The 57,671-nt window shown below is 41.3% G+C and carries 49 protein-coding genes and 2 pseudogenes (1 of these 51 running past the window's edge); 35 read left to right on the top strand and 16 right to left on the bottom strand.

Translation table 11 applies throughout. The features are described 5' to 3' along the window. Positions 1 to 3,346, top strand: the 3' portion of a protein-coding gene (locus CWB80_RS19620; protein ID WP_138600133.1) for a rhombosortase-dependent M36 family metallopeptidase. The gene continues 659 nt to the left of window position 1, outside the view; the window shows 3,346 of its 4,005 coding nt (coding positions 660-4,005); its start codon lies beyond the left edge, outside the window; its stop codon occupies positions 3,344 to 3,346. A gap of 380 nt (positions 3,347 to 3,726) precedes the next feature. Here the strand turns inward: CWB80_RS19620 and CWB80_RS19615 are convergent, their stop codons facing one another. Continuing rightward, positions 3,727 to 5,892, bottom strand: coding sequence for a M3 family metallopeptidase (locus CWB80_RS19615; protein WP_138600134.1), 2,166 nt, complete (start codon positions 5,890 to 5,892; stop codon positions 3,727 to 3,729). Positions 5,893 to 6,323: 431 nt separating this feature from the next. On the opposite strand from CWB80_RS19615, the gene CWB80_RS19610 reads away from it, so the two are divergent. From CWB80_RS19610 to CWB80_RS19545, 15 genes and pseudogenes are all read left to right on the top strand, one after another. After that, the gene (locus CWB80_RS19610) at positions 6,324 to 7,655 is read left to right on the top strand and encodes a dihydroorotase (protein WP_138600135.1); all 1,332 of its coding nucleotides are present in this window, start codon (positions 6,324 to 6,326) and stop codon (positions 7,653 to 7,655) included. An 11-nt stretch (positions 7,656 to 7,666) separates the two neighbouring features. Beyond that, positions 7,667 to 8,551 (top strand): GTP cyclohydrolase FolE2, encoded by an 885-nt coding sequence (gene folE2, locus CWB80_RS19605; protein WP_138600136.1) that lies wholly within the window; start codon positions 7,667 to 7,669, stop codon positions 8,549 to 8,551. A 146-nt stretch (positions 8,552 to 8,697) separates the two neighbouring features. Beyond that, positions 8,698 to 10,857 (top strand): S46 family peptidase, encoded by a 2,160-nt coding sequence (locus CWB80_RS19600; RefSeq protein WP_138600137.1) that lies wholly within the window; start codon positions 8,698 to 8,700, stop codon positions 10,855 to 10,857. Between the two features lie 186 nt (positions 10,858 to 11,043). Beyond that, positions 11,044 to 11,685: a thermostable hemolysin gene (locus tag CWB80_RS19595; RefSeq protein WP_138600138.1), complete on the top strand. Its 642-nt coding sequence runs from the start codon at positions 11,044 to 11,046 to the stop codon at positions 11,683 to 11,685. Then, positions 11,682 to 13,139 (top strand): annotated as a pseudogene (locus CWB80_RS19590) (AMP-binding protein); the annotation flags it as partial. The gene CWB80_RS19595 and the pseudogene CWB80_RS19590, both read left to right, overlap by 4 nt. A 12-nt stretch (positions 13,140 to 13,151) precedes the next feature. After that, the gene (locus CWB80_RS22750; RefSeq protein WP_212751211.1) at positions 13,152 to 13,841 is read left to right on the top strand and encodes an iron-containing redox enzyme family protein; all 690 of its coding nucleotides are present in this window, start codon (positions 13,152 to 13,154) and stop codon (positions 13,839 to 13,841) included. Beyond that, positions 13,838 to 14,614: an SDR family oxidoreductase gene (locus tag CWB80_RS19585; protein WP_054563176.1), complete on the top strand. Its 777-nt coding sequence runs from the start codon at positions 13,838 to 13,840 to the stop codon at positions 14,612 to 14,614. Before CWB80_RS22750 ends, CWB80_RS19585 begins: the two co-directional genes overlap by 4 nt. 20 nt (positions 14,615 to 14,634) lie before the next feature. Then, a complete protein-coding gene (locus tag CWB80_RS19580) occupies positions 14,635 to 15,282 on the top strand; it encodes a tetratricopeptide repeat protein (RefSeq protein WP_138600139.1) in 648 nt (215 codons plus the stop codon). A gap of 3 nt (positions 15,283 to 15,285) precedes the next feature. Next, positions 15,286 to 15,945, top strand: a complete 660-nt coding sequence (locus tag CWB80_RS19575; RefSeq protein WP_138600140.1) for a response regulator transcription factor — start codon at positions 15,286 to 15,288, stop codon at positions 15,943 to 15,945. Beyond that, the gene (locus tag CWB80_RS19570) at positions 15,945 to 17,255 is read left to right on the top strand and encodes an ATP-binding protein (protein WP_138600141.1); all 1,311 of its coding nucleotides are present in this window, start codon (positions 15,945 to 15,947) and stop codon (positions 17,253 to 17,255) included. The genes CWB80_RS19575 and CWB80_RS19570 overlap by 1 nt, the downstream gene beginning before the upstream one ends. Further along, positions 17,248 to 17,595: a cupredoxin domain-containing protein gene (locus CWB80_RS19565; RefSeq protein WP_283235032.1), complete on the top strand. Its 348-nt coding sequence runs from the start codon at positions 17,248 to 17,250 to the stop codon at positions 17,593 to 17,595. The genes CWB80_RS19570 and CWB80_RS19565 overlap by 8 nt, the downstream gene beginning before the upstream one ends. Next, a complete protein-coding gene (locus CWB80_RS19560; RefSeq protein ID WP_249362658.1) occupies positions 17,579 to 18,328 on the top strand; it encodes an iron transporter in 750 nt (249 codons plus the stop codon). The genes CWB80_RS19565 and CWB80_RS19560 overlap by 17 nt, the downstream gene beginning before the upstream one ends. Then, positions 18,316 to 19,020 carry a hypothetical protein gene (locus tag CWB80_RS19555; RefSeq protein ID WP_138600143.1) on the top strand — a complete coding sequence of 235 codons (705 nt, stop codon included), beginning with the start codon at positions 18,316 to 18,318 and terminating at the stop codon, positions 19,018 to 19,020. The genes CWB80_RS19560 and CWB80_RS19555 overlap by 13 nt, the downstream gene beginning before the upstream one ends. A 252-nt stretch (positions 19,021 to 19,272) precedes the next feature. Then, positions 19,273 to 19,482 (top strand): cold-shock protein, encoded by a 210-nt coding sequence (locus tag CWB80_RS19550; RefSeq protein WP_119852743.1) that lies wholly within the window; start codon positions 19,273 to 19,275, stop codon positions 19,480 to 19,482. A 168-nt stretch (positions 19,483 to 19,650) separates the two neighbouring features. Further along, a complete protein-coding gene (locus CWB80_RS19545) occupies positions 19,651 to 20,358 on the top strand; it encodes a substrate-binding periplasmic protein (RefSeq protein ID WP_082389280.1) in 708 nt (235 codons plus the stop codon). Between the two features lie 120 nt (positions 20,359 to 20,478). Here the strand turns inward: CWB80_RS19545 and CWB80_RS19540 are convergent, their stop codons facing one another. The 3 genes from CWB80_RS19540 to udk form a co-directional block, all read right to left on the bottom strand. Next, on the bottom strand, positions 20,479 to 21,207 hold the full coding sequence (locus tag CWB80_RS19540) for a substrate-binding periplasmic protein (RefSeq protein WP_138600144.1): 729 nt from the start codon (positions 21,205 to 21,207) through the stop codon (positions 20,479 to 20,481). A gap of 157 nt (positions 21,208 to 21,364) precedes the next feature. Next, complete coding sequence (locus tag CWB80_RS19535) at positions 21,365 to 22,588, bottom strand: NupC/NupG family nucleoside CNT transporter (RefSeq protein ID WP_054553401.1); 1,224 nt, start codon at positions 22,586 to 22,588, stop codon at positions 21,365 to 21,367. Positions 22,589 to 22,606: 18 nt separating this feature from the next. After that, positions 22,607 to 23,236, bottom strand: a complete 630-nt coding sequence (gene udk, locus CWB80_RS19530) for a uridine kinase (RefSeq protein WP_054553619.1) — start codon at positions 23,234 to 23,236, stop codon at positions 22,607 to 22,609. 191 nt (positions 23,237 to 23,427) lie between these two features. Here udk and CWB80_RS19525 point away from each other — a divergent pair, with 191 nt between their 5' ends. From CWB80_RS19525 to CWB80_RS19510, 4 genes are all read left to right on the top strand, one after another. Continuing rightward, entirely contained in the window at positions 23,428 to 24,657 is a 1,230-nt protein-coding gene (locus CWB80_RS19525) for a phosphopentomutase (RefSeq protein WP_138600145.1), read from the top strand. Next, positions 24,657 to 25,358 carry a purine-nucleoside phosphorylase gene (gene deoD, locus CWB80_RS19520; RefSeq protein ID WP_036972525.1) on the top strand — a complete coding sequence of 234 codons (702 nt, stop codon included), beginning with the start codon at positions 24,657 to 24,659 and terminating at the stop codon, positions 25,356 to 25,358. Before CWB80_RS19525 ends, deoD begins: the two co-directional genes overlap by 1 nt. Before the next feature lie 189 nt (positions 25,359 to 25,547). Further along, the gene (locus CWB80_RS19515; protein ID WP_138600146.1) at positions 25,548 to 26,288 is read left to right on the top strand and encodes a ferredoxin--NADP reductase; all 741 of its coding nucleotides are present in this window, start codon (positions 25,548 to 25,550) and stop codon (positions 26,286 to 26,288) included. Between the two features lie 71 nt (positions 26,289 to 26,359). Beyond that, positions 26,360 to 27,067, top strand: a complete 708-nt coding sequence (locus CWB80_RS19510) for a nuclear transport factor 2 family protein (protein WP_054553404.1) — start codon at positions 26,360 to 26,362, stop codon at positions 27,065 to 27,067. Between the two features lie 181 nt (positions 27,068 to 27,248). On the opposite strand, the gene CWB80_RS19505 is transcribed toward CWB80_RS19510, so the two are convergent. The 3 genes from CWB80_RS19505 to CWB80_RS19495 form a co-directional block, all read right to left on the bottom strand. Beyond that, on the bottom strand, positions 27,249 to 28,460 hold the full coding sequence (locus tag CWB80_RS19505; RefSeq protein ID WP_138600156.1) for a type II toxin-antitoxin system HipA family toxin: 1,212 nt from the start codon (positions 28,458 to 28,460) through the stop codon (positions 27,249 to 27,251). Beyond that, positions 28,450 to 28,749 (bottom strand): helix-turn-helix transcriptional regulator, encoded by a 300-nt coding sequence (locus CWB80_RS19500; protein WP_138600147.1) that lies wholly within the window; start codon positions 28,747 to 28,749, stop codon positions 28,450 to 28,452. Before CWB80_RS19500 ends, CWB80_RS19505 begins: the two co-directional genes overlap by 11 nt. A 464-nt stretch (positions 28,750 to 29,213) precedes the next feature. Continuing rightward, the gene (locus CWB80_RS19495) at positions 29,214 to 30,104 is read right to left on the bottom strand and encodes a tetratricopeptide repeat protein (RefSeq protein WP_054553406.1); all 891 of its coding nucleotides are present in this window, start codon (positions 30,102 to 30,104) and stop codon (positions 29,214 to 29,216) included. Positions 30,105 to 30,374: 270 nt separating this feature from the next. Between CWB80_RS19495 and CWB80_RS19490 the strand changes: the two genes are divergently transcribed. Further along, positions 30,375 to 31,748: a GAF domain-containing sensor histidine kinase gene (locus tag CWB80_RS19490; RefSeq protein WP_138600148.1), complete on the top strand. Its 1,374-nt coding sequence runs from the start codon at positions 30,375 to 30,377 to the stop codon at positions 31,746 to 31,748. Between the two features lie 573 nt (positions 31,749 to 32,321). Then, on the top strand, positions 32,322 to 34,499 hold the full coding sequence (katG, locus tag CWB80_RS19485; protein WP_138600149.1) for a catalase/peroxidase HPI: 2,178 nt from the start codon (positions 32,322 to 32,324) through the stop codon (positions 34,497 to 34,499). 235 nt (positions 34,500 to 34,734) lie between these two features. Here katG and CWB80_RS19480 read toward each other — a convergent pair whose 3' ends face one another. Both CWB80_RS19480 and CWB80_RS19475 read right to left on the bottom strand, forming a co-directional pair. After that, the gene (locus CWB80_RS19480; RefSeq protein ID WP_138600150.1) at positions 34,735 to 36,660 is read right to left on the bottom strand and encodes a hypothetical protein; all 1,926 of its coding nucleotides are present in this window, start codon (positions 36,658 to 36,660) and stop codon (positions 34,735 to 34,737) included. A gap of 135 nt (positions 36,661 to 36,795) precedes the next feature. Then, on the bottom strand, positions 36,796 to 38,394 hold the full coding sequence (locus CWB80_RS19475; protein ID WP_138600151.1) for an ABC-F family ATPase: 1,599 nt from the start codon (positions 38,392 to 38,394) through the stop codon (positions 36,796 to 36,798). 603 nt (positions 38,395 to 38,997) lie between these two features. On the opposite strand from CWB80_RS19475, the gene CWB80_RS19470 reads away from it, so the two are divergent. After that, positions 38,998 to 40,623 (top strand): methyl-accepting chemotaxis protein, encoded by a 1,626-nt coding sequence (locus CWB80_RS19470; RefSeq protein ID WP_054553411.1) that lies wholly within the window; start codon positions 38,998 to 39,000, stop codon positions 40,621 to 40,623. A 55-nt stretch (positions 40,624 to 40,678) separates the two neighbouring features. Here the strand turns inward: CWB80_RS19470 and CWB80_RS19465 are convergent, their stop codons facing one another. The 4 genes from CWB80_RS19465 to CWB80_RS19450 all read right to left on the bottom strand — a co-directional run bounded on the left by CWB80_RS19465 (position 40,679) and on the right by CWB80_RS19450 (position 44,771). Further along, positions 40,679 to 41,086: a type 2 periplasmic-binding domain-containing protein gene (locus CWB80_RS19465; protein ID WP_054553412.1), complete on the bottom strand. Its 408-nt coding sequence runs from the start codon at positions 41,084 to 41,086 to the stop codon at positions 40,679 to 40,681. A gap of 12 nt (positions 41,087 to 41,098) precedes the next feature. Then, entirely contained in the window at positions 41,099 to 42,244 is a 1,146-nt protein-coding gene (locus CWB80_RS19460; RefSeq protein WP_054553413.1) for a porin, read from the bottom strand. Between the two features lie 310 nt (positions 42,245 to 42,554). Continuing rightward, a complete protein-coding gene (locus CWB80_RS19455; RefSeq protein ID WP_138600152.1) occupies positions 42,555 to 43,556 on the bottom strand; it encodes an alpha/beta fold hydrolase in 1,002 nt (333 codons plus the stop codon). 444 nt (positions 43,557 to 44,000) lie between these two features. Beyond that, positions 44,001 to 44,771, bottom strand: coding sequence for an EAL domain-containing protein (locus CWB80_RS19450; protein WP_138600153.1), 771 nt, complete (start codon positions 44,769 to 44,771; stop codon positions 44,001 to 44,003). A gap of 686 nt (positions 44,772 to 45,457) precedes the next feature. Here CWB80_RS19450 and CWB80_RS19445 point away from each other — a divergent pair. The 4 genes from CWB80_RS19445 (at position 45,458) to CWB80_RS19430 (ending at position 47,704) form a co-directional block, all read left to right on the top strand. After that, positions 45,458 to 46,477, top strand: a complete 1,020-nt coding sequence (locus CWB80_RS19445; RefSeq protein ID WP_054553416.1) for a hypothetical protein — start codon at positions 45,458 to 45,460, stop codon at positions 46,475 to 46,477. A gap of 59 nt (positions 46,478 to 46,536) precedes the next feature. Next, the gene (locus CWB80_RS19440; protein ID WP_138618980.1) at positions 46,537 to 46,827 is read left to right on the top strand and encodes a hypothetical protein; all 291 of its coding nucleotides are present in this window, start codon (positions 46,537 to 46,539) and stop codon (positions 46,825 to 46,827) included. 165 nt (positions 46,828 to 46,992) lie between these two features. Next, positions 46,993 to 47,340 carry a hypothetical protein gene (locus CWB80_RS19435; RefSeq protein WP_054553418.1) on the top strand — a complete coding sequence of 116 codons (348 nt, stop codon included), beginning with the start codon at positions 46,993 to 46,995 and terminating at the stop codon, positions 47,338 to 47,340. A 19-nt stretch (positions 47,341 to 47,359) separates the two neighbouring features. Beyond that, a complete protein-coding gene (locus tag CWB80_RS19430) occupies positions 47,360 to 47,704 on the top strand; it encodes a hypothetical protein (protein ID WP_054553419.1) in 345 nt (114 codons plus the stop codon). 498 nt (positions 47,705 to 48,202) lie between these two features. Here CWB80_RS19430 and CWB80_RS19425 read toward each other — a convergent pair whose 3' ends face one another. Continuing rightward, complete coding sequence (locus CWB80_RS19425; RefSeq protein ID WP_054553420.1) at positions 48,203 to 48,703, bottom strand: lactoylglutathione lyase family protein; 501 nt, start codon at positions 48,701 to 48,703, stop codon at positions 48,203 to 48,205. Between the two features lie 95 nt (positions 48,704 to 48,798). Between CWB80_RS19425 and CWB80_RS19420 the strand changes: the two genes are divergently transcribed. From CWB80_RS19420 to CWB80_RS19400, 5 genes are all read left to right on the top strand, one after another. Then, positions 48,799 to 49,665 carry a LysR family transcriptional regulator gene (locus CWB80_RS19420; RefSeq protein WP_054553421.1) on the top strand — a complete coding sequence of 289 codons (867 nt, stop codon included), beginning with the start codon at positions 48,799 to 48,801 and terminating at the stop codon, positions 49,663 to 49,665. 198 nt (positions 49,666 to 49,863) lie between these two features. Continuing rightward, positions 49,864 to 50,457, top strand: coding sequence for a class I SAM-dependent methyltransferase (locus tag CWB80_RS19415; RefSeq protein WP_054553422.1), 594 nt, complete (start codon positions 49,864 to 49,866; stop codon positions 50,455 to 50,457). 255 nt (positions 50,458 to 50,712) lie between these two features. Further along, positions 50,713 to 51,783 carry an HNH endonuclease gene (locus CWB80_RS19410; protein WP_502705016.1) on the top strand — a complete coding sequence of 357 codons (1,071 nt, stop codon included), beginning with the start codon at positions 50,713 to 50,715 and terminating at the stop codon, positions 51,781 to 51,783. 412 nt (positions 51,784 to 52,195) lie between these two features. Continuing rightward, positions 52,196 to 53,068, top strand: a complete 873-nt coding sequence (locus tag CWB80_RS19405; RefSeq protein ID WP_054553424.1) for a nuclease-related domain-containing protein — start codon at positions 52,196 to 52,198, stop codon at positions 53,066 to 53,068. Between the two features lie 152 nt (positions 53,069 to 53,220). After that, positions 53,221 to 53,946, top strand: a complete 726-nt coding sequence (locus CWB80_RS19400) for a hypothetical protein (protein ID WP_138602690.1) — start codon at positions 53,221 to 53,223, stop codon at positions 53,944 to 53,946. Between the two features lie 164 nt (positions 53,947 to 54,110). On the opposite strand, the gene CWB80_RS19395 is transcribed toward CWB80_RS19400, so the two are convergent. Beyond that, positions 54,111 to 54,965, bottom strand: coding sequence for a LysR family transcriptional regulator (locus CWB80_RS19395; protein ID WP_138602692.1), 855 nt, complete (start codon positions 54,963 to 54,965; stop codon positions 54,111 to 54,113). Positions 54,966 to 55,046: 81 nt separating this feature from the next. On the opposite strand from CWB80_RS19395, the gene CWB80_RS19390 reads away from it, so the two are divergent. The 3 genes from CWB80_RS19390 to CWB80_RS19380 all read left to right on the top strand — a co-directional run bounded on the left by CWB80_RS19390 (position 55,047) and on the right by CWB80_RS19380 (position 56,853). Further along, positions 55,047 to 55,268 carry a DUF2798 domain-containing protein gene (locus CWB80_RS19390; RefSeq protein ID WP_054563225.1) on the top strand — a complete coding sequence of 74 codons (222 nt, stop codon included), beginning with the start codon at positions 55,047 to 55,049 and terminating at the stop codon, positions 55,266 to 55,268. Next, positions 55,265 to 55,546 (top strand): putative quinol monooxygenase, encoded by a 282-nt coding sequence (locus CWB80_RS19385; RefSeq protein WP_138602694.1) that lies wholly within the window; start codon positions 55,265 to 55,267, stop codon positions 55,544 to 55,546. The genes CWB80_RS19390 and CWB80_RS19385 overlap by 4 nt, the downstream gene beginning before the upstream one ends. Before the next feature lie 611 nt (positions 55,547 to 56,157). Continuing rightward, positions 56,158 to 56,853 carry a hypothetical protein gene (locus CWB80_RS19380; protein WP_138602696.1) on the top strand — a complete coding sequence of 232 codons (696 nt, stop codon included), beginning with the start codon at positions 56,158 to 56,160 and terminating at the stop codon, positions 56,851 to 56,853. 235 nt (positions 56,854 to 57,088) lie between these two features. On the opposite strand, the pseudogene CWB80_RS19375 reads toward CWB80_RS19380, so the two are convergent. Further along, positions 57,089 to 57,671: pseudogene (locus tag CWB80_RS19375) on the bottom strand (hypothetical protein); the annotation flags it as partial.

Here is a 57,671-nt window from a genome sequence, read left to right as displayed (position 1 = left end):
TGGTGACAAAGTTGTATTAGGTCAGCCACGTGCTAAGAAAGTATTCTTTGAAGTAGCGGGTGAGCTGCAATCTGCATACTATGTTGAAGTCGAAGTTGCTGATAAAAACAGCCTGGAAAGCGATTACTTCAGCTACGTTATTGGCGCGCAAAACAGCAAAGTTTATTTCAAGAAAGACTTAAAAGCACACGCGGCAGACTTTAACTACCGTGTATGGGCTGACGAAGATGGTTACCCGTGGGAAGGTCCACACGGTGACGTGATCCCAGCTGATGGCCCAGATCAAATTGATGAAACTGAAATCCTAGATGCGCCACTTGTAAGCTTGTCTTACTACAAAAAATTAAGCACGATGGATCCATGGCTTGCTGATGATGCTACAACAACATCAGGTAATAACGTATTTGCTTATGCTGATGTTATCGCACCACAAGGTTTTACAGAAGGTGACTTCACAGCTGAAACCACATCAGATTACACATTTGACTACCCTTATCAAGTTGATCAAGTAGCAAACAGCTACGACAACCGTAAAGCAGCTATCGTTAACTTGTTCTATATGAACAACTTCTTACACGATTTCTTCTATGACCATGGTTTTGACGAAACATCAAATGTTGCGCAAGTATCAAACTACGGCCGTGGTGGTGTAGAAGGCGACCCTATCGAAGCGCAAGCGCAAGATAATAGCGGTTTAAATAACGCTAATATGGCAACCCCTGCTGACGGTGCAAGCCCACGCATGCAAATGTATTTATACAACTCGAAAGATGCGAAAGTGGGTGTAGATTTTGGTGTGGTTGTTACATCTGACGAATCAATTGGTCTTCTAGAGTCTTCTAAAGTATCAGGCTTTGGTCAAATGCAATTTGCTGATATCGCAGGCGAAGTTGTTCGTCTAGTTGATGGCGATGATGCCGATTCTGGTAGCGTAACAGATGGTTGTCAACCAGCAACAAATGCAGCTGAACTTGCTGGCAAAATTGCGCTAGTTGATCGTGGCTCTTGTAACTTCACAGCAAAAGTACTACACGCTCAAGAAGCGGGTGCAATTGGTGCAATCGTTGTAAACAACAACCCTGATACAGATGAACCAGCGCCGATGGGCGGTGAAGATGATGCCGTTATCATTCCTAACATGGGTCTGAACTATGCTGACGGTCACGCACTTTACGATGGTATCGCTGCAGGCGACACTGTTACTGTGAACATGTTCAACAAAGCAACGTTAAAAGACGGTACGCTAGATAACGGTATTATTGCTCACGAATGGGGTCACTATATCAGTAACCGTTTAGTGGGTAACTCATCAGGTCTTATTAACTTCCAAGGCCGTGCGATGGGCGAAGGTTGGGGTGATTTCCACTCACTTATGTTCATTGCTAAAGCTGATGACATTAACATTCCAGGTAACGACAAGTTCCAAAAAGCCTACGGTAGCGGTACTTTCGTAGAAGATTTCTACTACGGTATCCGTCGTGTTCCATATTCAACTAATATGGAAGTAAACCCGCTGTCTTTCCGTCACATTACTGAAAATGAAGGTGCTGATGTAGGCATTGCACCAACAAGTGTTGCTTCACCACACGCAGCAGGTGAAATTTGGGCAACTATGCTTTGGGAAAGCTATGTAGCACTTATCAACGAGCACGGCTTTGAAGACGCACAAAACCGCATGGCTAACTACTTAGTTGCTGGTTACAAGCTAACTCCTGTTGCTCCGCTATACACAGAAGCACGTGATGCTATCTTAGCTGCAGCGTACGCAGTAGACCCAGAAGATTACAAACTAATCTTAGGTGCATTTGCTAAGCGTGGTATGGGCTTAGGTGCTGTAGCACCAGAGCGTTTCAGCGAAGATTTAACCGGTGTTGTTGAATCAGACAAAATGAAACTTGCTAGCTTCACATTGAAAGATGTGGCAATGAATGCAAACTACAACGGTGCTGAATTAGGTTATTGTTCAAACGATAACGTGCTAGATAAAGGTGAAACAGGCACATTAACTGTTAGCATCATGAACACAGGTAGTGAAGTACTAACGGGTACACAAGCACAGTTAACAGTTGTTAGCGGTCACGATGTAACGTTCGAAAATGATGGTTTAATTACATTCGACGATACAAACCCGTATGCTTCACAAACAAGCGCGCCTATCACGTTTACGCTAAATGATGCAGGCACTGCTGATACACTTGAAATCGAAGTGTCATTCCCTGAACTGTCTGCTGATGACGAAATTGTTGAAGCAGCAACCGATAAAGTATCTTACCTTGTGAACATGGACTTTGAAGATAAAGCACCAGTTAGTTCACAAACTGCTGACGATATGGAAATTGCAGGTGCATCATTACGTGACTGGAAAGAAAACGTAATGACAGGTGATGACCTAGCCGTTGGCACGCAAAGCATGGCAAAAGGTGGTTACGTTCCATTTTTTGATAGCTTTGGGTTTGGTCTTGGCGAGCAAACCATGTACCTAAATAACAATGACTTCCAGTCTGATGTTGCAATCGAATCAAGAGAGTTTGATATCGGTTTTGCGGGTGACTTTGAAGTTTCATTCTGGCACTTCTACCTAATCGAAAACGAGTGGGATGGTGGTGTTGTAGAAATCAGCGTAAACGGCGGTAACTGGGTTGATGTTACTGAAATGGGTGGTACATTTGATGTGGGTTACGATGGCCCTCTAATCGAAAACGACGCGCAAGCACTACAAGATCGCGATACCTTCACAGGTAACAATGTTGATGAAAACGATGTGTATGGTAACTACGAAACAATTCGTTTCGGAACTGAACTAAACGGTAACCGTGCCAAGCTTCGTTTCCGTATTTCATCTGATAATGCCGTTAGTAGCTTTGGCTGGTGGATTGATAACGTAACTGTTAGCAATGTAACGACACCAATCTTCTCAAATGTGATTGCTGGTGATACATTCGCTTGTGATAATGCACTACCATTACTTTCGGTAGCAGGTGATGCGACAGTGTCTGAGTCAGCTTCAGGCACATTAACAGCAACAGCGTCAGACCGTAACAGTGATGACACACTAAGCTATGCATGGACGCAACTAAGCGGCACAACTGCAACACTTACAGGTGCTGATACTGCGACTCTAGGCTTCACGCCTGGTGCTATCTCAAGTGATGACGAGTTAGTATTTGAAGTAACAGTGAGCGATGGTACAGACTCTGTATCTGAGCAGTTCACTGTTGCCGTAACTAACGAAGCTGAACAAGAAGAAAGTAATGAAGAGAAGAAATCTAGTAGCGGTAGCTTTGGTTTCTTAACACTACTACTTGCACCACTAGCGCTTATCGGCCGTCGCCGTAAACGTAAATAAGACTTTTAAATAGTGATAACAAAGCCCTTACAGTTCGCTGTAAGGGCTTTTTTGTTTTTAAGTTAGCGAGAGTAAAGTTAGCGAGGGGAAAGTTAGTGAGGGGAAAGTTAGTGAGGGGAAAGTTAGTGAGGGGAAAGTTAGCGAGAGTAAAGTTAGCAAGCGACTTTACATCGCGTCCTAGAGCCCAGAACCTAGCACCTTTTCGTAGGCGTGAAACTTGTTTCGCGCGTCTGACCGCTGATAGCTGAAGGCTGACAGCTTCTTAATGTTGGGTTTCGCTGCGCTCTACCCAACCTACGTGGAGAGTCAACAGGTTGAATGCTGTGGGGTTATAAACACTCGATAACCCCACGATTCAGCTTACCGTTTAAGGCTTTTAGCTATTGAACGGTTGCTTTTAGGCCGCGGCGTTTTAATAATGCTGATGTGTCTGGCTCTTGACCGCGGAATGCTTTGTACGATTCCATTAGGTCACGTGAGTTACCGACTTCTAAAATTTCTTTACGGTATTTATCACCGATTTCACGTTTTAGACCGCCTTGCTCTTGAACAAAGGCAAAGGCGTCTGCTGCTAAGATTTCACTCCACATATAAGCATAGTAACCCGCTGAATAACCGCCGCCCATTGAGTGTGAGAAGAAGGCTGACTTATAACGAGGTGGTACAAATGCTACATCAACACCATGTTTTGCAAGCGCTTGTTGCTCAAACTTTTCAATGTCTTGTAAAGGAGCATCAGCAGAGAGTGAATGCCATTCCATATCAAGTAGTGCAGCAGCAACGTATTCTAGGGTATCAAAACCTTGGTTGAAGCTACGTGATTGAATTACTTTTTTCAGTAGCTCATCAGGAATTGGCTCGCCAGTTTTATGGTGTTTCGCATAGTTAGCGATAACTTCAGGATACATTGCCCAATCTTCTTCAAATGTTGATGGGAATTCAACGAAGTCACGTGATACTGAGGTGCCAGATAGAGTAGGATACTTCACGTTTGAGAACATGCCGTGTAAGCCATGGCCTAGCTCGTGGAAGATCGTTGTTGCTTCATCATAACTGATAAGCGTAGGTTCGCCATTCGCGCCTTTTTGAATGTTCATTACGTTTACGACAACTGGCTTTTGTTCTTTAAGGCCTGATTGTTTAACGAAAGAAGTCATCCATGCACCACCACGTTTACCTTCACGCGCGAAGTAGTCAGCAAAGAAAATGGCTAAGCTTTTACCATTTTCATCAAATAACTCATAGGCTTTTACATCCGGGTGATAAACCGGAATATCGTTACGTGGTTTAAAGGTGATACCGTATAAACGGTTCATGGTGAAGAATACGCCGTCTTCTAAAACACGGTTGAACTCGAAATATTCTTTCACTGCATTTTCGTCAAGGTTGTATTTATCTTTACGCACTTGCTCTGCGTAGAATAACCAATCCCATGGCTGTAATTTGAATTGCTCACCTGACTCATCAATCTTAGCTTGAATTGCAGCGGCCTCAGCGTTGACGTTCTGCATTAATGCAGGGATCATACTCGCAAACATATCAAATACAGCTTGTGGTTTTTTCGCCATTTGCGACTCTAAACCAAAATCAGCCCAGCTATCGTAACCTAATAGTTTCGCTTTTTGAGCACGTAAGTGAGCAAGTTCTGCCACGATATCACGGTTACTATTTTCGCCCGATAATGCACGCTCAGCTGATGCACGCCATACTTTTTCACGTAAATCGCGGTTTTTCAGTGTTGCCAGAATAGGCTGACGCGTGGTGTTTGTGATCTTAATTAGGTATTTGCCTGGATGGCCAGCTTCTGCAGCGGCATTGGTAAGCTGCTCAATTTGACCTGCTGGTAAGCCCTCAAGCTCTGCTTTGTCATCCACTAAAACAACATTTGTTTTAGTCAGCGCTAATAAGTTTTGTGAGAACTGAGTTGTTAAGCTCGAGTGCTTTGTATTGATATCACGAATTTGTTGTTTTTGCTCTGCACTTAATTTTGCACCAGCACGCACAAAACGTTTGTAGTAAACGTCTAATAAACGCTTTTCTTCAGCAGTTAAGGCAAGGCTGTCAGCTTCGCTGTGAATAGCCGCTACTTTCTCAAAAAGTGCTTTATTTAAGAAAATGTTGTCGTTATGAGCCGCTAGTTTTGGCGCTAACTCTTTTTGTAATTCACGACGTGCCGGGTTTGAATCCGTACCCGCTAAGTTATAAAAAATACTGCGTGTGCGTGTTAATAGCTCACCACTTTTCTCAAGCGCAACAATCGTATTGGCAAAATCAGGCTTTGCTGGATTGTTAATAATAGCTTGCACTTCAGCCATTTGCTCAGACATGCCTTTATTAAATGCCGGCATGAAATGTTCATCTTTAATCGCACTGAAATCAGGCGTTTCGTATTGTAATACGCTTTTCACAAACAGTGGGTTAGCTTGCTCATTTGCAGCAACAGGCGCTGATTGCTCTGATTTAGGCGTTGATGTTGTTGTTTGCGGTTCTGAACAGGCTGTGAGTAACAGCGCAGAACTGATCGCGGTTGCGATTAGGTGTTTCATAGTTTTTCTCTTGTCATTTTTAAAATTAAATTGTGTCGATATAACCTTGCACATACGTTTTATAAGCTCTTGATTTGCATAGCGGTTAAAACGGATTACAAAAAGATGCTAAAAAAGCACTTATATGAGGCAGGTATCACCATGTGATCAATGAGCCCAGCATACTGTGTCTTATTACAATTGACCTCATACGTTGCGATAAGGTGATTATTGGCTGCGATAAGCCGTTAAAATTCTCTAAGATCGGAAAGCCACTTATAACTTTACAGCTTAAATAGCTCGACCCAATTGATCTTTTTGACTCATAACAGTGTCCAAATAAAAACTTTGTGGTATGTTATATTGTAACGATTTAGTCTGCAATCAATCTTGCCATGGAGTGCATTTTTTTACGATAAGTTGCAAATGTTGCTGAATAAGCAAGGAGTCATATGGCTATCATAATCAAACACGCCTGCGTTGTTAATGAAGGACAGCGCGAATTAAACGATGTACGAATTGTTGGTAATCGAATCGCTGAAATTGCCAAAGATATCAGTGCCAAGGCCAATGATGAGGTAATTGATGCAAGCGGTCTGTTGCTATTACCAGGCATGATCGACGATCAAGTTCATTTTAGAGAGCCAGGCCTTACTCACAAAGGCACGATTGCCAGTGAATCTGCCGCTGCAGTGGCCGGTGGCATTACAAGTTTTATGGAAATGTCCAATGTCTCACCTTCGACTACCACGGCAAAAGCACTTGCAGATAAATACGCGATAGCGGCGCAAACGAGCGCTGCGAATTATGCGTTTTACTTTGGCGCAACCCCAGACAACCTTGATGAAATTAAAGCTCTTGATGCTAAAAATGTATGCGGCGTTAAAGTGTTTATGGGAGCATCAACAGGTGATTTACTGGTTGAACACCCACATGCTCTAGAGGCCATTTTTCGGGAAAGCCCAGTACTCATTGCAACCCATTGCGAGCAAGGGGAGGTTATTCAACAAAACCAGCGCCGAATAGAAAAACGCTATGGTGAGTTACGAATAGAACATCACCCGTTAATTCGTGATGAGTTAGCGTGTTACGCATCATCATCGTACGCCGTATCGCTGGCAAAACGCTATGGCTCGCAGCTGCATGTTTTACACCTTACAACAGCAAAAGAGCTAGAGCTATTTAGTAACGCACCTATAGAGCAAAAACACATAACCGCCGAAGCTTGTGTGCATCATTTGTGGTTTAACCAAGATGATTACACACACTATGGCAATCAAATTAAATGTAACCCTGCCATAAAATCTGAGCAAGATCGCCAAGCGCTACTCGCAGCAGTACGCGATGGTCGCATTGATATTATTGCCACCGATCATGCACCTCATACTTGGCAAGAAAAGCAGCAACAATACAGCGCTGCACCAGCTGGCCTCCCGCTCGTCGAGCATGCATTACTATCGTTACTTGAGCAGGTAAAACGTGGTGCGTTGAGCCTAGAGCAAGTCGTTGAAAAAACAGCGCATAACGTGGCAAAGCGATTTGCTATCGAAGATCGAGGGTTTATCAGAGAAGGTTACTTTGCAGATTTAGTCCTGGTTGACCCAAGCGCAGAAAAGCACGTTGAGCACACAAACACACATTACTTATGCCAATGGACCCCTTTCAATGGCACTACTTTTTCACACCGAATAACACATACCTTTATAAATGGTGAGTGTGTCTTTGATGGACAGCACGTAACCCCGCACAAGCAGGCCGCTAAGGCCTTAACATTCAATCGTTAAAAGAAGTTGATATGCAATTACCCGATATTACCTCGCACTCTAATGTAGATTTTCAGTCGCCTTTAAAATGGGTTGGCATGGAAAAAATAGCATTGCCTTTGAAACTTGCACAACCTCATGTTGATGTGCACCTGAATGCCAAAGCCGATATTTTTGTTAGCCTTGATAGTGATGCTAAAGGCATTCATATGTCGCGCCTTTATTTATTACTTAATCAGCTATTGGCTAATCAAAGCTTATCGACTAAGCGTATTAACGAGTTTATGGAAGCCGTTTTAGCATCACAAAAAGGCTTAAGTAAAGGCGCAAAACTGGTGCTGCATTTTGATTTACCCGAGCTAAAACCAGCACTCCTTAGCGACAATTCCGGATACAATGCTTACCCTGTTGTTTTAACGATAACTAAGAAGCAGTCGATGGCTATCAACTTAAAAGCTGATATAGCCTACAGCAGTACCTGCCCGTGTTCAGCGGCATTATCGAGGCAGCTTTTGAGCGAAGCAGTCGATAAGCAATTTAGTGATGAGCATATAGATAAAGCCTCTTTACTCAATTGGCTTGCAAGTGAACAGGGCTCAATTGCAACTCCTCATAGCCAGCGCTCTTACGCTTATATTGATGTCACTTTTAGTAGTGAGAAGCTACCTGATATTGGCGGCTTTATCACAGTATGTGAGCAAGCCATAGGCACCCCTGTACAAACCGCCGTAAAGCGTGAAGATGAGCAAGCATTTGCCGCCCTTAACGCAAAAAACTTACTGTTTTGCGAAGATGCAGCAAGGCGATTAAAGCAGTGTTTCGAAGCCATGCCGGGTATTGCTGATTACCAATTTAAGGTTGAACACCAAGAAAGCTTACATGGCCATAATGCCGTGGTTCATGAATCTAAATATTAAGACTCATGAGTCTAAGTGTTAGGCTCATGAACCTAAAATGGTTTACAAATTTTGACATTAGCGGTCGCAAAATATTGCTATTCATTTTCACAATGATAATGATACGAGCGCTAAAAATGATAAACATAATAATATAAAGGACGACTATGCGTTTTAAATTTATTGCTGCTGCAGTGGGTCTCGCTGTAGCAAATGTTGCTGTTGCCGACGAAGGCATGTGGCAGCCTCACCAGTTACCAGAGCTTGAATCAGTGTTAAAAGCGAAAGGCTTGAGCATTGATGTAGAGTCAATTTCAAAATTAACTGAGTTCCCGATGAACGCGGTAATTAGCCTTGGTGGATGTACTGCTTCGTTTGTTTCACCAAAAGGCTTAGTTGTAACTAACCATCACTGTGCCTATGGTTCGATTCAATATAACTCGACCACCGAGAATAATATTTTAGAAAATGGCTTTTTAGCTAAAACAACAGGCGAAGAGGTTCCAGCTGCGCCGGGTTCTCGTGTTTATGTAACCGAGGAAGTGGTTGAAGTAACTGATAAAGTAAACCAAGGTACTGAAAAGCTAACCGGTAAAGCACGTTTTGATGCTATTCAAGCAAATGAAAAAGCACTTGTTAGTGAGTGTGAGCAAGACCAAAGCTACCGCTGTAATGTGTATACTTTCCACGGTGGTCTTGAGTATTACCTTATTAAATCGCTAGAAATTAAAGATGTACGTTTAGCGTATGCACCTGCTATGGGCGTCGGTAAATACGGCGGTGATATAGATAACTGGATGTGGCCGCGCCACACAGGTGATTTCTCGTTCTATCGCGCGTATGTTGGCAAAGATGGCAAGCCAGCTGAATATTCAGAAGATAACGTGCCGTACCAAAGTGATGCGTTTTTAAAAGTAAGCGCTAAAGGCGTTCAAGAAGGCGATTTTGTGATGGTTACCGGTTACCCTGGCAGCACAAACCGTTACCGTATTTCGCCTGAAGTTGATTACGTGTTTAACACAGCTTACCCATTAGCGCGTAAATATAACTCTAAATATGTCTCGTTAATTGAAGAAAATGCGCCTGAAGGTTCAGAGGCACGTATCGCTTATGAAAGCACGATTGCGGGCTACAACAACTACATTAAAAACTATGGCTCAATGATTGAGAGTTTCAATAAAGGGTCAATGTATAGCCGTAAGCAACAATTCGAAAAAGATCTCACTGCGTGGATCAACGAAGATAGTAAGCGCAAAGCTAAATACGGACATGTACTTGCTGATTTATCTGCGCTAGTTGCTCAGTCGCAAGAGCATAACCAGCGCGACCGCATGTTAGGTTACGTACACCGCTCACAAATGATCTCAACTGCTCGACGTTTATACCGTTTAGCTTACGAAAAACAAAAGCCAGATGCTGAGCGTGAAAGCGGTTATCAAGAGCGTGATATGCCACGTATCGAGTCTCGTTTAAAAAGCATGAGCCGTCGCTATGATGAAGCCGTAGATAAAGCTATTTTACTGTACTTTATTGAGCAATATGCTGCTTTACCTAAAGACGAGCGAGTTGCAGAGGTAGATAAAGCACTGGGTCTAACAAACGGTTTTGATAAACAAAAACAGCAAGCCATGCTTGATGATATGTATGCTAAATCGGTTCTTGCAGATGAAAGCAAACGTTTATGGATGGCAGATCTTGACCTTGCTCAGTTAAAGCAAAGTAGCGATCCATTTATTCAGTATGCGCATGCAATCTTTGCGGTCACAAAAGATATTGAAGATGCGAAAAAAGAACTGGCTGGTAAACAGCAAGCTGCTCGCCCTGCATTAATGGAAGCAATCATTGCTTATAACAAGGCACTTAATAAGCCTGTTTATGCAGACGCTAACAGCACCCTGCGTGTAACTTACGGTACGGTAGGCGGCTATTCACCGCAAGATGGCTTAGTGGCAACCCCCTTTACATCGTTAGAAGGACTACTTGCTAAAAACACCGGTGTTGAACCATTCAACTCACCAGAGAAACAAAACGAGTTAATTAAGCAAAAGCTTTATGGCGATTATACCGGCGGTATGAATACTGTTCCGGTTAACTTTTTATCGAACGTAGATACCACAGGTGGTAACTCAGGCTCTCCAACGTTAAACGGTAATGCTGAGCTCGTTGGTTTATTATTTGATGGTGTTTACGAAAGCATTATTGGTGATTGGGATTACGATGAGAACTTAAATCGCTCAATTCACGTTGATTCACGATACATGTTGTGGGTAATGGATAAAGTTGATAATGCTCAAAACCTACTTAAAGAGATGACTATCGTTAAGTAATCTAAGTTTAACGTTAATTTTAGCATTAAAATGCCAGTCTAGCAGACTGGCATTTTTGTTTTTTATAAAAATAAAAGCATTAAATATCATGAGGTTGAAAAAAATTTATAAAAATTAATTTTTCTTAAGTTTTATTTAAGTTTCGCTCGATAAATTTTACACATAATCTAAGTGGAGCGAACAATTATGCTTTCAGTTCAACAATCACATCAAACTCAAGTTCAAGAGCCGGCTTTTGTTTGCTCTCGTGAAGGAGGTCAATTCCGTGACCGCCTTGAGAGTAATATCAAGCAAGGTTTTGCTGCAGCTTATGATGCGAAAATTTCGCAGTTCATGCCGCTACTGTGTGAGCTTAATGTTGATGATGAAGTATGTACGTTAGGTCTTCGCTCTGCATCACAACCTTTGTTTATTGAACAATACCTCCCTGCGTCTATTGAGCACTTTGTCGGTGCCAAGCGTGAGCACATTTTTGAGCTAGGTAATTTATGCTCAACGCATCGAAAAGCCACCTTGGCACATTTTGTTTTAATGAACGAAGCACTCTATCAAGCAGGGGCAAAATATTTAGTGTTTTGTGCAACCCGTAAAGTGAGAGCGCTATTAAAAATGCTGGGTGTAAATTGCAAAGAAATCGGTGTTGCAAATGCGCAAGCACTTCAAGATCCAGCAAGCTGGGGTAGCTATTACGACAATCAACCAACCATTTGTGTGGTTGACCTAAACGAAGCTCATCAACGTGTTTTAAATACCCCCGTTTTATTCAATATCAAACAGCAGTGTTTACAGTCATCGCTTGAGCTTGCTGTATTTTTGGAGGCGTTATGAGTTGGTTAACACAGTTACCACATAAAGATAGCGATACCTTAATGGTTTGCCACAAAAGCGATGGTGTGCGCTCACTAACTAAACAAGAATTTACTGAGCAAGTAACTCGTTTACTACCTACTTTGGTAGAATTTGATGCCCAAGGTGTGGCTTATCAATTAGATAACACACCTGCTTGGTGTGTATTAGAAGCTGCGCTTAGCGAGCTTAAAAGAGTGGCTATTCCGCTACCAACGTTTTTTACGGCTCAGCAAGTAGCGTTTGGTTTGCAAAATAGCGGAGCAGGGCTATTTGTATGTGACCGTGCTTACGAAGGTGAGCATGCTAAATTAGTGGCGTTAGTAGATGTATGTAAGCATTACCCTTTATATGTTTACCAATTGAGTAATACACAGCCTGTGCCATATTTTTCAAACACGCAAAAGATTACCTTTACGTCTGGCTCAACAGGCACACCGAAAGGCGTGTGTTTATCGCTTGAGAGTCAATTGCAGGTGGCAACATCACTTTATCAAAGCATTGATTTAGAAAAGCCAAACCATTTGTGTTTACTGCCGCTACCGGTTTTGCTTGAGAATTTAGCCGGTGTTTATGCGCCGCTATTAGCTGGTGGCACGGTTAATTTAGTGCCTTTAGCTGAACTTGGTTTTTCTGGTGCACAGTTACTTGAGCCACACAAATTAATAGCCGCAATTGAGCGCACTGAGCCAAATACCCTTATTTTAGTGCCTGAACTACTGACTTGCTTAGTGGCTTTCGCAAAGCAAGGTTGGCAAGCACCTAAAAGCTTAAAGTTTATTGCAGTAGGTGGTGCTGTTGTAAGCCAAGCGCTCATTAAGCAAGCCCGTGAGTTCGGTTTACCGGTTTATCAAGGCTATGGTTTGTCTGAATCGTCATCGGTAGTGAGCTTAAACACTCGCGATGATGATGACATCGGCACCGCAGGGCGAGTACTTAAGCACATTCAATACAAAATTGAAAATGGCCAGCTTTATATCAAGGGTTCATTGTTTTTGGGGTACTTAGGTCAAGCCGCGCAAAATGCTGACGATTGGTATGCAACCGGCGATCTCGTTACTGAGCAAGCAGGTCGCTTGATTATACAAGGCCGCTTGAAAAATCAGCTGATCACCAGCTTTGGGCGCAATATCAGCGCCGAATGGCCAGAGTCGTTATTACTTAGCCACGGCCAGATACAACAAGCGGTGGTGATTGGCGAAGGCCAGGCATTTTTAGCTGCGCTTATCTATGCAAACCAAGCGATGAATGACGCTGAACTTGCTGCACATATCACGGCACAAAACGCGCAACTACCCGAATACGCACAAATCAGAAAATGGCATCGAATGGCAGAGCCTATGAGCCACACGCAAGGTTTATTAACCTGCAATAGTCGCCCAAAACGCGATGTTATCAATCAATTTTTTGCTGCAGAGATCTCTGCACTTTATCAAGAGGCGACGAGCATGAGTCAATTTTTCAATACATTACAAGCCGAAACACAAACAGAGCGTGACTACCTTTTAGCTGCGCCGGTTATTGGCCGCGTTTTTAAAGGTGAAGTAAGCCTAAGTGAATATGCATCGTTCTTAACGCAAGCTTATCACCATGTTAAGCACACAGTACCACTGTTGATGGCAGTCGGTGCAAAGCTGAGCGATAAACAAGAGTGGCTGCGCGAAGCTGTTGCAGAATACATCGAAGAAGAGTTAGGCCACCAAGAATGGGTGCTAAACGATATTGCAGCCTGTGGTTTTGATAAAGAGCAAGTGCGTCATTCTCGTCCACAGTTTTCGACCGAATTAATGGTGTCGTATGCCTATGATGCAATTAATCGCGGAAACCCATTAGCATTCTTTGGCATGGTTCATGTGCTTGAAGGTACTTCGATTGCATTAGCCGATAATGCAGCAGGGCAAATTCGTGAGGCTGTAGGCTTACCTAAAAAGGCGTTTACCTACCTTACTTCGCACGGTGCACTGGATATTGAGCATGTGAAGTTTTTCGAAAACCTCATGAACAAAATTGATAACGAGGACGACCAGCAAGCCATCATTCACGCCGCAAAATGTTTTTATAAATTGTACGGCAATATTTTCCGTGACCTCGATTCAGAACCTTTCTTTAGCGAGGCTGACTTGGAGCAAAGCGCATGAGTAGCCCAGTTTGTGTGCTAACCGGTGCAACAGGGGGGATTGGCCGTGCTATTGCCCTTCGCCTTGCAAAAGAAGGTTGGCGTTTATTACTTGTTGGTCGAAATGTGAAGCAACTTGCTGCACTGCAATTGGAATGTGGCAATGATGCTGAGTATTTTCAGGCTGACCTAAGTAACAGTGAATCTCGCGATGACCTTGCTAAGTTTGCTCAGCAAATTGGCGGGGCAACGTTACTAATCAATAACGCAGGCGTTAATGTAATGCAGGGGTTTAGTGAAATTAGCGAGCAGCAAATTGATCACCTGTTAAATATTAATCTGCATGTGCCTATTAAATTATGTCAGCTGTTTTTACCACAAGTGACCCGCAATAAAGGCACGATTGTCAATATTGGTTCGTCGTTTGGCAGCATTGGTTATCCATATCAAACCTTGTACTGCGCTAGCAAGTTTGGCCTAAGAGGGATGACCGAAGCCCTTGCCAGAGAGCTCAGCCACAGCGATGTCAAAGTATTGTATTTAGCGCCTCGTGCCACCGATACCGCGATTAATTCGCCGCAAGTACGCGCGATGAACAAAGAGCTGGGTAACACCATGGATCCGCCAGAAAAAGTGGCTGATGCATTAATAGATTTAATTAAATCAAAAAAACGTCGTCGTTTTATTGGTTTTCCAGAAACATTATTTGCCCGTATTAACGGTGCATTTCCATCACTCGTTGATAACGCAATAGCAAAACAACTTCCTAAAATTAAAAGTTTTTTTGCCAACTAAATTGATTAAGGTGAATGATTATGACTAAACTAAATTTTAAAGCCCTAATGATGTTAGGTGTTATCATGGCTGCGCCTGCAAAAGCCGACTTTAATAGCGATTTAAGTTCGGTGCAAAAACAGTGGGCAGTGGTTAATTACGAATTAGTTGACGATGCGCAGTTAGATGCATTCGAAAAATTAGCGAGCGAAACCGCAGAGTTTACAAAAGCGAACGACCAGCAAGCAGCCAGCCATATTTGGTACGGTATTGTGCTATCGAGCTATGCGGGGGCGAAAGGAGGTTTAGGCGCGCTAGGTCTTGCAAAAGATGCGAAAGCACAATTTGAAAAAGCGCTAAGCCTAGATCAAAAAGCGCTTGATGGCTCAGCATACACGAGCCTTGCAACCTTATACGGTAAAGTACCTGGTTGGCCAATTGGGTTTGGTGATGACGATGAAGCGAAAAAATTGTTTAAGCAAGCGCTTGAATTAAACCCACGTGGTATCGATAGCAACTATTTATATGCGTCATTCCTATATGACGAGCGCAAGTATAAATCAGCTAGAGAGTTTTTATTGGTTGCACAGCAAGCGCCAGCACGCCCTGATAGACCAAAAGCAGATCTTTACCGCCAACAAGAAATTACTAAGCTATTGGCTAAGGTCGAGAAAAAAATAAAGAGATAAACTATGCATTTATTGCTCGTTGAAGACGACCACTTAGTGGCAGAAGGCCTGTGTCGTTCTTTACGTCAACAAGGATACAGTGTTGAACATAGTTCGACCGTTAAGTCAGCGATGCAATGGCTGAAAAATGATGAAATTGAGCTGGTAGTCCTTGATTTAGGACTACCAGACGGTGATGGCATCGACATTTTAAAACACATCAAAAAGCATCGTAAAAACCTGCCCGTGGTGATTTTAACGGCTCGGGGCAGTATTGATGATAAAGTTATGGGGCTTGATTTAGGTGCTGATGATTACCTAGCAAAGCCTTTTGATCCCGCAGAATTATTTGCCCGTCTTCGGGTTGCCAGCAGGCGTGTGACCCAAGCTCAGACCAGCACTTTAAAAGTCGGTGATGTTGAAATGGACACCGCCGCTTTTACCGTGAGCTTTCAAGGTGAGCCAGTAAACTTGCCGCGCAAAGAGTTTATGCTCCTTAAAGCCTTGCTAGAAAACCAAGGTCGCGTGCAATCAAAACAGCAGTTAGAAAGTAAACTGTACGAATGGGGCGAAGAGGTGGGGTCTAATACCATCGAAGTACACATTCATCACTTGCGTAAAAAATTCCCAAAAGAGTTTATTAAAACCTTGCGCGGCATTGGTTATGTGGTGGGTAAACGCTAGTGTCAATTCGTAAAAGGCTGACTCTACTTATATTGTCTATGGTGATCTTAACCTGCTTTTTGGCATTTACTAAAGGTTACCGTGAAAGTATGAATCAGGCTGAAGCACTGCTCGATAACGAGCTAGTAACGCTGGCACATGTGTTAATCGAGCAGCCACTCAGTAAAGAAACTCCAGCTTATACCAGTGATTTACCGCAGTTATTGTTTCAAGTTTGGGTTGATGACAGCTTGGCCTCAAGCTCAAAATCATTGCAGCAAAATCTTAGTAATCAAAGTCAGTGGCAAACCGGGTTTAGTGTTGAGAACTTGGCTGGGCAACGCGTCAAAGTGTATCGCTTAAGCGAAGGTAATAAGCGGGTGCTTATTGCTGAGCCTTTGAGTAAACGTGTGGCGCTAACCGAAACCGTGATTCTATCGGCCATGACGCCGCTGTTGTGGAGTGTGCCTATCCTTGCTCTCCTTATTAGTGTGTTTGTAAAACAAGGGCTTGCGCCACTAACTCGGTTATCAAATCAACTTAAACATCGTCAAGCAAATGACTTTACTGCAATCCCTTGGCAAACCCCAGAGCAAGAAATAAAACCCGTAATAAGCCGCTTAAACGATCTATTCAAACGGGTTGAAAGTGCCTATTTACGAGAGCGCTTTTTTGCCTCAGATGCGGCCCATGAACTGCGTACCCCGCTCAGTAGTTTAAAAATCAATGTGCATAATTTAGTGGCTCAAGGTGTTGAGAGTGTTGAGCTTGATGCGATGGAAAAAGGCGTTGATAAACTGAGCAATATCGTTGAGCAAATGCTGATTTTGGGGCGTACTTATCCAGAGCAATGGCAAGCGCAATTTAGCCCCGTGTCGGTGTTAGAAATTAGCCAACAAGTTGTTGCACAACTTTATGATCGTATTGACGAAAAAGAGCATACCATAAGCATTGATGGCGATGATTTTATCATTGGCGGTGACGAATTCACCTTAGTTACTTTGTTTGGCAATTTACTGAGTAACGCCATAAAATATACCCCAGCTATGGGAGAAATTTGTATTACGCTGAAAACCGAAAATAATCGTTTTATTTGGCAAATAGATGACTCGGGTCCAGGTATTAATGAAGCTCAAAAACAGCGCATTTTTAACCGCTTTTACCGTGTGGGTGGTGATAAACACCCATCAGGTGAACAAGGAGCCGGGCTTGGTATGGCCATTGTTGAACACATAGTCTCGATTTATAATGCTGATATTGCTTTAGCAGATAGTCACCTTGGTGGCTTGCGAGTGAGTGTCTCTTTTATGCAAGGAAATGTCAGTGAATAAATGCATTTTAGCGCTTTCTATGCTGCTACTATGTATGTCGTCTTGGCTTGCCTATGCCAAAGAGTACAAGCTGATTTTAAAAGATCATTTGTTTTACCCCGCTGAAATAACAGTACCTGCCAATAAAAAGCTGCGATTAGTTATCGAAAACCAAGATGATACCCCAGAAGAGTTCGATAGCTTTGACTTAAACCGTGAAAAAGTGCTCTACCCAGGTCGTAAGAGTGTCATTTATATCGGACCGCTCAGCCCTGGACGTTATGATTTTTTTGGAGAATTTTCGCCTAATACAGCCAGAGGAACTGTCGTGGCTACGGAGGTGAATGATGCTGATAACTAGTTTATTAATGAGCATTAATCAGCTTTTACCTGTGGTTATTTTAGCTGTGCTTTTGAGTTTGATCGTGCCTTTAAGTCAGCGCCAGCTGAGTATTTATGCCGTTATTGGTACCCTGATGAGCTTAGTATTTGTACAAGCCGCTGCTTGGCTGAGTCAGTTATTTGATCACCGAGGCTTAGAGTTCATACAAATGCTGCTGTGTATAATGATTTTTGTCGCTGCACTAATGAGTTGTCAGCATCGAAAAATGGCGGCTGCACTGGCCTTGATTGCAACCATGACCTTGTATTTAAGCCATTACATGATCTATTTGGTCAGCTTTTGGCACAGTAAAGATACCGCTGAGCCATTGATACTCGGTACATGTTTAGGTGTGGGCATTTGTATTAGTTTTGGTGTGTTATTGTTCTTTTTACTGGAAAGTATCGTCAGACGTGCAGGTGTGCAGCCTTTAGTCGTGCTGCTTGCCTTTAATGCAACAGCAAAGTTATTGATATTTCTCGATTTAGCAAGTCAGGTCGACTTACTAGACGTGACCTCAAATTATTTAGATTGGCGTGGATTTTTAGTTGAAAACTCAGAGCTTGGGCGCGTATTAAAAGCCTTAGTGGGCTACGAAGCCACGCCGAGTAAAACTGCGCTCTGGGTGTATGTTATTGCTGCTGTAGTATTTATTGCCTTAGCGCGCGTTTTAAAAATTAAAAAGACAGAGGAGCCAGTATGCGGTTCTTAATAATTAGCTTAAGTTGCTTGTTGTTAGCAAGTGTCAGCCAAGTCGCGCAGGCAGATGGCATGGTGGTTGATAAAGTATATCACCCTTATGTGATGCCGTTTGAACGTGAGGTCGAGTGGCGTTTAGTGTCTCGGCAAACCGATAACGGTAATGTCCTTGCACAGCGTGCAGGCTTTGGTGGCGCAATTAACGACACCATGAGTCTTGAGGGCTACTTAGTTGGCGAACGAGATGATAACGGTGATTTTGGCTTATCTTCGTATGAGCTTGAGTTACGTTGGCAGCTGGTTGAGCAAGGCCGTTTATGGGCCGATTGGGGAGCGTTATTTGAGCTTGAAAAGCAGCATAATATCGATGCATACGAAGCAACAACTGGGTTTTTATGGGAAAAAGAGTTTGGCCGTACAAGCCTGACTATGAACGCATTTTTAGTGTATGAATGGGGCGCTGATATTGCAAACGAGTGGGAAAGCGAGTTTCGCTTACAATACCGTTATCGCTATCGTTCAGCCTTTCAACCATCGATAGAAATCTATGCGGGAGAGGACTTTTTTGGGGTTGGTCCAGGCTTTATTGGGCTACACAGATTTAGCCCTAAACGCCAGTTAAAATGGGAAGCGGGTTTTATTAGTGAACTTAGTCAATCGGGCAAAGATCACAGCTTTCGTTTAGCACTTGAGTTTGAGTTTTAAGGACTGTTTTAGTTACTTTAAAGTAGCTTAAGTGCCCTGTTTATATAGCCTAGCAAACGATAGTATTTGACATATTCTGGCAACTCTATATAGTGAGCGGTAGCTAAAAAGCGTGTAATTAATAAATCTTTATTTCGTTGTTGTATAAGTAATACTTGTAGTACCGTCCTGAAGTTTTTAAGTTCCATCTGATTTTTTGCTACACCCGCCCACTACGGGCAATATTTAATTTTTTATATCAGGAATATGACTATGTCTAACGTTGTTTCAGGTACAGTTAAGTGGTTTAACGAATCTAAAGGTTTTGGTTTCATCGAGCAAGAAAATGGTCCAGACGTTTTCGCTCACTTCAGCGCTATCCAATCTGAAGGTTTCAAAACTTTAGCTGAAGGCCAACGTGTAGAGTTCACTCTATCACAAGGTCAAAAAGGCCCTCAAGCGGACAACATCAAGCCGCTATAATTTTACTGAAAAGTAAAATAGAGAAGAAGCAAGCTACGGCTTGCTTTTTTTATGTCTAAAAATTGACTGGACTAGTTAATATTTCTATATTTAATGCAGCTGTGTCATTAGAGTGTATTAATTATTTTAAAATATTTGTTGTTAGCGTGCCTAAGCTTTGCACCTGTAGTGTTTGCAAAAGAAAGTGTCACCATTTACACCGAGCATTTCCCGCCATATAACTTCTCAAATAAAGGGCATTTAGAGGGTATTAACTTAAAGTTTGTTAAGGCCATGTGCATCGATGCCAAAATTAAGTGCAATTTTGAGCTCTTACCTTGGTCAAGAGCATTCCACTTGGCGCAACAACAGCCCTTGTCAGGGTTAGTCTCTACAGCCCGAATTACGCAAAGAGAAAAGCTGTTTAACTGGGTAGGGCCGTTGGCCTCATCGCGAAATTTCTTTTATAGATTAAAATCAAATGAGCGTATTAATCCACTTGATCTACCCCAGGTAAAAGAACATAGCCTATGTGTTGTGCGTAATAGTATCTATGAGCAATTTGTAGAAACAATTGGTTTTAGTGATGGTAAAAATTTGCTGAAAGTGAGTCATAGTTATGAGTGTCTTAATTTATTTTTCAAAAATAAAATCGAGCTAATTATTGGTTCAGATCTATCATTTGATTATCAGCTAACTCAATACGGGCACCCTGGACGAGAAGTCGTTAAGCTAGTTGAGCTTCCTCTTAACGATACATTAGGGAATTATTTAGCATTAAATAAAAACATACCCATCGATGTAGTTGAACGTTTGCAATCAAGTTACGAAAAGCTAATTGCTCAGGGTAAGTTAGACTTTTTTATTGAGCAATATAGTAATACCAATACAAAATAATTTTTATTAGTCATCGTTAGCCGTTGAAGCTATCGGTAGCTGAGTACTACTATCATGGTGCAGTGTAAAGGCACTGGGGGTTGTTCAGAGTAGCAAATAACGAATTTTTCTTGCTCTTACTTAAGGCCTATTTGTTTGCATGACCTGACTATATAGCGTTGATGCCTGAATCTCAGCAAACGCATTTTTTAATGCATTGATATGGTGTGGGTTAGTATTTTTGTTTGCAGCTAGGAACCCTTTCATCGCTAAAAAATCAATTGCAAAGGCAAAGTGTAAGCGCGATTCATCAAGGCCTAATTCATTAGCCATCGCGGCGATATAGTTTTTATCGTCAATGATTAAATCAACCTTCCCCGACATCAACAACTGATATGACTTATTGATGTCTGAAGTATACACAACAGTGTAACCGCGCTCAGTTAAGCGTTGTGCTGCTAAGTCATGACGCTGAACTGCTATCTTGTATTGTTTGGCTTGCTCATTGGAGGTGATGTTTATATCGCGGCGTTCGCTTAATTTCACAAAGCCCATTTCATAGGTGGCTACTTCACCAATCCAATAGAAATGATGTTCACGCTCTGGAGTTTTAGCCATGCTGTAAATGAAAGTATTCGGCTTTTTTAGTGCCATATTGTAAGCACGGGCCCAAGGGTAGAGCTCTATATTGGCATTTAAGTTTGCTTTGGCAAAAATAGCTCTTACTAATTCAGTGCTTTTACCGGCAACTTGGTTATTGATCAAGGTTTGATTGGGCGGTGATAGTTCGGTAACAACGGTTAGAGTCGGCTTGCAAAGGGCTGGCCAACTTAAGAAAAAGGTTAGTATATAAATTCTAAAATAGTTCATTTATGCACTTAAAAGGATTTAGTAAATAAATCTTAGCACATAAAACGATAAAAGGGCCTTGCGGCCCTTGGTGAAGTATCGTTCAAGTCAGATAGACCTTTAACCCCTTAAAGTCCTATCCTATTGTTTTGCAACTACGGCTCATCTCATTAAGTTTCTAAGCTAGCGAGAGGAAAAAACCTGCAATTGCTGCACTCATGAGGTTAGCCATAGATCCTGCTAACACTGCTCTGAGCCCTAAGCGTGCGATATCCTTTCGCCGACTAGGCGCCATACCGCCTAATCCACCTAGTAAAATTGCTATCGATGATAAGTTAGCAAACCCACATAACGCGAATGTGACAATCGCTTGTGTGTGCGCACTTAACGTATCGCGATAATTAATAAAGTCGAGGTAAGCAACAAATTCGTTAACTACAACCTTCTGACCTATAAAACTGCCTGCGATTACTGCTTCGTCCCAAGGTACACCTAATAACCATGCAACCGGAGCGAATACGTAACCTAAAATTTCTTGTAGCGTTAATGTTGGATGATCAAACCAACCACCAATACCGCCTAATAACCCATTTAGAAGTGCAATAAGTGCTACGAAAGCCAGTAACATCGCACCTACGTTCAGTGCTAGTTGCATACCGTTTGCGGCACCTGATGCGGCAGCATCAATTACGTTTACCGGTTTTTCTTCTTGTACGTCTAAATCAGCTAAATCTTCTTTTGGTGTTTCGGTCTCTGGCACAATCATTTTTGCCATTAAGAAACCACCTGGTGCCGCCATAAAGCTGGCTGCAATTAAGTATTTAAGCTCTACACCAATTGTTACGTAACCTGCCATAACAGAACCTGCTACGGTAGCAAGGCCACCTACCATTACCGCAAATAGCTCTGACTTAGTCATGCTGGCGATAAATGGCTTAACAATCAATGGTGCTTCTGTTTGGCCAACGAAAATATTGGCGGTCGCAGAAAGCGATTCAGGGCGCGAGGTTTTCAACAGCTTTTGTAAGCCACCGCCTAGAATCTTGATTATCCAATCCATCACCCCGATGTGATACAACACAGCAACGAGTGCTGAGAAGAACACGATAACGGGCAATACTTGTATTGCAAAAATAAACCCTAAGGTATCTTGCGATGCCAGTGAGCCAAATAAGAAGCTAATTCCGTCATTGGCATAACCAATAACCGATGAGACGCCTCGCGACATACTTGCCAGTACGTTTTTGCCCACTTCGAAGAACAAGACAAAGCCACCAATTAACACTTGAAGTAAAAAGGCGATGCCTACAGTTCTTAAATTAATTGCTTTACGGTTCGTTGAAGCCGCAAAAGCAATGCCTAGTAGCACAACAATGCCTACTAAGCTCATAAATGTTGTCATACTGACTGTTTCCCGTTGTTATTGTTGCAGTAAATATTTTATTTTACTTTTAATTATATCAATGGCAACGCGATTCATACCGCCGCGTGTGACTACGAGATCAGCTTTGTGCTTAGATGGCTCAATAAACTGATAAAACATAGGTCGCACTGTCGCTTGATATTGATCAACAACGGACTGTAATGTTCTGCCACGCTGCTCCATATCTCGTTGCATACGGCGCATAAGGCAGATATCTAACGGTGTATCAATAAACACCTTAATATCAAATTCTTTTCGAAGTGCCGGATCACTCAGTAGCAAAATACCTTCAACGATAAGTACTTTTGCAGGTGCCACTCGACGCGTTTCATCGCTTCGGGTATGCATTGCATAGTCATAAGTTGGTACGTCTACTGATTTTCCAGCGCGCAATTGAAGTAAGTGCTCATGCAAAAGCTCATGCTCGAAAGCATCAGGGTGGTCGTAATTGGTTTGCGTTCGATGGTCAAACGGCAAATGCGACTGGTCTTTGTAATAAGCATCTTCTTCGATCACTGCGATCGCGCCCGGTTCAAGCTCATTGACTAATTCGTTATAAATTGTCTTGCTAAAAAGAGACTTGCCCGACGCAGATGCGCCAGCAATAGCTATAATTGTTCGTGTCACTAAAGTTCTCGCCCACACAGAAGGAAACATTGTTAGGTAGATCACAATAGCAAAAAAGACACGATTAATCTCTTTTGCTTCGCTTAGAGATGCAAATTTATAATGTTTCCGTTTTATGAAACAGGACTTATGTCCTGTACCAAAAATTCAAAGAGCATATAAAGTATTCACATATTGATAACGAGGTACCCATGGCAAGAGCACTCATCTTAATGGCAGATAGCCTAGGAATTGGCGCAGCACCTGACGCAGAAAAGTTTGGTGACGTAGGCGCAAATACCTTCGCTCATTTACTTAAAGCCTATGCAGAAGAAACTGGTGAGCACTTATCGCTTCCTAATCTTACCCGTTTAGGTTTAGCTGATGCATGCGAAGCCGCAGGTAAAGAACCTTGTTTAGTCAGTGACCGCCAAGCACCTATTGGCGCATGGGGTTACGCTAAAGAGTTATCAAGTGGTAAAGACACGCCATCAGGACACTGGGAAATGGCCGGTGTACCTGTGTTGTTTGACTGGGGTTACTTCCCCAATACACAGCCGTGCTTTCCACAAGAATTTGTTGATGAGCTAATTGCTCGCGCAGAGATTCCTGGCATTTTAGGTAACTGTTATGCCTCAGGAACGACCATTTTAGAACAGCTAGGTGAAGAACATATGCAAACCGGTATGCCGATTTGCTACACCTCAGTTGATAGCGTGTTTCAAATAGCCGCGCACGAAGAATCATTTGGACTGGAGAAACTTTATCAGGTTTGCGAAATCGCACGGGCGCTGCTTGATGAAATGAACATAGGAAGAGTGATTGCGCGGCCATTTTTGGGTTCGAGCCGTGACGATTTTGCCCGTACAGGCAATCGTCGTGACTATTCGGTGTTACCTCCGTCACCAACCTTGCTTGATAAATTATCGCAAGACGGCGGTGAAGTGATCAGTATTGGTAAAATTGCCGATATCTATGCGCACCAAGGCATCACCCAAAAACACAAAGCGCCAGGGCTAATGAACTTGCTTGAGAAAACCTCAGAAGTAATCGCAAGCGCACCTGACCATAGTTTGATTTTTACAAACTTAGTTGATTTTGATGAAAAGTACGGTCATCGCCGTAATGCAGTTGGCTATGCTAAAGCATTAAAAGAGTTTGATGATTACCTACCGACCATTTTAAATCAGCTAAATAGTGATGATGTGTTAATTGTCACGGCCGATCACGGATGTGATCCAACAGCAGCAGGCACTGACCATACACGTGAATACGTGCCAGTACTTGCATACCAACCGGGAATGACAAACACCCCGCTTGGAGAACGAGCTAGTTTTGCAGACATAGGTCAAACCCTTGCCCAGTGGTTTAATCTTCCTGCACTTGAATACGGTGATAGCTTTAACGACAAGCTATTAGCGAACAAAAAAGGAAACCAATAATGAGTACTCCTCATATCAGCGCCAATGTAGGCGAATTTGCAGAAACGGTATTAATGCCGGGTGATCCGCTTCGCGCTCAATACATTGCTGAAAACTTTTTAGATGACGCAAAACAAGTAACAGGCGTTCGTAATATGTATGGTTTTACCGGTACCTACAAAGGTAAGCCAGTGAGTATTATGGGTTCTGGGATGGGTATTCCATCAATGTCAATTTATGCCCGTGAATTGATCGTTAGTTACGGCGTTAAAAATCTAATTCGTATTGGTACCTGTGGCGGTATTGGTAGCGATATCAAAATCCGTGACGTTATCTTTGCACAAGGTGCAAGCACAGATTCAAACGTAAACCGTGCACGTGTACGTGGTTACGACTTTGCCGCAATTGCTGATTTCGGTTTACTACTTAACGGCGTAAACGCAGCAAAAGAATTAGGTATTGAAGCAAAAGTAGGTAATGTATTTACAACAGATACATTCTACCAAGCAGATAACACATTCTATCAAGAATTAGACAAGCTAGGCGTACTTGCTGTTGATATGGAAACAGCTGGCATGTACGGCGTAGCCGCTGAATACGGCGCAAAAGCGATGGCACTATTTACTGTAAGTGACCACGTAATCACTGGTGAAGCAACACCAAGTGAAGAGCGTCAAAGCACCTTTAACGAAATGGTTAAAATTGCTTTAGAATCAATTTAAATAAGTTCCTTGGTAACGTATTCACTGAAATTTGGAAACACGCCCAAAGTGAAGTGAGACTAACCTCAAAGCCGCATTTATGCGGCTTTTTTTATGACTATGTATTTATGCTCGCAACCGCCCCTTAAAACTTGAAAATTCAAGCAATTGTTGCCACTTTTAATAGAGGAACAACAATTAAGGATGTGTATGTCTAATTGGGTTGAAGCTAAAGTTAAAGATGTTAAATGGTGGACCGACTCACTATTTAGCTTAATTGTTAATGCCGATGTTGAACCATTTGTAGCAGGGCAGTTTACAAAGCTTGCTATGCAAGTGGGTGATAAACGGGTAGCACGTGCATATTCTTATGTTAATGCGCCGAATAATCCCGACCTCGAATTTTATCTGATTAATGTTAAAGACGGTCAACTTTCTCAACAACTTGCGCAATTAAAGCCGGGTGACTCAGTGACTATAGAGCGCCGCGCGACAGGCTTTTTTACCCTTGATGAAGTGCCAAGCAGTGAGCAGCTTTATATGCTGAGTACAGGTACTGCGCTTGGGCCTTTTATATCAATATTAGAGCAGGGCGAAGTGTGGCAAAAGTTTGAGCATGTTCACTTAGTGCATGGAGTTCGTTTTAATGAGGACTTAAGTTATCAAGCGCGCATTAAAGCACTACAGCAGCAGTACCCAAACCTTTACTACTCACCTGTAGTCAGCAGAGAGTCAGCCACAATCGGTTTTAATGGCCGGATCACTGACGTAATAAAAGACAGTCGCTTATTTGATGTAGTAGAGCTTCCTGTTAAACCTGACTCGACACAGTTCATGATTTGCGGTAATCCAGAAATGGTAAAAGATACCACGGCCATTTTGTTAGAGCTTGGTTTTAGCCGCAACAGACGTCGTGAGCCTGGGCAGATCACCGTTGAGCAATATTGGTAAAAAACTATGCCAAACTGTGAGAATTTGCTACCTTAACGCCTTAAATCAGGCATGATGTATTTAGGAAAAGTATGAAACCGTTATTTTTGGCAATTAGTTTATTATTCTCTTGGCAGTCATTTGCTAGTGAAGAAACCACTGAACAAGCCGAGCCTCAAACTAGCCATGAACAAAAAGCCGAAAAGAAAGACGTACCTAGTTTAGAGTTTATTGAAGAAAAGCCAGTAACAGAGCAAAAAGTAATTTCTGAATCTAAGAAAGAGGTCGCAGAAGTTGATGATAGTAAAGTACTCGGTACTCAAACGCCTACACCTGCCGAGCAACCAAAAACAGTTGAAGAAAAGCAGCAAGCAGTTGATGAGGCTGAAAAGGCCGTAAAGCAAGCAAAAGAGGCGCTAACAGCCAAGCAACAAGAAAAAGCGCGTCAGTCACGAGAATCAATCGCTGTAATTGAGCAATTAATAGCAGCATATAATGCTCGTAATATTGATGCATTTATTAAAATGTATGATGAAAACGTCGAGTTTTACACATTCCCAAATGAGTTAATGTTCACAGGGAAAGAAAAGCTTATAGCTCGTTATGGCATCATGTTTAAAAAGCTTAAATGTATAAAATCGTCTCCAATTAAACGAATTGTGCATGGAAATATTGTGATTGACCATGAGCTATCAGAGACTTGTTCACAAGACCCTAAGGTGGTTGATAAGCGAGCTGAATTTGTCACTAGTTATAAAATAGAAAATGGTAAAATAACCAAAGTGTTATTCTTCCGCTAGAAAAAGAGCAGCCCAGCTGCTCTTTTTTTATGGGTGAAAGTTAGTGGGTTCAAGCTAGCGAGTTTCGAGATATGAGGTAGCAGCGATTTTACATCGCGTCCTGGCGCCTAGGACCTAAATCCCAGCGCCTATGACGCGGGATAAACCTGCTACATGTAGGCGTGAAACTTGTTTCGCGCTATTAATCTTCATTAATTTCAGGAATTACACCGTTTAAACGGGTGATATCTTCATCACTAACGTCTGCAAAATGTTTAAAGTGAGTCGGCCAATCTTTGCAATATTCTTCAATCTCTTTAATGATGTTTTTTGCTGCTGAATTTGCTAACCCAAATCGCTTAGCCTGAGATAAAAAATTGCTTTTACTTGCATAACGGCCATCATCACCAAAGCCAAGACCATGTTGTTTTGAGTTGTTTATTGGAGTGATGTCATAGGCTGGACTTAATCGCCAATTTTTTTGTGAAAATGAATATAGGAATGCATGATTGCGAGTGTGATCATCTGTATTACCAATATACGCATTGAACACCATTCGCTTAAACAACTCTTCAGCATCACCTGCATTTTGCATTGTTTGATGCCTTATAAATTCAGCTAATTGACCATATGAGTAGTCACTTGAAAGATCACTCATAGCAACTTTGGGTTTTTGAAGTAAGCTATTCGCACTTAAAAAGTGGTGTGTTGGTAACCCATTACTAACATCAAACCGCTCAACAAGTAGCACATCACCGGTATGTGTTTTATGAATAAAGGTAGGAGCCGTTCGAATACCAAGCTGTTCCGCCATTTTCATTGCAGCATGTTCAGCTCTGACTAGATTGAATAAATCATCTTGGCGATTGAATTTTGCTAAGTAGAGTTTGTTGTCAATTTGTATAGAAGTTTTTGGTCTAGCTCCCCCCATGCTTTGGCCAAATTCAAATGCTTTCTTAGCTTCATCAGAAATTGTTTTATTCGCCAGCAAGTCATCTTTAGCTTGGTCTAGCAAGGCTAAATCAGACAAGGTGTTTTTGTTAGTTTTATGCTTTGAGGCACTTCGCGAGAGACTAAAAACAAGCGCTCCTACGCCATACCCAGACCCGGCTAATAAAAATTCTAACTCGTTTTTGGGTTTTGTAGTATGAAGCGAAAGAATTAACTTGCGCCCCCACGAGTCAGCTCCTGCATCACTCAATACGCCAAATACACCTCTGTTTGCGCTGTAACTGAAAATCCCCGATTTTAATGGCAGATGTATTGGATCTAGAGCAAAGGCATCGCTTCGGGCTAAATAGCTCTTACCATAGTTGAACTCACCGCGACCTGATTGATTATCTAATTTAAAGTAACCACAGATAACGGGTTTTTCTTCTAAACCATCTATAAAAACATAGCACTCAGAAGTCATCATTGATTTCCTGTGGTGAATTTCGTTTGCGTTGGCGAGCATTGTATCCACCTACGTCGGCCGCTAATTCATTTATTTCATCGAGAAGCGATCCCTGTAAGTTAAGTACAACCAGCGCTTCAAAAAGAATGTCACTTTTCACAACATCACCTTGCTCTAACTTTTGTACTGTCGAACGTGATACCCCAATCATTTTCGCAAATGTACTTTGCGTATAATGAAGAGTTCGGTGCTGGCGAATCAAATCTCCCAGCTTTTGTGCCATTTTTGCAGCCTGTTTAGAACGCATATTGATTACTTTTTTAATCATTAGATACTTAATGATTAGTTTAGCGGTATTTGGTTTTTTTGCAATAGAGGGGGATTAAGTTAGTGGGTTCAAGTTAGCGAGAGTAAAGTTAGCGAGTTTCGAGGTACGAGGTAGCAGCGATTTTACATCGCGTCCTGGCGCCTAGGACCTAGAACTCGCCTATGACGCGGGATAAACCCGCGGCTACATGTAGGCGTGAAACTTGTTTCGCGCGTCTGATCGTCTCTATATGTTGGGTGTCGCTCCGCTCGACCCAACCTACCTGGAAAGTGAATAGGTCGAATGCTGAGAAGAACAATCGACCTTAATAATCCCACATTTCGGCTGATATCTAATATCTGACCTCTAAAGACTAGAAACCAGCGATTTACATCTCCCAGCGCCTAAAACCTAAACCTTAGTACCTATGACGCGGGATAAACCCGCTGCTACATGGGGTTCGGCTATGCCGATTCGTTTAACAACGAATTAAAGCTGTCGTTGTCGTGTAGGCTGGCAAACGCGCTTTCGTGTAATAGCTCGTTACGTAGGTTAGGAGAATATTCAAGAGCCATACGAATATCAGCCATTGCATCGGCGTGTTTGTGTAGTAATGCATAGGCACAAGCACGTTGCCAGTATGCGTAGCCGTAGTCGCTATCAATTTCTAATGCTTGATTACAAAGCTCGATAGCCTCACCTGTTTCGTTAATTTCTAACAGAGCATCTGCTTTATAGGCAATGGCTTCTACGTCTTCTGGTTTACGTTTTAAGATCTCGTCAAAAATCTCAATCTTATTCGCAACATCGCTTTCTAAATTGGCACGCATCCATAAAGAATGAACTTCATTGGTGATTGAGATCTTTTGTTGGTTTAATAAGATTTCTTCAGATCGCTCACGTAGTTTTTCTTCGAGTACTTTTAGGCGCTCTTCATATTCTTTTGTAATCGCACTCACGCGTGTATTAACAATATCTTCTACTTTATTTTTCACATCACGTAGGGAATTCCAACCGACTAAGACCAAGATTGAAGCGGTAATGGTAATAATGAAAAACACATTATTAATGGTGTCTGTTGTATAAGTTAATGCACGGTCGGCAGTATCAAGTTGTGTATGAGCAACTTGTTTTGTCACATCTTCGCGTAGTTTTTGTTGGTCTTGGCGCACCGCTTTTAATTCATCAAGAATATAGCGCTCTAACAATGGTTTATACATAGGTTCTTGAAGCTTATCGAGTCCTTGCTGTTGCTCTGCTTCAGTTAATGCTGGGCGGTTTTGTGGCTCATTTTGAGCTGCTACAAATGGGCTAAAGCTCATTAAAAAAGTGATTAAAATTAGGGTATAACGCATAACATATTAATTTTTGGTGATTACTGAGGTAACTGTAACATGCGTGAGCACTAGGGACTAGGCAAAAAAAACCAGCTCGGGGGAGAGCTGGCCAAACTGCTTAAACAACATAAAGTCGTAAGGGGTATCAACAGGAGTTAGGTACAATATACTCATTTTTATCTGAACAACTACTTAATACTTAAAGAGTTTCTAAAAAAAGTTAATCTATATGCGATATTGAGTTTGTTCGTCTAAACTTAAAGGATACTAAAACTAAAAGGTGAGAATATGCGCCAGCAACTAGTACAACTGCTTTATGGTGTATCAATTTCGTCTGATCTCGATAGTGGAAATGTTGAATTAGCTGAACGGCTAATCCTTAATGCTGTACTCGATGGACTCGAAATCGGGCGTGCCGGCATTTGGTTACTTAATAAAGAAAATACAGCAATAGAGTGCCGTTTATTACTCGACAGAGAAAATGGTAAAGAAATTCAAATGCTAGTGCTTCCCCGGGACGCATACCCTGACTATTTCAAAGCACTTGATACGCAACGCACAATAACAGCGGTTGATGCGCATACTGATCCTGCTACCTACGAATTTAGCGAAAGCTACCTAACACCACTTAATATTGGCGCTATGCTCGATGCACCAATTCGCTATAAAGGAAAAATGATCGGTATATTTTGTTGTGAGCACATTGGTAGTGAGCGACATTGGACAGAAGATGAATGCTCATTTATAGGCGCATTAGCAGATCTATACGGCAGAGCGCTATCAGCACAAGAAAATGAACGTATAAACGCAGAGCTTGAACGCGCTAATCAGCACCTAGAGGAGCGTGTTGTTGAACGCACTCGAACGCTCGAGAAAACCTTATCTGAACTTACCGAGATGCAAGAAAAACTAATTGAAGCAGAAAAAATGGCTTCATTGGGTAATCTGGTTGCTGGAATTGCACATGAAGTTAATACGCCAATAGGTATCGCGGTGACTGCAAACAGTTCGGCAAAAGACAAACTCTCTGAAGTTGATAAGCTTATACAGTCAAATACGTTAACTAAGGCTGCGCTGATAGAGAGTATTAATCATTTAAACGAATGTTTTAAAATATCATTCACTAATTTAGAGCGAGCAGCAAAATTAATCAGCGACTTTAAACAAACGGCAGTAGATCAATCTTCACTCGATTTATTAGAAACCAACATTAAAGACTACTTAGAAAACATTCTACACAGCTTAATGCCTTTAACCCGTAGCCATAACGTCAGTGTAAATGTGAATTGTGTCGATGACTTTGAGTTGATCACAGTCCCAGGAGCTTTGAGTCAAATCATAATGAATTTGGTTAATAATAGTTGCGTTCATGGTTTTGTTGGACGCCAAGACAACCAAATAAACATATCGGTTAATATTGACGAAGCACAAGGTGTTTATTTGCTTTGCTACAAAGATAATGGCCATGGCATGGATACAGAAACTTTGCATAAAGTGTTTGAGCCCTTTTTTACTACGAAGCGCGGCTCAGGTGGAAGTGGATTAGGAATGTCAATCGTTTATAACCTTGCAACGCAAGCATTACAAGGTGAAGTGAGTGCTGCGAGTTCACCTTCTAATGGCATGACAGTTAATTTTAAACTGCCTATAAAACTCGCATAACTAATTAATATTTATACAAGTTGAGGGCTAAATAATCTGGTGACTGGGTAATAAAATTAAAAATTAATCAGTTTGCTTAGCGAGACATGATATATCGGTGCACTTGTTGTTTTTGCAAAACTGCTTTATGCGTTTTTTCGAGTATAAATAATTAATGCTTAAAGGTGTAACCAATAGCGTCAGCCAAAACAATAATGAGCTTCTAAACGTTAACCCCACAAGCGAAGCAACTACCAGCCCTGTTAACATTAAAATAGGTAAATTGGCGATAAAAAAGTTAATGCTTAATTGTCTAGCAACATCAGGATTAATTGTTTTCATAAGGGCTACTCGCAGTAAAAAGACCTTTATAAAATGGACTGTTTTGTAAAATGAATCAAATCGTATTTTTCTATCGAATCAATCGATTTAAAACCATGTTCAAGATCTAGCTTTATTTATGTAGTGCTCCTATAGTTTTAAACAACAGGAACTTTTGAGTTATTAGTTATTCAAAACCAATAGAAATCTTTATTTATGATGATGCTAAGTAAACTAGCTTTCGTCGTATTTTAAGCTTATGAGGAGCAAGCAATGAGTAATGGAAAAACGGGCCAATGCCCAGTAATGCATGGTAGTAACACTGTCACCGCTCAATCAAATACTGACTGGTGGCCAAACGCACTCAATTTCGACATTCTTCACCAACACGACAGCAAAACGAACCCTTACGGCAAAGATTTTAATTACGCTAAAGCATTCAAATCTCTTGATCTTGAAGCCGTTAAAACCGACTTAAAAAACTTAATGACCGAAAGCCAAGAATGGTGGCCAGCTGATTGGGGCCATTACGGTGGTTTAATGATCCGTATGGCGTGGCACTCAGCGGGTTCATACCGTTTAGAGGATGGACGCGGTGGCGGCGGTACAGGTAACCAACGCTTTGCACCATTAAATTCATGGCCAGACAACGCAAACTTAGACAAAGCACGTCGTTTACTTTGGCCAATTAAAAAGAAATACGGTAACAAGCTTTCTTGGGCCGATTTAATGATCCTAGCCGGTAATATGGCTTATGAGTCTATGGGTTTAAAAACCTTTGGTTTCGCGGGGGGCCGTGAAGATATCTGGCATCCTGAAAAAGACGTTTACTGGGGCGCTGAAAAAGAATGGCTAGCACCAAGTGACGAGCGTTACTCGAATATTGAAAAACCAGATACCATGGAAAACCCATTAGCAGCGGTACAAATGGGCTTAATTTACGTAAACCCAGAAGGGGTGAATGGTAACCCTGATCCACTTAAAACAGCAGAACAAGTTCGCGAAACTTTTGCCCGTATGGCAATGGATGACGAAGAAACTGCCGCACTTACAGTTGGTGGTCATACCGTGGGTAAAACCCATGGTAATGGTAGCGAAGAAAACGTTGGCCCTGAGCCAGAAGCCGCGGATGTGTTTGAACAAGGTCTTGGTTGGAACAACCACAACTCACGCGGTATTGGCCGCGATACCATGACCTCGGGCATCGAAGGCGCGTGGACTACTCATCCAACTAAGTGGGATAACGGTTATTGCTACTTATTGCTTAACTACGAATGGGAACTTAAGAAGAGCCCTGCAGGTGCGTGGCAGTGGGAACCAATCGATATTAAAGAAGAAGACAAACCAGTTGATGTTGAAGATCCATCAATTCGTTTAAACCCCATCATGACCGACGCCGATATGGCGATGAAGATGGACCCAACCTATCGTAAAATTATCGAGCGATTTAACGATGATTTTGAATACTTTAGTGATGTGTTTGCACGCGCATGGTTCAAACTGACGCACCGTGACCTAGGCCCTAAATCACGTTATTTGGGTGCCGATGTACCAAGCGAAGATCTGATCTGGCAAGATCCGATCCCTGCGGTTGATTACACATTATCTGACAGCGAAATTAGCGAACTTAAAACCAAGCTACTTAACTGTGGTGTAAGCCAAGCAGATTTAATCGCAACAGCATGGGATAGTGCGCGTACTTACCGTGGCTCAGACCATCGCGGTGGTGCAAACGGTGCTCGTATTCGTTTAGCACCGCAAAAAGATTGGCAAGGTAACGAGCCAGAGCGTTTAGCTAAAGTATTAAGCGCACTGGAATCAGTGAAAGCGGGTTTAAGCAAACCAGTAAGCCTCGCCGATTTAATTGTACTTGGTGGGTCAGCAGCGGTTGAACAAGCAGCAAAAGCAGCGGGCGTTGACATCACCGTGCCATTTGCGCCGGGTCGTGGTGATGCCACAGACGAGATGACAGATGCAGACTCGTTCGACGTACTTGAGCCAATTCATGATGGTTTCCGTAACTGGTTGAAGAAAGATTACGCGGTATCAGCAGAAGAGCTAATGTTAGAGCGTACGCAATTAATGGGCTTAACAGCACCAGAAATGACCGCTCTTGTTGGTGGCATGCGTGTACTTGGCACTAACCACGGCGGCTCTAAGCATGGCGTGTTTACAGATAATGTAGGCAAACTTAGCACCGACTTTTTCGTAAACCTAACCGATATGGCTTACACATGGAAGCCAACAAGTAAGGGTCTTTATGATATTGTTGAGCGCAGCACAGGTGCAACTAAATGGACAGCAACACGCGTTGATTTAGTGTTTGGTTCAAACTCAATCCTTCGCTCTTATGCAGAGTTTTACGCACAAGATGACAACAATGAACGTTTTGTAAAAGACTTTGTCGACGCATGGGTGAAAGTAATGAACGCCGACCGCTTCGACATTTAATTTAAAATTCCGTTAAGTACAAAGGCCACACAGTTTAACTGTGTGGCCTTTTTTATTTAGAGAAGTTAGCGAGTTACAAGGGGAAAGTGACGAGATGTAGGTGGCGTTTTAACGCCGAATAAGTAGCAGCGATTTCACATCGCGTCCTAGCGCCCAGAACTCGCTGATGACGCGGGATAAACCCGCTTCTACAAAGTAGGCGTGAAACTTGTTTCGCGCACCGCTGTAAGCTACTTTATTTCTCAATCCCAAACCAATAGCTATTTTGAAAAATACTCTCTTTTAATTCTCTTTCGCTGTAAGCATACGTACTTTGCCAAAACAGGCGGTCAAAAAGGTATTTATTACCGTCTTTAGCAAGAATTTTGAAATTAAATAATGATGAATAGGCAACTTCTTGATTTGCTAATACTTCATCTTTACAGCTAGCGTAATCAACTGCATTTGGGCACTGCGACATCATTGCAAAGCTAATGCTGTTGTCAGCTTCTAATTGCCAATAGCTACTTGGTGTAAAGTCAGCTCTATTTTCAAGGCCATATTGGTCAGCATAATAGAAGCTGCCTTTACCATCATCATTTATATACCAGTATATTTTCTGGCTACTGCTGGTATAATTTTGACGTAAGTAGCTAAATAGATGCTTATAGTCATCGAGTGTGATGCTTGAATCATCAACTACTTCTATGAACTCATACCCTAAGCGAGCTTGGCGCTGCTCTTTATTACGCTCGCGTGCCATGATCATTTTGCCATCAGGCTGAGTGAAAAATTGTAAGCTCGTTTCTAGGCCATTACCCATTACTTTAACGGTTTCGCCGTTATTGTCTAAGTTGTAATGCCATTTAAATGAGTCAGTACTTTTAGGTGTATTGAATGTGACCGTTGCTGTGTCGGCTGCAGTGATTGTAAAAAATGTGGGTACATAACGGAACGTTAAACCTTCGCCCGTATCTGAATTTTTATTATTTAAACGACCAGTATATGATTTACCTACTGTCAGCTCAGGAACTGTAACAGGGGTAAGTTTTCGAAGTGCGCTAATCGATGTTTTTTCTAGCAGAGCTTCAGCCAGTTCGGTTGATTCATTAATAATATTCTGTGCACTTTCATCTTTATAAGTTAAAACATGACGTAGTTTTAGCACTAAAAAGTCATCAAACTGAGCAATAACTTCTGCATCAATTAGATTAAGATCAAATGCGACATCTACTTCATGACCAAGGTTACTAAATTGCTTTGTGTTTTGAGTCGTAACTAATGTATCACTGTTAATTTTTAATGCTTTACCCTCTAACGTTGCCGAAAAGTCAGCATAAGTATACGACGTAGTGCTTCCTGAAGCCGTTGGAATATAGCTTGCTAGCGATACTTCAAAGTAACTTTCCTCGCCCGTTGTACTTAAATAATTAACAGAGTGGAACGAGCTTTGATCCACATCAGCGTAGTACTCAGAGCTAAACTCTGCATTTGATTTATAAAGGGTGACAACTTCGCCTTTATCGGTTGAAACATTAAATAGCTCAACACGAATAGCATCATCGCGCTTAGCCAACACTTCCATTTCAAGTAAGGCTTGTTGATTACACTCATGCAAGCAATCAATCGCTTGGGTATTTAACGCAATGACATCAGGGTTCGACCATTCAAAACGACTTAACTCACCATTTTGAGCGATTACACCTGCATCTTCGCTAGCAAATACCAACTGCACACTGCCATCGCTTGATTGCCAGTTACCTATCACTTCGTTATTGCTAAGCTCAATAGGTTGCCATGCTGCACGGTTTTCAGCGACATTTACGGTTAAAGTGTATTGATTACTTGCCTTACCGTCAGACACTTCTACAGTAAAAGAATGGTTAGCTACTTCAAATAGGCTCGGCTCAGCATTAAAAGTCACTTGATTGCTGCTGGTCGTGACACTTAGCCACTGTGGCTTATCAATAATCGTGGTTGTCACACTGTCGTTTTGCTCATCTTTAATATCAACAACTAAGTTGGCTGATTCAAGTGCTTTGGTAGAGAGTGTGAGTGATCCAGATAGAGTAGGGGCGGTATTTTTTGTCGCTTCTGCATCTGGCTTTTTGTCTGTTGATGACCCGCCACCACAGGCTGTTAGAGCCAGAGTCAGTGCCGATACGCTAAGTAGCTTATTCATTTACATCCTTTAAAATGTTGTTTTCTGTGTAAAAGAAATGCAAATTACCCAAATAAGGTAAGTCAGTCAAAGGTATTATGTAACTGAACGTAAACAAATAGGTGAGCAAACTTGCTCACCTATTTGAAGAGGGGGTTATTGCGCTTGTTGCGCGACATGATCCATATATTCGTCAAACGTTCCCTGAAAATCGATAAGCTGTTGATCTTTAATATCGATGATGCGAGTAGCTAATGACGATACAAACTCACGGTCGTGGCTCACAAAAATAAGTGTGCCTTGGTAATCTTTTAATGCGTTATTGAGTGCTTCAATGGCTTCCATATCCATATGGTTGGTTGGCTCGTCCATAATGAGCACGTTGATGTCTTGCATCATTAACTTACCAAACAATAGGCGGTTCTTTTCACCACCCGAGCAGTTACGTGCTTTTTTGTTAGCGTCGTCTGCGGTAAATAATAAACGGCCTAACATAGCACGAACCATTAAATCGTTGTGTTTAGCGGTGCGCCACTGCGACATCCAATCAAATAAAGTTAAGTCGTTATCAAAGTCTTTGCTGCTATCTTGTGGGCAATAACCAATGCTGGCATTTTCAGACCACTTAACCACACCTTCGTTACTTTGTAATTCATTCACTAGGCAGCGTAATAGGGTGGTTTTACCAACACCGTTTTCACCAATAACCGCAAGCTTAGCGCCGGCTTCTAGTAATAAGTCACCACCGCTGAACAGAGTTTCGCCATCAAAACCATGACCTAGCTTAGTAAGCTCTAATGCTTGGCGATACATCTTTTTGCCTTCGTCAAAACGAAGTGACGGGCTAATACGGCTTGATGCTTTTACTTCATCAAGCTTAATTTTATCCATGCGCTTAGCACGAGAGCTGGCTAATTTTGCTTTTGATGCATTGGCACCAAAGCGATTTACGAACTCTTGTAGCTCGTCTATTTCAGCGCTCTTCTTTGCGTTTTCAGCAAGTAGTTGTTCGCGTTGCAAGCTTGAAGCTTCGATCCACTTTTCGTAGTTACCAGGGTAAATTCGTAGCTCACCGTAATCGATATCGGCCATATGTGTACATACCGAGTTTAAGAAGTGACGGTCGTGCGAGATAATAATCATCGTACACTTACGCTGGTTAAGCTCGTTAGCTAGCCAAGTAATGGTATGAATATCAAGGTTATTGGTTGGCTCATCAAGAAGTAAAATATCAGGGTTTGCAAACAGCGCTTGTGCTAAAAGCACACGAAGCTTCCAGCCCGGCGCAACGTTTGCCATTAAGCCGTAATGAAACCCTTGCTCAATACCCGCTTGGATCAAAATTTCTTCCGCGCGGCTTTCTGCTGTGTAGCCATCCATTTCGGCAAAAATGCTTTCAAGCTCAGCGACTTTCATACCGTCTTCTTCACTCATTTCTGGTAGTGAGTAGATACGGTCGCGCTCTTGTTTAACTTTCCAAAGTTCTGCATCACCCATGATCACCGCATCAACCACAGTGTATTGCTCAAACGCAAACTGATCTTGGCTTAGCGTACCTAGCTTTAAACCCGGCGCAATCGACACATTGCCAGACGTTGGCACAAGAGCACCACTTAGAATTTTCATAAAGGTCGATTTGCCGCAGCCATTCGCGCCAATTAGGCCATAGCGGTTACCGTTACCAAATTTAGCTGAAATGTTCTCAAACAGAGGCTCTGCACCAAATTGCATGGTGATATTTGCGGTTGAAATCAACGAATTATTCCTAGAAAAATACTGACAGGGTTATGGGCGCAGCAACTGCGAAAATAAACAAGCAATAGGGTAAATAATAGGCCGCGGATTATACAGTTCAGCCCTTAATAACGCTATTAAAAAAGAGAAAGTTGCAAGGGAAAGGGTAAAGTTACGACAATGTTTGGCCAGGAATGGTTTAAGTTAGCGAATCTCAAGTTACTAGATGCGAGGTAGCAGTGATTTCACATCGCGCCCTAAAACCTAATGTTTCCCCGTAGGACTGGCTTTAGCCGGGAAATGACTAAGTTAGCGAGTTTCAAGTTACGAGGGGAAAGGTGCGAGTAACGAGATGTGAGGTAGCAGCGATTTCACATCGCGTCCTAGCGCCTAGAACTCAGATCCTAGCGCCCATGTTTCATTCGTAGGCGTGAAACTTGTTTCGCGCGTCTGAGAGTTGAAGGTTGAAAGCTCATTATTTTTGGTTCGGCACTGAAGTACCTTCTACAAGACTTCCACAAACTGAACGAATTACGAAAAAAACCTGAAAATATATAAATATAGTTAATACTTTAGGGAAATCGGGCGATAATACTAAGTAATATGACAGCAAAGGTGGATTCAATGTCTGCAGGTATTTCTTTCAATAACTTGAGCATCACAAAAAAAATACACGCCATAACATGTATTGCCATTACGGCATTCGTGATCATAGTAGTAACCAATTTTATAGCCATGAATGACAACAAGATCTCGCTCGACGAGCTGGAAAAGTCATCATATCAGGTCGTTAAACTCACTTCAGCAAACGTTGCGCTACTCGAAAAACTAGATGAGTTATACACTCAAGCGGTAACATTTGGTGAGTCAGATTTAGTTGATAGTGCAGCGCAAACGTATAAAACGATTAATGAAAATCTACAAAATATCATCAGTATCAACGACAGCTACGTGCATGCCGATACCAAAAAACAATTAGAGCTTTATGCACAAACCTCGTCAAGCATAGCAACTTCAATGATCGACGGCACCGCTGACTTTAGTAAAATTCAGCAACAAGCACAGCAAAAAACGCAGCAGTATGAGGCCGTTCTAGCTGGCTTTAAACGAGCACAAACCCGCGCAGATGATCGCTTTTTTGAACTTGTACAAGCAACCAAAGCGCGTTCAGACAACGCACTAAATTTAATGCTTGTAGTGTCTGTAGTATCACTTATTTTATTGGTTGTTACCTCAATTTGGATTGCCCGTGGAATCGGTTCATCGGCCAGCGCAGCGGCAGATAACTTACGCCTATTAGCAGACGGCAAAGGCTCTCTAAGCACACAACTTGAAGTACACGCTAAAGATGAAATCGGTCAAGTTTCGATTAACTTCAACGCGTTTATACAGCTGTTAAAAGCTGCGGTACTTGAGGTTATAGCGGTTTGTGAGCCATTAATGGAGAACTCAACACGACTTGTACAAGGCATGGAGCGTGCCGAGCGTGCCACAACTAAACAAACATCAGATGCTGAAATAGTTAAGCAATCAATGGAAGAAATGCGCCAGAGTGTCGCTGATATTTCTCATTCAGCAGCAAATGCATCACAAGCTGCGCAAACAGCCGAGCGAGAAGTTGAGCAAAGTCGAACGCAAATACAGCGTTCTGTGACAGAATCAAAAACACTAAGTGAAGAGATAAATCAAGCAGCATCAACTATTAATCAACTGGCCACTGACACCAAGAATGTGACGCAAATTTTAAACGTTATTACCTCGATTGCAGAACAAACTAACTTACTCGCGTTAAATGCTGCGATTGAAGCTGCACGTGCAGGTGAACAAGGCCGAGGCTTTGCGGTTGTAGCTGACGAAGTGCGTGAGCTTGCTTCAAGAACATCGCAGTCGACGAATGAAATCAGAGAGCTGCTTTCTACATTAACCACAGCAGCAAGCCATGCAGTAAATGCAATGAACTCAGCCCGAGATATGGCTACAAATAATGCAGAGGCCGCTGAAAATACAGGGCAATCGATTGATAAAATCTCTGAACAGATATTAGAAATTAACGGTATGAATTCGCAAATTGCCGCAGCTACCGAAGAGCAAACATCTGTTGCTAGTATGGTAGTTGATAACGTGACGAATATGCATATGTCGTTTGAAGAAACAATGGATTCATTATCGGCAGTACGTGATGTAGCGAAGAACCTTCATTACCTCTCTGATTCGTTACTCGACGCCACAGCTAAATTTAAAGTCGAGTAATTTTAGCGCATAAAAAACCAGGCATCGCCTGGTTTTTTATTAACCGTAGTCGAACTTAAAAAGTACCAACCACTTTAACTTTATCAGTTACTTTTGCTGCATCGATATAACCAATACCATCAGCATTACCTGCAACAAAGTCAATCACAGCTTGATCATTAGCTAGTTTCTCAGGTGGAGTACCTTTACCTGTAAATACCAGTTTTGACCAATAAGCATTTAGCTGGCTGCTCGATTTACCAACCACCTTATCGTTAAACTCATCGCTTACGCTGGTGCCATCTTGGTTTACTGGGTTTACTTTTGTGCCATCATCAAACGACTTTGCCTTACCAAGGTAAATCTTTTTGATCATACCTTCGTCAATAGCACTGCTATTTGCTGGGTTCACAATAACTGCAACATCAGCAAGTACAGCGTGCGAGCATAGCGTTAGTGCTGTCGCGATTAACAATTTTTTCATTATGAACTCCAATTAAAAAACTAAATCAACAGCAACAGCTACAACGTCGGTTTCTGTATCTGAAATGTCATCTTTAAAACGGCTGAAATCTACTTTTAAAGCAGCAGATGGGTGGAAGTCATAACGCGTACCAATGGTATACACGTTGCTTTTTGCTTTCACGCCCTCAAGCACTTGATTAATACCCGCATTTAAAGCTGGTACTGCAGGTAGCGCGTTGTAGCGGTTGCTATCGTGTTTGTCGTCATTATTTTCGTAAGTTAAGTGCACAATCCACTCATCCATACGGTAACCAATAGACGTGTAGTATTGAGTTTGTTTAGCAAGAGCACTGTTTTCTACTTCAAACTCAGTGTATTCAGCATCAAATAGAATGTCGTTGTAATCAATTGAAAAGCCCACAGCGAAGAAAGAGCCATCATCTTCGTTTACAGCAATATCATCGGCTTGATCAACAAAACCGGCTGCTCTAAGAGTCTGCTCAAGGCCATTAAGTGCAACACCTGCATCGGTGTCGTTTTCAATATCAATTGTTGTATCTGCAACAAAGTATGCAGCACGAGCGCTAAACCAGTCATAGCTCATTGTCCAATTGATACCAGCAATATCATTAAGCTCTGTATCGCCATTAACCGATACCACAGCAATGTTGCCATCGAAGCTACCGTAAATAACTTGTACGGTTGAATCCCAATCACCTAATTGTGTGTTGTGTAACAGGCTAAGACCTTCATACGTTGAAAACGGAAGGTTATAAACAGATTGCGGTGGACGAACCCAGCGGTAAGTGTAACCAACGTCTAAGAAGTCTGAATAACGGTAAAAAGGTACACGCATTTTACCAGCACTTACTTGAAGCTCATCGCTGAACTCATAAGTTAGATAAGCCCATTCGAACTCAGCATCAAAATCATCACTACCACGCGCCACAATTTGTGCCGTAGCGCTTAGCTTTTCTTGTAAGTCTGCAGAAAGCTGCAATGCAAACATACTTTCGTTTTTAAATGAAATATCGTCATCGTAGCCGTAAAGCGTTGCGTCGTCGTCAAGGGCTTTACCGCCAACAATAGAAGCAAAGCCGTTTATGCGAACCTCTGCCATTGTGTTTGCAGACACAAAAGCAGCACATAGAGCCAATGCAATAGGAAGTTTTTTCATTGTGTATCCCTAGTATTTAGTATGAAAATGTTGATTTCGCTTAATATTATAGTAGTGCGTAGCGAAATGGGCGACACAAGTTACATATAAATTGTAATTACATCAATGAATAAGTCGTTATTTTTCACAAAAACGGTACTAAAAGTGGATAAAATTGCTAGATAAAAGCGATAAGGGGAAAGGGAAGTTAAAAGATGCGAGTCTGTAGCAGCGATTTCACATCGCGTCCTAGAGCCTAGAACCCTGACTAATGACGCGGGATAAACCCGCTGCTACACGTAGGCGCGAAACTTGTTTCGCGCGAGCAACATTAAAATGATAAAGCTTTGTCTAAAGCGCCTTTGAAGCGATCAAAATCCTCGATGTGAGGTAAGTGGCCAATATCATCTAATTCAATTAATTGCGATTTTGAGATCATACTTGCCGCGGCTTTGCCTAACTTATCGTAACGGCCAAGCTCATAGTCAATATTTGCTTTTTTCCAATTGCGGCCAGGGCCAGTCCTATCGCGTGTGCCTATAATTAATGACACTGGCATGCTTAACTGAGCAAACTCAGTTATTACAGGTTGCGTAAAAATCATATCGTAGGTTTTAGCATTGACCCATGCGACCTGCTTGTGATCAGGGCCTTGAATTTGACCACTGATAAAGTGGGTTAATTGCTCGTAAGTGTCATTCCATTTACCGTCATAATAGTTTTTCTTCTGGTAAGCAATAACCTTATCAGGTGTTTTAGCCAATTCATTTTTATAGAAAAAATCGGTGTCTTTGTATTGCACATAATTTAAATAGTTCTCTAAACCAATTGGGTTTAGCAAAATAAGTTTACTAACTTGGCTAGAAAACATCAGGCTGTAACGACTTGCCAGCATGCCGCCCATTGAATGGCCAAGTACAATAGGGTTTTCAATATTTAAAGATGACACTAGCTGATGAGTGTTATTGGCTAATACAGCAAACGAAAATTGATAATCAGCAGGCTTTGACGATTTACCAAAACCAATTTGATCCGGTATCAATACGCCATAGCCTTTGCTATTAAGGTAGTTGGCAGTATTGGTCCAATAATGGCCATTAAAGTTTTTACCATGCATCAGTATAACGGTTGGCATGTTATTGCTTGGTTTAAGGTAAGAATAAGCCATTTTTAATGGCGTATTTTGTGATGAAAAATTAAAAAATTGAACGGGTAAGTCGTATTGATAATTGCTTAATTCAGCATCAAAACTAAGAGGCTGTTCTTTTGCGATTAAGTTAGCAGAAGAGCATAAAACAAGTGCTGAGACTAACAGTATGCGTAAAAACATCATTATCCTTTCTCAATATGCTTAAAGAATATTCAGCCTAGCATCCTAAATAAAAATTTATAATATAAATACGACTAAATACTAAAAGAAGTTAGCAAGTTTCAAGCATGTAATTCGTAGGACTGGCTTTAGCCTGGAATGGTTTAGGTTAGCAAGAATTCAACGAAAAAGAGTAAAGTTACGAGAAACCAGCGACTTTACATCGCGGCCTAAAGCCCAGAACGTAGCACCTAATGTTTCCCGCGTAGGTCGGGCTTTAGCCCGTCAGACTTTAAATTTGGAATGGTGTTGATTTATGTAGCAGCGATTTTACATTGCGTCCTAGCACCTAAAACCTAGATGGTGACGCGGGATAAACCGCTGCTACACGTAGGCGTGAAACTTGTTTCGCGCGTTTGAAGGTTGACAGCTCTTGCCTTGTCTAAATTCGATTCTCGTTATAACCACTTAACCCAACTTACTAAAGTCAACGTCTGGCAAGCTCTCAAACCCAGGGTGGGCGAAAAAATAGCCTTGCATTAAGCTAACACCAGCTTGGCGCAACCACTGGTATTCTTCAACTGTTTCAACGCCTTCTGCAAGAGCAACAATATTCAGCTCTTCAAACATGGCTATACAATGGTTAACAATAATTTGTCTTGCTTTGTGAAGGTGTATATCTCTAATTAAATTCATATCGAGTTTAATTATATTGCTCTGAAAATCAGCCAACAAATTTAACCCAGAATGACCTGACCCAAAGTCATCGGTCGCAGTAATAAACCCCAAAGATTGGTAATAATCAACTACACGTTTGATATGTGTAGTATCTTCAACTTTTTCAACCTCGGTAAACTCGAACATAATTTGTTCTACCGGAAAATCATATTGCTTAGCAGCTTCAAGTGTCGTTTTTATACAACGCTCAGGTTTATAAATTGCATTAGGTAAAATATTAATGCTCACGATTGAATCAATTTTCAGTTGGGCAGCAAGTGAAATAGCTTTAATACGGCAAAGTTGATCGAATGTGTAGCGATTCTCGTCGGTTACTTGCGAAATGACCGAATAAGCCGACTCATTATTAAGGCCTCTAACTAATGCTTCGTAGCCAAAAATATGTTTATCGGTGCAATCAACGATTGGCTGAAAAGCCATTGTAAAATCAAAACCAAGTGCTAAATGGTCTTCGCAATGTTTACAACCTGTTGGCTGACATTGAGTTTGCTCTTTGTGCATTTAGCACCTCTGAATGAAGTCTTAATAACTCAATAGTGCTAGTAAATTATCAATTGTGCAATGTTGTTGAGTCAAAAGTATAAAACTATAGAGAAAATATGTTGCTGCCGTTTTACATAGCGTCAAACAGGCATTTATTTACTGTAGGTTCTTTCTTCACAGAGAGAAGTGAACGAGAAAATAATGAGGTATAAAAACTTACTTCTCTGAAGCGCAGCGTCTCTTATCCTCTTTGTAAGTATCTGTTTTTCTCTGTGAAGCGCGAAGCGCCTCTATGTGCTCTGTGGTTCAAATATTCTTATGCACAATGAGAAGTTAATGAGAAAACAATGAGGGTTTATCGTATTTACTTTACGTATGTTTTCATAGACATATTAGATCTTCTCTAACCATAGAGGACATAGAGAACACAGAGGAAGACAAGGAGGTATTAAAGTGTACTTCTTTAAAGTGAAGTGTCTTGTGAGTATTTGTCTTTCTCTGCGTAGCGCTTAACACGTAGCGCCTCGGTGCCCTCAGTGATTCAAAACGTCACGCACAAAGATAAGTGAACGAGAAAACCATTAACTATTAGCAAAAATCATTTGCCACATAACATGTACCCATTTTATTTATTCTTCATTGACTCATTACAGTGATGAAGATAACCTCTAAATAAGGATGATTAGTTAGTATGGATACTACTTATGGCTTTAGAAATTAGAATTTGTATTGATTCAGTAACCGCTGAATTTGTGAAATGTAAAGAAGATAAAGAAGACAGCTTTACCAAAGACAATAACCATATAAAAAATCAAGTTATCACTTCAGGCACGCCATATATATGGCGAAGAGAATACTCTGACTCTTACACTCCGCCTACAAATGAACAGCAAAGTATAGTTCGTCAATTTGATTTATTGCCTGCGCAATCCCGCCGAAACATTGCATATATGCTTCGCGATTTTGGCAGTGAAACGCTTATGGCAATCTCTGATTTTCAAAACCAAGTTATGCCATTTTTGTCTGAAAATACACATGGAATAGTTGGGTCTGGAGCAACATCAATTCAGGCTCGTAGTTCAAAGTTCGCCACCTATGCCAACAAATATGAAGCCGCTTTAAGAGATATTCGCATGGCTCATAAATCAGGAATGCCCAAGTATCATATGGTTGCATTAGAACAAAAAGCATTCAGTATATTCAAAGAGCTGAACGGTCAGTTTCGTGCAGAATTGCAACGTTTTATGAGTGTAAACCGTGCAAGCCGTCGTGGCACGGTTTGGTCTAATCCGAATCGGGGAATCAATATAGCTAAATCAGCAAGGCATTCTGCCAAGCTCGATATAAATAGCACCGCTGAATTCAATAAAATTAAGCGGATTGAAAATACCGGACGCTGGCTTGGCAATGGCATGATCTTACTTGATGGTGCATTTAGAGCGAACAAAGTTTACAACGACTATAAAAACAATAAGGACTGGCAGCGAAGTTTATCTACAGAGTTAGCTAGTTTTGGGGCTTCAACATTTGCAGGTATCATAACAGCATCATCAGTCACCACGGCCCTATCTTCATTTCTAATGTTAACCCCATATGGATGGGTGGTTGCTTTAGGGGTTGGGTTAGGTGCTGGTTTTTTAATGAGCCTAGCGGTTAATACAAAAAGCAAAAAGCTAACAGAAAACATATATGATAGGCAGCCTTTGATGAAAGATTTGTTTTAATGTTGATACTCAACTCAATTCTATACTGCACCATTTTCTTCTTTTTCCTAATGATGATAATGACTGTTATATTCCCGAGAATATCAGTAAGGCATATTAATAATAGGATGCTAGAAAATGGGGCTTCCCCACCTAGTTGGGATAAAGGGCTTGGAGCAAGCGCTCCATTTTATGCACTTGCTATTTTTTTAAAAAGAGCTCGTAAGCCTACACCACTATTTGATGGTAGGTTTGTCGCCAAACATGCAAGGCCAATTGATAAGTTTCTCGCTTTTTTACATCTTCTTTCTACATTTGGCTTTATTCTTAGTATTTCAATTATGGTCTTATTAGAATATGTTTTGTTATAACTAACACCACAAGTTAGCAGCAAGCACACTTCTCATGCTAACGCCTGATGTTTGGGTTGTAGCTATAGGAACTGGCTTATATACAGAATTTAAATCATCGTTTTTTGTGAACGAAAAAGTGAAGTCGCTAACTGAAAAAATTTATGACAGAGAGCCGTTATTATAATGCCTAGTATAGATAAGTTTGCTCTGGCAAGTATGTTCATCTTTATGGCTTTAGCGTTTATTTTTGTGGTCTTATTTGCACGCATTTCTATCAAACACATAAATAAAAAAATGCTAAAAGATAATATTACCCCTCCGCTTTGGGACAAAGGTGTTGGCGCTAGCGCCCCTTTTTACGCTATGGCAATATTTTTTAAACGCTCGCGATTACCCACACCTCTTTTTGATGGCCGTTTTATAGCAAAACATGCAAGGCCGGTAGATAAAGTTTTAGCATTCTTGCACCTTTTCACAGTGGCAGGGCTCACAATCAGTGTGTTTACAGCCATGTATTTAGATACAGTCTAAATAAAAGAGAACTTGCGAAATGGGTTTTAAAATCTTTATTTTCTACTCCCTACTCGTATTTACAGTAGTTACTTTTGCTTCAGGCGTGCTGTTTTATAGAGTATCAGTTAAGTATATAGATAAGCATATGGAAAAAGATGGAGTATCTCCGCCTAGTTGGGATAAAGGCATCGGCGCAAGCGTTTCGTTTTATATATTTGCTATGTTTTTTGAACGTTCTCGTATACCGACGCCTATGTTTGACGGCCGTTTTGTCGCAAAGTACACAAGAACATTAGATAAAATTATTGGTGCAATCCATTTGGTTTCTATTATCGGAGCTGTACTCAGCCTATGTATAATAACTTTTTTAAAGCATAGCTAGATCTACGCGTTTATTTACTAAAATATAAGTAACCGGGTGAAGTATATTAAAAAATTTTTATACTCAACTCAATTCTATACTGCACCATTTTCTTCTTTTTCCTAATGATGATAATGACTATATTCTCGAGAATATCAGTAAGGAATATTAATAATAAAATGCCAGAAAATGGGGCTACCCACCTAGTTGGGATAAAGGGCTTGGAACAAGCACTCCTTTTTATGCACTTGCTATTTTTTTAAAATAGCTCGTCAGCCTACACTACTGTTTGATGGTAGGTTTGTCTCCAAATATGTAAGGGCAATTGATAAATATCTCGTTTTTTGCATCATCTCTCTACATTTGGCTTTATCGCAATGTTAAGTGGAATAAAAAGACTCAAGTACATCGAAGTTTAACTTTTCATCATTTTGGTAAATCCAAATGATAAGTAACGATCTACTTTCGTAAATCGTTACTTACTATAATGGCTAGCTAATTACTAATTTATGGGCTTAATTAATAAGCGCCCTCACTGTAAGTTAATTCGTAGCTGTGGCTATAAATTTCTAAAATATTGCCAAACGGGTCTTCCATATAAATCATGCGGTATGGTTTTTCACCTGGGTAATAATAACGTGGTTTTTCCATACGTTTTTTACCACCTGCAGCAACAATGCGTTCTGCAAGCTCTTCAACATTAGGATCTTGAACACAAAAGTGGAAAATACCTGTTTTCCAATACTCAAAGTTATCTTCTGGATTTTGTTGGTTTTTAAACTCAAAAATCTCAACCCCAATTCGATCACCCGTTGATAAGTGAGCAATTCGGAACTTATCCCAGTTAGCACCAAAAACATCAGTACACATCTGGCCAATAGGGCTATCATCTTCGGTAATTTCCGTTGGCTCCATAATAAGATACCAGCCTAATACTTCGGTATAAAACTTAACGGCCGCATCAAGATCCGGAACAGAAATACCAATATGCGAAAAAGTACGTGGGTATGTATTACTCATAATTAACTCTCCTAAATAAGAATGAGTTTATAGTTTACGAGTGCCTAGGTATTAAGTTAAATTATCATTTAGCATTCAAATAAGTATATTTTGTTATGATAAATCCGGTTTGGTTAAAAACATTTTGTGAACTAGTCGAAGTCAATCACTTTACAAAAACAGCTGAGCGACTGTTTATGACCCAATCAGGCGTAAGCCAGCATATTAAAAAGCTAGAACAGCAAGTTGGAGCTTTATTGCTAGAGCGACACGGCAAACAATTTACACTTACTCCGCAGGGCCAAAGCTTATACAACAGAGGTAACCAGTTACTAAAAGAATGGCAATTTTTGGAGCAACAAATAAAAAATGATTCACCTTTTGAAGGCCGCGTAAAAATACAATCGCCGGGAAGTTGTGGGCTTAAGTTTTATAACGAATTGTTAAGCTTGCAATCAAAGCACCCAAAACTTTTTATAGAATATGCGTTTGCGCCTAATTCGGGGGTCGAAAAGGCCATAGCGAGTCATCAAATAGACATTGGTTTTATGAGCCAAGCACCTACAATGCTTGAGGTTACAGGGCACAAAATCGCTAATGAACCCTTGTTATTGATAACGCCAGCCCAGTTCAAAACTATAGATTGGCAGCAACTTTGCCAATTAGGTTTTATTAATCACCCAGATGGAAAACATCATGCACAACAGTTATTAAGTGCGAACTTTGCAGAGTTTGAATCAATAGCTCAGTTTGAGTGCAGTGGTTTTTCGAATCAAATCAACTTAATTCTAGAGCCAGTAAGTTTAGGGCTTGGCTTCACTGTACTCCCTGCTCATGCTGTTAGTGCGTTTCATAATCAAGAAAAAATACACGTGCACACACTAACGCACCCCGTTTGTGAAGATATATATGCATGCCATCATCGCAATAGGCCATTAGCCAAGCGAATGAAAACAGTTATAAATGAAATAAAAAGCCTTTAATCAAGCGATACTAAAATTGATCATCTTTTTTATTCTCACACCTCGTAACTATGATCTCCTATTTCTCTCCAACTAACTTCTAATGCCTACCCTAAAACCCTTGATTTTTAGCATTTAAAATCACATTTCATCCTTTGCGTTACCTTGCTTTAATGGTATTTTAGCGCCAAGCAATCTTGCCCCTATAAAGGAAGTAAAATGGCATCCCAAACCGTCGAATACTACAACCAAAATGCGCAAGCATTTGTAGATGCCACACTCGATGTAGACCTCAATGAACTTTACGACGAATTCTTACCGCTGATCCCAAGAAAAGGCGCTTTACTCGATGCCGGTTGTGGCTCTGGCCGCGACGCTTTCATCTTTAAAGAACGTGGTTATAACGTAGATGCATTCGATATCAGCCCAGCTATGGCAAAGTTGGCGTCAGAATACTTAAACCAAGACGTAGCTGTAAGCAGCTTCCTAGAGCTAAACGAGGTTGCCAAATACGATGGCATTTGGTGCTGCGCAAGCCTTATTCACGTAGCAAAAAACGACTTAACCGACGCATTCAATAACCTTGCCCGCGCATTAAAGCCTCAAGGCATCGTGTATGTATCGTTTAAATACGGCGACGGCGAGCGCGAACACAACGGTCGCGAATTTACCGACCTAAACGAACAAGCCCTTGAAAGCATTATTAAAGGCACCGACCTATTTATCCTCAAGTCATGGCAAAGCGCCGACCAACGCCCAGAGCGCGCCACAGAAACATGGCTAAACGCCATTCTGCATAGAAGAACGATTTAATAATTTATATGCGGTATAGCAGGCTATACCGCAACTCTCCTAATATTGTATGGGTTTTAGAGTATAGCTCTACCTAAAATCCTATATTTTCAATAGCTTTTCATGCTAGATTGTTCCTAAACTAAATCGCCAATATTCAAGCTACAACAATGCGTTATGAGCATAAGAAGCAAATATGTCGGCGTAAACAGGGAACAGTTCATGAACTTTAAAGCACTTTTCAAAAGTACACATAAGGCTTGATTGATGATGGCCATGCAGCAGCAACTCGATTTTATTGCTTACATTCAGCGTATGCTGGTGGAAGGCGATTTCAGTGCTACCTATAAGTTTGCACTATTGCATGCGTTGGCTGATGTTTGTGTTGAGCAACCAATGATGTATGAAGCTAGCGAGTTAAACATTGATCTTGCTAAGCTTGCTGAAAAGTTAATAGAGCTTTATTGGCACCATGCTGTACCATTTTCTTCTGCTCATAGTGGTGAAAGTGCTTTACTAAAACAAAACTCGGGTGCGCAATCAAAAGTAATTGCGGTGCTATATGAGTGCCAGCAAAATAATATTCGTAGCTTGCGCCAGCTCAAATTAAGCCCTTACTGGCACACCACTTACAAAGCTGCATTAGACACGTTAAAAACAGGCCCTTTGTGGCGCTTACAAATTCTCGCTAAGCAAGAAGAGTGCTTTTTATATCCGCACACAAAAGGCAAAAGCTATATCACTCTAAACGCAGGCATAGCCGCTTGTTTTAGACGCTTTTACGATTTAGTTGTCTATTTAGCTAAGAATGCATGGCTACAAAAGATTCAAAGCATTAAGCATAACCAAGCGCTTATTGGCCCTCAAAGCCAACTGCATGACTTTTTATTTGGTTTCGACCGCACAGCACTTAATAAAGCAAAACCAGTTTTAGTCGAAATACAAAAAGGCCAGTGCTTTTATTGTCAAAAGCCACTCACAAGTGCTATTGAAGTTGATCACTTTATTCCTTTTGCTCGCTACGCTAACGATTTAGGCCATAACTTTGTTGCCGCCCATCGAAGTTGTAATAACAGTAAGCGTGACTTTTTAGCAGCCCAGCTTCACCGCGAACGTTGGCAAGATCAAAATCTAGATCGTCACAGCCAGCTGCTTACTAATGAACTAACTCGCTATTTTCATTGTGATGTAGATAAATCCCTTGCAGTAAGCAACTGGGCATACCAAGTTGCAAGCAGCAATGGCGCAAAACTTTGGCTTGCAAAAGATAGGTTTGAGTTGGCGGGAAGTAAAAATGTCCAAGCGTTAGATTTAGTCGCGCAGACAAAATACAAATATGATTCTTAATGAGCTTAGATACAAATTTCACATAACTTTTTTAAATGAAAACAAGCAATAACTCAATGCTAAAATTAAAAGCTGCTGTTAAAAATATTCCCCGTGTTCAAACCCGAAATTGAATTAATTTAGAGGCATGGATGCTATAAAAAGCGTAGCTTGGCCACGGGTGAGAAGCGAAGCTTTGAACGAGAGGATATGGATATCCGAACTGGGGTGCGTACAGGGATGTGTAAGTTGTGCCTATCTACGCTGTTTTCGTTCATTTAATTAATTCAAATTGAAGGAACAGTGTGAACCTCGGGGCGCCGATAGATTCCAAAGAGAAGTCGGCGTTTACTTCTCTTTGGTTGCCGTCGCCAACGCGACATTATTAAATAATTGATGTATAAAGAGGGAGTTAACAGAACAAGGACCTGAAATGGATAACTTCATAGCACAAGGACTCAGCCTCTTATTTGTAATAGGAGGAATATATTCAATATTAGGTGTTATTTTTTTAAGAGTATGGCTTCATCAGAAGCAAGCCAAGTTACCTGTAGATCGAAAAAAATTTACTCGCGTAGCTGCACAAACACTTAACGATCAAGTAAACGATAAGGTCTTTAATGTTGTTGGTTACATAGGTTTAGCTGCTTTGATTATTACAATGCCGTTTGCCCTCAAAGGGATTACCGAAATGTTGGCAAGCGGTCAATTGAACTACTTTTTTATAATTGTAATTATTGTCGGCTTAATTTACACCGCCAGAAAATCGTGGTTTGAATCAGACCTGTTAATTAAACTAAAACTAGGGCGAGACGCTGAGTTAGCTGTTGCATCTGAATTAATTGAGCTTCAATCTCATGGGTATCAAATATTTCATGATATTCAAGCTGATGGGTTTAATATTGATCACTTAGTTATTGGGCCTAATGGTGTTTTTGCGATTGAAACAAAAGGAAGGCATAAGCGCGTTAAAGATGATACAAACTACAAAGTCCGATTCGAAAATAATCTACTTGCCTTCCCATCTTGGAATGAAAACAAGCCAATTGAACAAGCAGAAATACAAGCAAATTGGGTTTATAAATGGTTAAGTGAAGCAACTGGTTTTCAAACAAAAATAACCCCAATATTGTGTTTTCCAGGTTGGTTTATAGAGTTGAAGCAAAGACCACCATTTCCTATTGTTTCCCATAGACAGTTAGCAAAAACTATATTGTCGATGCGCCAAAACCAAATAGATGGAGCTATGCAAAAAGCTATCTGCTATCAAGCTGTGCAAAGAAGCTTAAATATTTCTAAGGTTTAATTGATAGAGACTAAATTTAATGCTTATTTTGAGTAGGCAATTTGCATCGGAAGTTTTCTAAAGCGATTGTTTTGGCTAGCTTCTATCGAATAAATATCTCCCTTGCTAACACATAGGGAGTAATTACAACCAAATTACACAGAAGTAATGTTATGAATAAATGGATTTTATTACTCGCTACTTTGCTTGCGAGTTTCAACACGGTTGCTGATGAGCAATATTCAAAAAGTCGCTGCGATAGTATTGAGGCTGAGCGCGAGGGCATTCGTAAAAGAATGAATCGTAGCTACACGGCTAAGCAAGGTGAACGGTGGAATCAACGTTTAGATGAGCTTTTTACGCTGCTGGCTAGACACTGTAAACACCCAAAAAGAAGTTCTGGTAATGGCGGTAATTATACGTATCGCTCTAATCCTACCGCACTTTTAAACACCAAAGTACATGACTCTACGGTGTATTCAAATTCATATAATGACGATAAAAAGCGCCAAGCTTGGGGGCAATTTTATCAATTACCAAAACGTTGTAGAGCGAAGAAAATTCAGCAAGCTGATTTTGTATGGTGTAGCGAAAATAAAGCTGAGCAAAAGGCGCTATTTGAATCTGCTTGGAGCGGTAATTCAAAAGCAAGCCATAAAGATATTGTTATTACAGTAAAGCCAACCATTACAGAAATTAATGCAAATAAAACCACAAGCCAAGTTGCGATAAACAGCCCGATAATCGAAGCACCTGTTAAACAAGTTTCAACTCCTTTAAATGGGAGTGTTGGTCCGCAAGTGACAAAGTTGAATGACCTTAAAATTTGGCAATTAGCCTTGGCAGGCATTGCGGCCATGTTGTTTGTGTTTGGTCTTTATCGTTGGTTTAAAGATTGAGTTATTTGACGGGCTAAAGCCCGACCTACGATGTAGGTCTTAATATGTGACGACAGGGTGGTAGGGTTTTGAAACGCGATATGAAATCGCTGCTACAAGTTTATTTATAAACCTTATTATTGAGTTATTTGACGGGCTAAAGCCCGACCTACGATGCCTCGCAACTACAGTTTCAACACCTCTCCTTGTAAACTCGGTGAGTTTGCAATACTGGCTTGGAGTTGTTCTATCAACAACTGGGCATTCGCTGATGGCATGCGTGAATGTGGCCAGAGGGCGTAAATTGGCCTTGCGGGAATATCGTGGGGGGAGTCGATATAACTAAAGTTGCTGGTGTCGTCTATACAGCAAATTTCGCTCATGGGTAGTAAGCCAACGCCATAGCCCGCTTCAACCATTTTTCTGGCGATTGTAATATCAAAGCAAAAGCTTATATGTTCATACTCGGTTTTTAGTTTGTTAAGTAAGCCGCTGGGGAGTTGTGACTCTGAATAGGGCAGTATCAGCCTTGATGTTGGGGCATCTTTCTTTTTAATCAGCTTTATAGCGATCATGCCTAGGCGCTTTTGAAAATAGCTTGAGTCTTGTTGTTCGCCAATGCGAATGGCTAAGTCAAAACGTTTTTGGCTTAGTTGGCTGTTGGCATTACTTGGGTAAATGTGGAGGTTTAGCGCAGGGTTTGCCATCGAAAACAGATTAACGGCCCCCATCAGTGGGCCCGCAATGATGTTTTGTGGGCACAACAGGTAAAACTCTTTTGCGGCGGGTGAGTCATTTAACTGCTCAAGCTGGCTGTTAAGAGCAAGCACTTGCTCGCCTAACTCGTTATACAGTGATTCACCTTTGGCGGTTAACACAATGCCTCGGGCTGTGCGTTGCAGTAATGGCTCAGCGAGTTTTTCTTCTAACGCCTGAATACGCCTTGATAGGGTCGATAGATTCAGTCCTAAATCTTTTGCTGTTTGGCTCATGCTTTTACGGCGCGCTATTTCAATAAATAAATGCAGATCATCCAGCATACGACTCCCTCAATCTTAGTTTGCATTTTCGTGACTGTTGCCACTTGGCCTATGCAAATATAGTAACGCCAAGGAGGACATATGAAAATTCATTTTACTTTTACTGCGGCATTTTCGTTTTTAATGTCGTTTTTACTTTCGGCATGGGTCACTTATGTCAACTTAGGGCTAAGCGATACATTTTTTCTAAGTTGGATGAAGGCGTTTGCTAATGCGTGGCCTGCTGCGTTTGTGGTGGCTTTTACGGTTGCCCCGCCTATTCGGGCATTGGTTTTAAAGTTATATAGTAAGGAGTCAGTATGATTAATATCGTGGCAAAAATTACCCCAAAGGCAGCATTATTTGACGACTGTAAAGGGCGTTTACAGGGCATTTTAGCGGCCACTCGTGCAGAGCCTGGTTGTCATCGTTTTGAGTTGTTTGCGAGTAAAGAGCAGCGTTGTTTGTTTTTAGTTGAGCAGTTTGAATCGCAAGCCGCCCTTGATGAGCATTATGCTCAGCCTTATACCCAAGCGGTGTTCGCATTTTATGAAAATGCGTTGGCGGAGCCGGTTGAGGTAGAGAAAGTGGAAGAGCTTTAGATTTAATATGCACAAAGAGGATTAAGAGGCGCTGCGCTTTAGAGAAGAACATTAATTGGCTGTATCTCATTGTCTTCTCGTTCAGTTCTCTTTGTGAATAAAAATATTTGAACTTTAGGGTGCACCGAGGCGCTTCGCGCTGCATAGAGAAACCCATTTAAACCTTTCAAATTTCATACTCTCAAAGTACAAAACAAGTTTCACGCCGACAGGTAAAAAACTTGGCTACTGGGGAAGTACTACTATTCGTAGCCTAGTTTACAAGGTTGAAATGGTTACAGCATATGCAGAATTTGTTTAGCTTTTTCGCGGGTTAAACATGCGGCCATTGGGCGTTTTGCAAACAGTTTGGCTGAGACTGTTTGTTCTTTGCCTATGTATTGGTTATGCAGCTGTTTAAAGTGTGGTTACTTGAGCAATTTGCATTGGATAATAAACAGTTTTACTTTGGTAAGAATTAATATTCAGATTTGTTATTGCTCTTTCACTTTGTGAGAACATAAATCGAACTAGCAATTTATCAGTCTTTCAGGTGAATTTAGCGCAGATTTGTTGCAGTTTTATTAGAAGCTGTTAGTCTGTACCTCTAAATTTTACAGTGACGTAAATTCATGTTTAAACGGACTTTAATGCTTACAGTGCTATTGCTAGTAGCTGTATCTACACGGGCGAAAGAGCCAATCCTTTCTAATGAGTGCAAAAGTATTCAAACTGAGCGCGCTGAATTGCAATCTGCGTTAAGAAAGTCTCATGTACTTGATAAAATAGAAATTTATAAACAGCAAATTCAGAACTTATCTGCTCGATTTGCTGAAACATGTTTTACCAATGAACAAATAGCTGACCGTAAAGCTGCGCTTTTTAATCCTGATATTAGTTTACTTGAAAACCAACTAGCTAAACCGTTGTCTCAAAAAGCTTATTTAGAAAAACAAGCTGCGTGGCAACGTTTTTACGTGATGCCAACACGCTGCTTTAATCAGCCTCTTGAGCTTAAATATCTAGATTGGTGTATTGACAATAAACAGTTTCAATTTCAGAAATTTGATACGCTCTGGCAGCAAAAGAATACACAAATCGCGAGTTCTGAAGCTAAGCTGACAGATTCGTTTCATGAGTTTGTGCTGCCAAGTAAAACAGAACGAGCAAAACTGAGTGCGCAACAGCAATTAAAGCGCTACAGCAACACAACAGATTCCTTCTTACCGACCAATATAATTGTATTATGTGTTTTAGCGGTATCAGTGTTTTTTGGGCTGATTTTTATATTTCATTGGTTGATGCGCCCACGACCTGTGGTGAAGTGAGTATATAGTAGGCGTGAAATTTATTTCGCGCGCCATGCAAGCATAGTCACTGGGCTTTAGGCGCTAGGACACGGTGTAAAATCTGCTACAAATTCGTCTCTCGAAACTCACTTCTCGTTACTTACTCAAACCATTCCCGGCTAAAGCCAGTCCTACGGGGGAAACAATAGGCACTGGGCTTTAGGCGCTAAGTCGCGATGTAAAATCTGCTACAGACTTGTTTCTCGTTACTTAATCACTCATCTGTTTTAAGCTGTTTAGCGCGTTCTTCTGCATCAATAAGAGCTTGTGATTTTGGCTGTTTGGTTTTACTTTTTATCACAGGCTTTTCGTCAGAATTTGGATCCCACGTAGGATCAAGTGATAAGTTTGCAAATGGATTATACGGCTTATCATCTTGTTGCTCGGTCTCTAAATTTGTTTCTTTATCAGCTTCATCAGAGTCACTAGCCATCTGTTCTAGCTTATCGTCGTTACTCAGTTCGACAGACAAATCAACCGTATCTTCAGCAGGTTTTGTTGGTTCTTCAGGGCTAAATGACGCAGGTTCGTCCTGTAGCTCTTGTTCAAGCGCTTGTAAGGCTTTTGCTAAATCATCATCGCTGATGTCGTCGTGATCGTCTGTTGTGCTTGGAGCCGTGACTGTTTGTTTATCTTCAGCAAAATGATCAGCAAACGATAAATCATCACCCATCAATGACGATAAGTCATATTCAGGCACGTCATCTTTAGACGGTTCATCGTCGGCAATAGGCTCTTTTGTTGAGTATTCATCAAAACCAAATGATGAAGAAATTGTAAAGCTTGGCTCGTCAATC

It is taken from the genome of Pseudoalteromonas sp. S1650 (assembly GCF_005887195.1).
Classification (GTDB): Bacteria; Pseudomonadota; Gammaproteobacteria; order Enterobacterales; family Alteromonadaceae; genus Pseudoalteromonas; species Pseudoalteromonas simplex.
This window is presented reverse-complemented; position numbering and strand designations above follow the sequence as displayed.

Excerpts from the sequence above, each read along its gene's own strand:
- CWB80_RS19615 (WP_138600134.1), bottom strand. The coding sequence starts at position 5,892 with ATGAAACACCTAATCGCAACCGCGATCAGTTCTGCGCTGTTACTCACA.
- CWB80_RS19610 (WP_138600135.1), top strand. The coding sequence starts at position 6,324 with ATGGCTATCATAATCAAACACGCCTGCGTTGTTAATGAAGGACAGCGC.
- folE2 (WP_138600136.1), top strand. The coding sequence starts at position 7,667 with ATGCAATTACCCGATATTACCTCGCACTCTAATGTAGATTTTCAGTCG.
- CWB80_RS19600 (WP_138600137.1), top strand. The coding sequence starts at position 8,698 with ATGCGTTTTAAATTTATTGCTGCTGCAGTGGGTCTCGCTGTAGCAAAT.
- CWB80_RS19595 (WP_138600138.1), top strand. The coding sequence starts at position 11,044 with ATGCTTTCAGTTCAACAATCACATCAAACTCAAGTTCAAGAGCCGGCT.
- CWB80_RS22750 (WP_212751211.1), top strand. The coding sequence starts at position 13,152 with ATGAGTCAATTTTTCAATACATTACAAGCCGAAACACAAACAGAGCGT.
- CWB80_RS19585 (WP_054563176.1), top strand. The coding sequence starts at position 13,838 with ATGAGTAGCCCAGTTTGTGTGCTAACCGGTGCAACAGGGGGGATTGGC.
- CWB80_RS19580 (WP_138600139.1), top strand. The coding sequence starts at position 14,635 with ATGACTAAACTAAATTTTAAAGCCCTAATGATGTTAGGTGTTATCATG.
- CWB80_RS19575 (WP_138600140.1), top strand. The coding sequence starts at position 15,286 with ATGCATTTATTGCTCGTTGAAGACGACCACTTAGTGGCAGAAGGCCTG.
- CWB80_RS19560 (WP_249362658.1), top strand. The coding sequence starts at position 17,579 with ATGATGCTGATAACTAGTTTATTAATGAGCATTAATCAGCTTTTACCT.
- CWB80_RS19555 (WP_138600143.1), top strand. The coding sequence starts at position 18,316 with ATGCGGTTCTTAATAATTAGCTTAAGTTGCTTGTTGTTAGCAAGTGTC.
- CWB80_RS19550 (WP_119852743.1), top strand. The coding sequence starts at position 19,273 with ATGTCTAACGTTGTTTCAGGTACAGTTAAGTGGTTTAACGAATCTAAA.
- CWB80_RS19540 (WP_138600144.1), bottom strand. The coding sequence starts at position 21,207 with ATGAACTATTTTAGAATTTATATACTAACCTTTTTCTTAAGTTGGCCA.
- CWB80_RS19535 (WP_054553401.1), bottom strand. The coding sequence starts at position 22,588 with ATGACAACATTTATGAGCTTAGTAGGCATTGTTGTGCTACTAGGCATT.
- CWB80_RS19525 (WP_138600145.1), top strand. The coding sequence starts at position 23,428 with ATGGCAAGAGCACTCATCTTAATGGCAGATAGCCTAGGAATTGGCGCA.
- deoD (WP_036972525.1), top strand. The coding sequence starts at position 24,657 with ATGAGTACTCCTCATATCAGCGCCAATGTAGGCGAATTTGCAGAAACG.
- CWB80_RS19515 (WP_138600146.1), top strand. The coding sequence starts at position 25,548 with ATGTCTAATTGGGTTGAAGCTAAAGTTAAAGATGTTAAATGGTGGACC.
- CWB80_RS19510 (WP_054553404.1), top strand. The coding sequence starts at position 26,360 with ATGAAACCGTTATTTTTGGCAATTAGTTTATTATTCTCTTGGCAGTCA.
- CWB80_RS19505 (WP_138600156.1), bottom strand. The coding sequence starts at position 28,460 with ATGACTTCTGAGTGCTATGTTTTTATAGATGGTTTAGAAGAAAAACCC.
- CWB80_RS19500 (WP_138600147.1), bottom strand. The coding sequence starts at position 28,749 with ATGCGTTCTAAACAGGCTGCAAAAATGGCACAAAAGCTGGGAGATTTG.
- CWB80_RS19495 (WP_054553406.1), bottom strand. The coding sequence starts at position 30,104 with ATGCGTTATACCCTAATTTTAATCACTTTTTTAATGAGCTTTAGCCCA.
- CWB80_RS19490 (WP_138600148.1), top strand. The coding sequence starts at position 30,375 with ATGCGCCAGCAACTAGTACAACTGCTTTATGGTGTATCAATTTCGTCT.
- katG (WP_138600149.1), top strand. The coding sequence starts at position 32,322 with ATGAGTAATGGAAAAACGGGCCAATGCCCAGTAATGCATGGTAGTAAC.
- CWB80_RS19480 (WP_138600150.1), bottom strand. The coding sequence starts at position 36,660 with ATGAATAAGCTACTTAGCGTATCGGCACTGACTCTGGCTCTAACAGCC.
- CWB80_RS19470 (WP_054553411.1), top strand. The coding sequence starts at position 38,998 with ATGTCTGCAGGTATTTCTTTCAATAACTTGAGCATCACAAAAAAAATA.
- CWB80_RS19465 (WP_054553412.1), bottom strand. The coding sequence starts at position 41,086 with ATGAAAAAATTGTTAATCGCGACAGCACTAACGCTATGCTCGCACGCT.
- CWB80_RS19460 (WP_054553413.1), bottom strand. The coding sequence starts at position 42,244 with ATGAAAAAACTTCCTATTGCATTGGCTCTATGTGCTGCTTTTGTGTCT.
- CWB80_RS19455 (WP_138600152.1), bottom strand. The coding sequence starts at position 43,556 with ATGATGTTTTTACGCATACTGTTAGTCTCAGCACTTGTTTTATGCTCT.
- CWB80_RS19450 (WP_138600153.1), bottom strand. The coding sequence starts at position 44,771 with ATGCACAAAGAGCAAACTCAATGTCAGCCAACAGGTTGTAAACATTGC.
- CWB80_RS19445 (WP_054553416.1), top strand. The coding sequence starts at position 45,458 with ATGGCTTTAGAAATTAGAATTTGTATTGATTCAGTAACCGCTGAATTT.
- CWB80_RS19440 (WP_138618980.1), top strand. The coding sequence starts at position 46,537 with ATGACTGTTATATTCCCGAGAATATCAGTAAGGCATATTAATAATAGG.
- CWB80_RS19435 (WP_054553418.1), top strand. The coding sequence starts at position 46,993 with ATGCCTAGTATAGATAAGTTTGCTCTGGCAAGTATGTTCATCTTTATG.
- CWB80_RS19430 (WP_054553419.1), top strand. The coding sequence starts at position 47,360 with ATGGGTTTTAAAATCTTTATTTTCTACTCCCTACTCGTATTTACAGTA.
- CWB80_RS19425 (WP_054553420.1), bottom strand. The coding sequence starts at position 48,703 with ATGAGTAATACATACCCACGTACTTTTTCGCATATTGGTATTTCTGTT.
- CWB80_RS19420 (WP_054553421.1), top strand. The coding sequence starts at position 48,799 with ATGATAAATCCGGTTTGGTTAAAAACATTTTGTGAACTAGTCGAAGTC.
- CWB80_RS19415 (WP_054553422.1), top strand. The coding sequence starts at position 49,864 with ATGGCATCCCAAACCGTCGAATACTACAACCAAAATGCGCAAGCATTT.
- CWB80_RS19410 (WP_502705016.1), top strand. The coding sequence starts at position 50,713 with ATGCAGCAGCAACTCGATTTTATTGCTTACATTCAGCGTATGCTGGTG.
- CWB80_RS19405 (WP_054553424.1), top strand. The coding sequence starts at position 52,196 with ATGGATAACTTCATAGCACAAGGACTCAGCCTCTTATTTGTAATAGGA.
- CWB80_RS19400 (WP_138602690.1), top strand. The coding sequence starts at position 53,221 with ATGAATAAATGGATTTTATTACTCGCTACTTTGCTTGCGAGTTTCAAC.
- CWB80_RS19395 (WP_138602692.1), bottom strand. The coding sequence starts at position 54,965 with ATGCTGGATGATCTGCATTTATTTATTGAAATAGCGCGCCGTAAAAGC.
- CWB80_RS19390 (WP_054563225.1), top strand. The coding sequence starts at position 55,047 with ATGAAAATTCATTTTACTTTTACTGCGGCATTTTCGTTTTTAATGTCG.
- CWB80_RS19385 (WP_138602694.1), top strand. The coding sequence starts at position 55,265 with ATGATTAATATCGTGGCAAAAATTACCCCAAAGGCAGCATTATTTGAC.
- CWB80_RS19380 (WP_138602696.1), top strand. The coding sequence starts at position 56,158 with ATGTTTAAACGGACTTTAATGCTTACAGTGCTATTGCTAGTAGCTGTA.